51 protein-coding genes (1 of these 51 running past the window's edge) are annotated in these 56,663 nt (G+C 70.5%); 27 read left to right on the plus strand and 24 right to left on the minus strand.

What is annotated here, in order from left to right:
* The first annotated feature begins 1,235 nt into the window (after window positions 1-1,235).
* Complete coding sequence (locus ACZ7L6_RS00185; RefSeq protein WP_471920568.1) at window positions 1,236-3,380, plus strand: ATP-binding SpoIIE family protein phosphatase; 2,145 nt, start codon at window positions 1,236-1,238, stop codon at window positions 3,378-3,380.
* A gap of 198 nt (window positions 3,381-3,578) precedes the next feature.
* Here ACZ7L6_RS00185 and ACZ7L6_RS00190 read toward each other — a convergent pair whose 3' ends face one another.
* The 5 genes from ACZ7L6_RS00190 to ACZ7L6_RS00210 form a co-directional block, all read right to left on the minus strand.
* Window positions 3,579-3,905, minus strand: a complete 327-nt coding sequence (locus ACZ7L6_RS00190; RefSeq protein WP_471919669.1) for an SDR family NAD(P)-dependent oxidoreductase — start codon at window positions 3,903-3,905, stop codon at window positions 3,579-3,581.
* A gap of 130 nt (window positions 3,906-4,035) precedes the next feature.
* A complete protein-coding gene (locus ACZ7L6_RS00195; RefSeq protein WP_471919670.1) occupies window positions 4,036-5,067 on the minus strand; it encodes a LacI family DNA-binding transcriptional regulator in 1,032 nt (343 codons plus the stop codon).
* A 75-nt stretch (window positions 5,068-5,142) separates the two neighbouring features.
* Window positions 5,143-5,979 (minus strand): ATP-binding cassette domain-containing protein, encoded by an 837-nt coding sequence (locus tag ACZ7L6_RS00200; RefSeq protein ID WP_471919671.1) that lies wholly within the window; start codon window positions 5,977-5,979, stop codon window positions 5,143-5,145.
* A complete protein-coding gene (locus ACZ7L6_RS00205; RefSeq protein WP_471919672.1) occupies window positions 5,976-6,989 on the minus strand; it encodes an ABC transporter permease in 1,014 nt (337 codons plus the stop codon). The genes ACZ7L6_RS00200 and ACZ7L6_RS00205 overlap by 4 nt, the downstream gene beginning before the upstream one ends.
* A gap of 375 nt (window positions 6,990-7,364) precedes the next feature.
* A complete protein-coding gene (locus tag ACZ7L6_RS00210) occupies window positions 7,365-8,381 on the minus strand; it encodes a substrate-binding domain-containing protein (protein ID WP_471919673.1) in 1,017 nt (338 codons plus the stop codon).
* A 222-nt stretch (window positions 8,382-8,603) separates the two neighbouring features.
* On the opposite strand from ACZ7L6_RS00210, the gene ACZ7L6_RS00215 reads away from it, so the two are divergent.
* From ACZ7L6_RS00215 to ACZ7L6_RS00235, 5 genes are all read left to right on the plus strand, one after another.
* Window positions 8,604-9,566 (plus strand): carbohydrate kinase family protein, encoded by a 963-nt coding sequence (locus ACZ7L6_RS00215; protein ID WP_471919674.1) that lies wholly within the window; start codon window positions 8,604-8,606, stop codon window positions 9,564-9,566.
* A 243-nt stretch (window positions 9,567-9,809) separates the two neighbouring features.
* Entirely contained in the window at window positions 9,810-12,368 is a 2,559-nt protein-coding gene (locus tag ACZ7L6_RS00220; RefSeq protein WP_471919675.1) for a GH32 C-terminal domain-containing protein, read from the plus strand.
* Window positions 12,369-12,394: 26 nt separating this feature from the next.
* Window positions 12,395-12,688: a putative quinol monooxygenase gene (locus tag ACZ7L6_RS00225; protein ID WP_471919676.1), complete on the plus strand. Its 294-nt coding sequence runs from the start codon at window positions 12,395-12,397 to the stop codon at window positions 12,686-12,688.
* Between the two features lie 67 nt (window positions 12,689-12,755).
* Window positions 12,756-13,349, plus strand: coding sequence for a sodium:solute symporter family transporter (locus ACZ7L6_RS00230; protein ID WP_471919677.1), 594 nt, complete (start codon window positions 12,756-12,758; stop codon window positions 13,347-13,349).
* Window positions 13,350-13,720: 371 nt separating this feature from the next.
* Window positions 13,721-14,377 carry a TetR family transcriptional regulator gene (locus tag ACZ7L6_RS00235; RefSeq protein WP_471919678.1) on the plus strand — a complete coding sequence of 219 codons (657 nt, stop codon included), beginning with the start codon at window positions 13,721-13,723 and terminating at the stop codon, window positions 14,375-14,377.
* 314 nt (window positions 14,378-14,691) lie between these two features.
* On the opposite strand, the gene ACZ7L6_RS00240 is transcribed toward ACZ7L6_RS00235, so the two are convergent.
* A complete protein-coding gene (locus ACZ7L6_RS00240) occupies window positions 14,692-16,305 on the minus strand; it encodes an MFS transporter (protein ID WP_471919679.1) in 1,614 nt (537 codons plus the stop codon).
* A gap of 197 nt (window positions 16,306-16,502) precedes the next feature.
* On the opposite strand from ACZ7L6_RS00240, the gene ACZ7L6_RS00245 reads away from it, so the two are divergent.
* Complete coding sequence (locus ACZ7L6_RS00245; protein WP_471919680.1) at window positions 16,503-17,126, plus strand: TetR/AcrR family transcriptional regulator; 624 nt, start codon at window positions 16,503-16,505, stop codon at window positions 17,124-17,126.
* A gap of 114 nt (window positions 17,127-17,240) precedes the next feature.
* Complete coding sequence (locus ACZ7L6_RS00250; protein ID WP_471919681.1) at window positions 17,241-18,023, plus strand: LmeA family phospholipid-binding protein; 783 nt, start codon at window positions 17,241-17,243, stop codon at window positions 18,021-18,023.
* Between the two features lie 14 nt (window positions 18,024-18,037).
* On the opposite strand, the gene ACZ7L6_RS00255 is transcribed toward ACZ7L6_RS00250, so the two are convergent.
* A complete protein-coding gene (locus ACZ7L6_RS00255; protein ID WP_471919682.1) occupies window positions 18,038-18,673 on the minus strand; it encodes a TetR/AcrR family transcriptional regulator in 636 nt (211 codons plus the stop codon).
* Between the two features lie 134 nt (window positions 18,674-18,807).
* Between ACZ7L6_RS00255 and ACZ7L6_RS00260 the strand changes: the two genes are divergently transcribed.
* The 6 genes from ACZ7L6_RS00260 to ACZ7L6_RS00285 all read left to right on the plus strand — a co-directional run bounded on the left by ACZ7L6_RS00260 (window position 18,808) and on the right by ACZ7L6_RS00285 (window position 25,309).
* Window positions 18,808-19,953 carry a VOC family protein gene (locus ACZ7L6_RS00260; RefSeq protein ID WP_471919683.1) on the plus strand — a complete coding sequence of 382 codons (1,146 nt, stop codon included), beginning with the start codon at window positions 18,808-18,810 and terminating at the stop codon, window positions 19,951-19,953.
* A gap of 87 nt (window positions 19,954-20,040) precedes the next feature.
* A complete protein-coding gene (locus ACZ7L6_RS00265; RefSeq protein WP_471919684.1) occupies window positions 20,041-20,979 on the plus strand; it encodes a fumarylacetoacetate hydrolase family protein in 939 nt (312 codons plus the stop codon).
* A gap of 19 nt (window positions 20,980-20,998) precedes the next feature.
* Window positions 20,999-22,597 carry a bifunctional 3-(3-hydroxy-phenyl)propionate/3-hydroxycinnamic acid hydroxylase MhpA gene (gene mhpA, locus ACZ7L6_RS00270; protein WP_471919685.1) on the plus strand — a complete coding sequence of 533 codons (1,599 nt, stop codon included), beginning with the start codon at window positions 20,999-21,001 and terminating at the stop codon, window positions 22,595-22,597.
* Window positions 22,594-24,561, plus strand: a complete 1,968-nt coding sequence (locus tag ACZ7L6_RS00275) for an acetoacetate--CoA ligase (RefSeq protein ID WP_471919686.1) — start codon at window positions 22,594-22,596, stop codon at window positions 24,559-24,561. Before mhpA ends, ACZ7L6_RS00275 begins: the two co-directional genes overlap by 4 nt.
* Window positions 24,558-24,911: a DoxX family protein gene (locus ACZ7L6_RS00280; protein ID WP_471919687.1), complete on the plus strand. Its 354-nt coding sequence runs from the start codon at window positions 24,558-24,560 to the stop codon at window positions 24,909-24,911. The genes ACZ7L6_RS00275 and ACZ7L6_RS00280 overlap by 4 nt, the downstream gene beginning before the upstream one ends.
* Window positions 24,912-25,117: 206 nt before the next feature.
* A complete protein-coding gene (locus ACZ7L6_RS00285) occupies window positions 25,118-25,309 on the plus strand; it encodes a hypothetical protein (RefSeq protein WP_471919688.1) in 192 nt (63 codons plus the stop codon).
* 117 nt (window positions 25,310-25,426) lie between these two features.
* On the opposite strand, the gene ACZ7L6_RS00290 is transcribed toward ACZ7L6_RS00285, so the two are convergent.
* A complete protein-coding gene (locus ACZ7L6_RS00290; protein ID WP_471919689.1) occupies window positions 25,427-26,587 on the minus strand; it encodes a magnesium and cobalt transport protein CorA in 1,161 nt (386 codons plus the stop codon).
* Window positions 26,588-26,731: 144 nt separating this feature from the next.
* Between ACZ7L6_RS00290 and ACZ7L6_RS00295 the strand changes: the two genes are divergently transcribed.
* The gene (locus ACZ7L6_RS00295; protein WP_471919690.1) at window positions 26,732-27,949 is read left to right on the plus strand and encodes a winged helix DNA-binding domain-containing protein; all 1,218 of its coding nucleotides are present in this window, start codon (window positions 26,732-26,734) and stop codon (window positions 27,947-27,949) included.
* A gap of 23 nt (window positions 27,950-27,972) precedes the next feature.
* On the opposite strand, the gene ACZ7L6_RS00300 is transcribed toward ACZ7L6_RS00295, so the two are convergent.
* The 4 genes from ACZ7L6_RS00300 to ACZ7L6_RS00315 all read right to left on the minus strand — a co-directional run bounded on the left by ACZ7L6_RS00300 (window position 27,973) and on the right by ACZ7L6_RS00315 (window position 33,727).
* Window positions 27,973-28,620: a LysE family translocator gene (locus ACZ7L6_RS00300; protein ID WP_471919691.1), complete on the minus strand. Its 648-nt coding sequence runs from the start codon at window positions 28,618-28,620 to the stop codon at window positions 27,973-27,975.
* 171 nt (window positions 28,621-28,791) lie between these two features.
* Window positions 28,792-29,580 (minus strand): S1 family peptidase, encoded by a 789-nt coding sequence (locus ACZ7L6_RS00305; protein ID WP_471919692.1) that lies wholly within the window; start codon window positions 29,578-29,580, stop codon window positions 28,792-28,794.
* Window positions 29,581-29,868: 288 nt separating this feature from the next.
* The gene (locus ACZ7L6_RS00310) at window positions 29,869-32,688 is read right to left on the minus strand and encodes a helix-turn-helix transcriptional regulator (RefSeq protein WP_471919693.1); all 2,820 of its coding nucleotides are present in this window, start codon (window positions 32,686-32,688) and stop codon (window positions 29,869-29,871) included.
* Window positions 32,689-32,896: 208 nt separating this feature from the next.
* Entirely contained in the window at window positions 32,897-33,727 is an 831-nt protein-coding gene (locus tag ACZ7L6_RS00315; protein WP_471920569.1) for a helix-turn-helix transcriptional regulator, read from the minus strand.
* A 123-nt stretch (window positions 33,728-33,850) separates the two neighbouring features.
* On the opposite strand from ACZ7L6_RS00315, the gene ACZ7L6_RS00320 reads away from it, so the two are divergent.
* Together ACZ7L6_RS00320 and ACZ7L6_RS00325 are read left to right on the plus strand one after the other, a co-directional pair.
* The gene (locus ACZ7L6_RS00320) at window positions 33,851-35,521 is read left to right on the plus strand and encodes an AMP-binding protein (RefSeq protein WP_471919694.1); all 1,671 of its coding nucleotides are present in this window, start codon (window positions 33,851-33,853) and stop codon (window positions 35,519-35,521) included.
* Window positions 35,518-37,107 (plus strand): AMP-binding protein, encoded by a 1,590-nt coding sequence (locus ACZ7L6_RS00325; protein WP_471919695.1) that lies wholly within the window; start codon window positions 35,518-35,520, stop codon window positions 37,105-37,107. Before ACZ7L6_RS00320 ends, ACZ7L6_RS00325 begins: the two co-directional genes overlap by 4 nt.
* Window positions 37,108-37,112: 5 nt before the next feature.
* On the opposite strand, the gene ACZ7L6_RS00330 is transcribed toward ACZ7L6_RS00325, so the two are convergent.
* Window positions 37,113-37,820 (minus strand): helix-turn-helix transcriptional regulator, encoded by a 708-nt coding sequence (locus tag ACZ7L6_RS00330; RefSeq protein ID WP_471920570.1) that lies wholly within the window; start codon window positions 37,818-37,820, stop codon window positions 37,113-37,115.
* 82 nt (window positions 37,821-37,902) lie between these two features.
* Between ACZ7L6_RS00330 and ACZ7L6_RS00335 the strand changes: the two genes are divergently transcribed.
* Both ACZ7L6_RS00335 and ACZ7L6_RS00340 read left to right on the plus strand, forming a co-directional pair.
* Window positions 37,903-38,337 (plus strand): hypothetical protein, encoded by a 435-nt coding sequence (locus ACZ7L6_RS00335; RefSeq protein WP_471919696.1) that lies wholly within the window; start codon window positions 37,903-37,905, stop codon window positions 38,335-38,337.
* A 150-nt stretch (window positions 38,338-38,487) separates the two neighbouring features.
* The gene (locus ACZ7L6_RS00340) at window positions 38,488-39,348 is read left to right on the plus strand and encodes a chitosanase (protein ID WP_471919697.1); all 861 of its coding nucleotides are present in this window, start codon (window positions 38,488-38,490) and stop codon (window positions 39,346-39,348) included.
* 155 nt (window positions 39,349-39,503) lie between these two features.
* On the opposite strand, the gene ACZ7L6_RS00345 is transcribed toward ACZ7L6_RS00340, so the two are convergent.
* Window positions 39,504-40,328 carry a hypothetical protein gene (locus tag ACZ7L6_RS00345; protein WP_471919698.1) on the minus strand — a complete coding sequence of 275 codons (825 nt, stop codon included), beginning with the start codon at window positions 40,326-40,328 and terminating at the stop codon, window positions 39,504-39,506.
* 203 nt (window positions 40,329-40,531) lie between these two features.
* Here ACZ7L6_RS00345 and gcl point away from each other — a divergent pair, with 203 nt between their 5' ends.
* Entirely contained in the window at window positions 40,532-42,316 is a 1,785-nt protein-coding gene (gene gcl / locus ACZ7L6_RS00350; protein WP_471919699.1) for a glyoxylate carboligase, read from the plus strand.
* Window positions 42,317-42,609: 293 nt separating this feature from the next.
* Here gcl and ACZ7L6_RS00355 read toward each other — a convergent pair whose 3' ends face one another.
* From ACZ7L6_RS00355 to ACZ7L6_RS00370, 4 genes are all read right to left on the minus strand, one after another.
* Entirely contained in the window at window positions 42,610-42,852 is a 243-nt protein-coding gene (locus ACZ7L6_RS00355) for a hypothetical protein (protein ID WP_471919700.1), read from the minus strand.
* A gap of 410 nt (window positions 42,853-43,262) precedes the next feature.
* Window positions 43,263-44,720 carry a catalase gene (locus ACZ7L6_RS00360; protein WP_471919701.1) on the minus strand — a complete coding sequence of 486 codons (1,458 nt, stop codon included), beginning with the start codon at window positions 44,718-44,720 and terminating at the stop codon, window positions 43,263-43,265.
* A gap of 193 nt (window positions 44,721-44,913) precedes the next feature.
* Window positions 44,914-45,804, minus strand: coding sequence for a 2-hydroxy-3-oxopropionate reductase (locus ACZ7L6_RS00365; RefSeq protein WP_471919702.1), 891 nt, complete (start codon window positions 45,802-45,804; stop codon window positions 44,914-44,916).
* A 144-nt stretch (window positions 45,805-45,948) separates the two neighbouring features.
* Entirely contained in the window at window positions 45,949-46,788 is an 840-nt protein-coding gene (locus ACZ7L6_RS00370; RefSeq protein ID WP_471919703.1) for a TIM barrel protein, read from the minus strand.
* Window positions 46,789-46,923: 135 nt separating this feature from the next.
* On the opposite strand from ACZ7L6_RS00370, the gene ACZ7L6_RS00375 reads away from it, so the two are divergent.
* The 7 genes from ACZ7L6_RS00375 to ACZ7L6_RS00405 all read left to right on the plus strand — a co-directional run bounded on the left by ACZ7L6_RS00375 (window position 46,924) and on the right by ACZ7L6_RS00405 (window position 52,723).
* Window positions 46,924-47,175, plus strand: a complete 252-nt coding sequence (locus ACZ7L6_RS00375) for a YkoF family thiamine-binding protein (RefSeq protein WP_471919704.1) — start codon at window positions 46,924-46,926, stop codon at window positions 47,173-47,175.
* Window positions 47,172-47,540: a helix-turn-helix domain-containing protein gene (locus ACZ7L6_RS00380; protein WP_433050318.1), complete on the plus strand. Its 369-nt coding sequence runs from the start codon at window positions 47,172-47,174 to the stop codon at window positions 47,538-47,540. The genes ACZ7L6_RS00375 and ACZ7L6_RS00380 overlap by 4 nt, the downstream gene beginning before the upstream one ends.
* A gap of 122 nt (window positions 47,541-47,662) precedes the next feature.
* A complete protein-coding gene (uraD, locus tag ACZ7L6_RS00385; RefSeq protein WP_471919705.1) occupies window positions 47,663-48,172 on the plus strand; it encodes a 2-oxo-4-hydroxy-4-carboxy-5-ureidoimidazoline decarboxylase in 510 nt (169 codons plus the stop codon).
* Window positions 48,173-48,179: 7 nt separating this feature from the next.
* Window positions 48,180-48,572, plus strand: a complete 393-nt coding sequence (gene uraH, locus ACZ7L6_RS00390; RefSeq protein ID WP_471919706.1) for a hydroxyisourate hydrolase — start codon at window positions 48,180-48,182, stop codon at window positions 48,570-48,572.
* 5 nt (window positions 48,573-48,577) lie between these two features.
* Entirely contained in the window at window positions 48,578-49,501 is a 924-nt protein-coding gene (gene pucL, locus ACZ7L6_RS00395; RefSeq protein ID WP_471919707.1) for a factor-independent urate hydroxylase, read from the plus strand.
* A gap of 130 nt (window positions 49,502-49,631) precedes the next feature.
* Window positions 49,632-51,011, plus strand: coding sequence for an 8-oxoguanine deaminase (locus ACZ7L6_RS00400; RefSeq protein WP_471919708.1), 1,380 nt, complete (start codon window positions 49,632-49,634; stop codon window positions 51,009-51,011).
* 284 nt (window positions 51,012-51,295) lie between these two features.
* A complete protein-coding gene (locus ACZ7L6_RS00405; protein ID WP_471919709.1) occupies window positions 51,296-52,723 on the plus strand; it encodes a nucleobase:cation symporter-2 family protein in 1,428 nt (475 codons plus the stop codon).
* A gap of 164 nt (window positions 52,724-52,887) precedes the next feature.
* Here the strand turns inward: ACZ7L6_RS00405 and ACZ7L6_RS00410 are convergent, their stop codons facing one another.
* From ACZ7L6_RS00410 to ACZ7L6_RS00435, 6 genes are all read right to left on the minus strand, one after another.
* Window positions 52,888-53,337, minus strand: a complete 450-nt coding sequence (locus ACZ7L6_RS00410; protein WP_471919710.1) for a spore-associated protein — start codon at window positions 53,335-53,337, stop codon at window positions 52,888-52,890.
* 98 nt (window positions 53,338-53,435) lie between these two features.
* Window positions 53,436-53,858 (minus strand): acyl-CoA thioesterase, encoded by a 423-nt coding sequence (locus ACZ7L6_RS00415; protein ID WP_471919711.1) that lies wholly within the window; start codon window positions 53,856-53,858, stop codon window positions 53,436-53,438.
* A 55-nt stretch (window positions 53,859-53,913) separates the two neighbouring features.
* Entirely contained in the window at window positions 53,914-54,546 is a 633-nt protein-coding gene (locus ACZ7L6_RS00420; protein ID WP_471919712.1) for a hypothetical protein, read from the minus strand.
* Between the two features lie 71 nt (window positions 54,547-54,617).
* On the minus strand, window positions 54,618-55,217 hold the full coding sequence (locus ACZ7L6_RS00425; protein ID WP_471919713.1) for a histidine phosphatase family protein: 600 nt from the start codon (window positions 55,215-55,217) through the stop codon (window positions 54,618-54,620).
* Window positions 55,218-55,337: 120 nt separating this feature from the next.
* Entirely contained in the window at window positions 55,338-55,730 is a 393-nt protein-coding gene (locus ACZ7L6_RS00430; RefSeq protein ID WP_471919714.1) for a DUF5955 family protein, read from the minus strand.
* A gap of 10 nt (window positions 55,731-55,740) precedes the next feature.
* Window positions 55,741-56,663: the final stretch of a hypothetical protein gene (locus ACZ7L6_RS00435; protein WP_471919715.1), read on the minus strand. Its footprint extends 1,375 nt past the window's final position; 923 of the gene's 2,298 nt are visible here — the last part of the coding sequence; the start codon falls outside the window, past its right edge; the stop codon is at window positions 55,741-55,743.

The following is a 56,663-nucleotide window of genomic DNA, read 5'->3' on the forward strand; positions in this document are numbered from 1 at the left end:
AGTTCGGGCTTGGCGGGCTTGGCCGGGTAGTGAGGCTTTACCGGGAGTTCGGGCTTGGCGGGCTTGGCCGGGTAGTGAGGCTTTACCGGGAGTTCAGGCCTGGCAGGCTTGGCCGGGTAAGCAGGTTTGGCCGGCTTCCCCGGATGCGCCGGGTAGGCGGGCTTCGCCGGCAGTTCAGGCTTCGCAGGCTTGACCGGATAAGCGGGCTTGGCCGGCTTCCCCGGATGCCCTGGGTAGGCCGGCTTCCCAGGGTGCGCCGGGTAGGCCGGCTTCGGTCCATGTGCCGGGTGGGCCGGCTTTGCCGGGTGCGGAGGGTGCGGGGTGATGTGGTCCTGTGCGTGGGCGGCGCTCGCGCTCGTCAGCGCGGCGGCGGCGAGCGCGGCAGCCATGGCGGCCGGCGCAAGAACAGATCGCCATCTCGGCGATGTTGTCATTTTCTCCACTCTCCTCGACTTGGTTCAGGGCCTCGTGACGGCTGGTCAGCACCAAGAGCCGGACAGTGGATGAATAGGAAATAGGCTGATATGAATAACGCCGCGACAGCGATAAGCCACCGGATGGGGTAGCACTCGGGGTTGCCGATTGGCCCGGGTGGTGGCAGCGCACAAGGGCCGTGGCTCAAGAAGCAGCCCCGCCGCGTGCCCGGCGCCGTGCCCCGCCATTCCGAACCGGCTGCCACGACGACAGCTTGCGCACCGACTGCCGGATCACCAACTGCGTGCCGAGCGCCACGTGGTCGTCGCCGGGCGGAGACTCCTCGCGCTCCAAGGTCAGCCGTGCGGCCGTACGGCCGAGTGTGCTCGTGGGGCCCCGGTCCGTGGCGAGCGGCGGTGGTCGAGCAGGTCGCGAAGAACCCGGCAGGCGGCGCCTGGCAGCCCAGGCCCTCCTCGACGCGGTGCACGAGTCCGTCGCCCACCCCTTCGCGCGGACCGGCCTGATCGACGGGATCACCATGGCCGCCGGCACGGTGATCGTCCTCGCGGTCCTGCCCGGTCGCAGGGTCACCGGCAAGCACCGCGGGGAGGAGCCGGTGGCGGGGGAGGCCGAGCGGGACGAGGAGTACTCCGTCTCCGGCCGGCGCCCCGGCGCGAAGCCCCAGGCGGGGCCATCGAGGGGGCCGGATGCCGGGTGCCGCGTCCGCCTCCCGACGATCCGTACCCACCCGTACGGCGTAACGTCGAACTGTGGACGTCACCGCGGACAGCCTCGTTTCCCGTGCCGCGCACGAACTCGGCATGAGCGTGGAGACGCTGATCACCGACGTGGAGGAGTGCCTGCGCGGCGAAGTGCCCCAGCTGTGGGAGGACCCCGGCCTCGCCCGCATGACGACGGTGAACATCGCCGAGCACATCGTCACTGCGCTGTCGGGCCTCGAGCACGGCATCGAGCCCGGCCTGATCGAGCCGCCCGTCGCCGACGCAGACCGCGCCCGCCGACTGGCCCGGCACGGGATCCCCGTCACCGCGATGCTGCGGGCCCACCGGCTCGCCCAGGGCATCGCCCTAGACCGGCTGCTCGCGGAGCTGACCCGGCTGACGAGCGACCCGGAGCTGATCAGCGCGGCGGCGCGCAAGGTGATCGCGGCGACGACCGGATACGTGGACCGCTCGTCCGAGCAGGGCGTCCTGGCCTTCCAGGAGGAGCGGGACCGCCGGCTGAGGGGGCGGCTGTCGATGGTGAACGAGGCCGGCGTGCGCATCGGCACCACCCTGGACATCGCCCGCACCACCGAGGAACTGGCGGATCTCGCCATCGAGCGGTTCGCCGACCTCGTCACCGTCGACCTGCTCGACTCCGCGCTCCACGACCCCGACGCCCCGGTGGAGGAACCGCGCGTACTGCGCCGGGTGGCCCGGCGCTCGGTGACCGGCGACCAGGACCCGGCGATCGCGCCGCACCAGCTCCACACCGTCCCGGACGGATCGCCGCCCGACCGAGCCCTTGCCACGGGGCAGCCCTCACGGCATCACACGGAGGAGCCGTTCGACCCGGACGAGCCGTTCGACGCCCACGAGGTCCTCCCGATCCACTCGACCCTGGTCGTGCCCCTGCGCGCCCGCGGCACCACCCTGGGCGTCGCCCGGTTCTCCCGCCACCGCAACCCCGACCGCTACGACGACGAGGACCTGCTCCTCGCTCAGGAGATCGCCGCCAGGGCGGCCGTAGCCGTCGACAACGCCTGCCGGTACACCCACGCCCGCGCCACCGCCCTGAGCCTCCAGCGCAGCCTGCTCCCGACGCGGATGCCACCGCAGTCCGCCGTGGAGGTCGCCTGCCGCTACCTCCCCGCCGGTGGCCAGGTCGGCGTGGGCGGCGACTGGTACGACGTCATCCCGCTGTCCGGAGCCCGCGTCGCCCTCGTCGTGGGCGACGTGGTCGGGCACGGCATCCACGCCGCCGCCACGATGGGCCGGCTGCGGACCGCGGTACGCACCCTGGCCGACATCGACCTGCCGCCGGACGAACTCCTCACCCACCTCGACGACGTCGTCGTCCGCCTGTCCGCCGAAGCCTCCACCGACCCGGACACCGAGGCCGCCTCGGCGGAGATCGGGGCCACCTGCCTGTACGCCGTCCACGACCCGGTCAGCGGCACTTGCACCCTGGCCCGAGCGGGCCACGTACTGCCCGTCGTGGTGATCCGCGACGGCACCGTCGACACCCTCGACCTGCCGCCGGGCCCACCGCTGGGCCTCGGCGGCCTGCCGTTCGAGGCGGCGGAGGTCGACCTCCCCGCTGGCAGCCTCCTCGCCCTCTACACGGACGGTCTGATCGAGGCGTGGGACCACGACGTCGAGACCGGCCTCACCCTGCTCCGCCAAGCCCTCGCCCGGCCCGATCCCTCCCTTGAGGCCACCTGCGACGCCGTGCTGGAAGCGCTGCTGCCGGACCGCCCCGACGACGACGTCGCCCTGCTGCTGGCCCGCACTCACGCCCTCGGGGACCGTCAGGTCGCCAGCTGGGACCTGGACGCCGACCCGGCCGCGGTCGCCGGGGCCCGCTGGAACGTCTCCCGCCAGCTCAGCACCTGGGGTCTCGACGACCTCGACTTCACCACCGAACTCGTGGTGAGCGAACTGGTCACCAACGCCATCCGCTACGGCCGTCCGCCCATCCGCCTGCGTCTCATCCTCCCCCAGCCCTCTGCGGGGCCGGGTGGTGCCCCCACCGGCAGCCTCCTGTGCGAGGTCTCCGACGCCAGCAGCACCACCCCGCACCAACGCCGCGCCCGCACCTACGACGAGGGCGGCCGCGGACTGCTCCTGGTCGCCCAACTCGCCGAACACTGGGGCACACGCCACGCCCGGCACGGCAAGACGGTCTGGGCGGAGCTGAAGGAGACAGCCGGCGTCGAGGCGTTCGCCTCCCTCTCGGTCTAGCCCGGCAGCGCACCGTTGCTCCGCCAAGCGTTCGGGCCGTGGTGAAGGCATGGGACAACGGCGAGTTGCGTTGCCCTACGCCTGGTGCGAGCGGAGGGCGACCGCGCGGCGGAGGGCGTCGCGGCAGGCGAGGATGCCGCCCGACAGCGACGCGACGAACACTGGGCAGCGGCGCCCTGAAAGGCCGGGAAGGGGCGGTCAGTTGCGTCCGGCCATGACTCCGCCGTCGACGTCCCACACCGCGCCGGTGACCCAGTCCGTCCGGTCCGACAGCAGGAAGGCGACGGTGGCGGCGACGTCGTCGGGCGTTCCCGTACGGCCGAGAAGGTGGAAGGCGTTGAAGCCGTCGAGGGCGGACTCGACGTCCGTCTTGGGGATGAACTCCTCGTAGATGGGCGTACGGACGACGGCGGGGGCGACCGCGTTGACCCGGATGCAGCACGACCAGTGGATCAGCGAGGTCCGCGCGGGCGACCTCGGCCACGCACTCCCGCCCGACCCCGACAGCGAGCAGGTACGCCGCATCGACGGCTACCTCGTCGTCGATGCTCCGTAGCCGGGTCCCGAGACGCTTGTCGTGATGCGGACCTGGGCCGGGCCGACCTGTCCACGTCGGCTCTGTGCTCACCCCAGCCTCTGGGCCGCCCGCGTCACGTCACGCTTGCTGCTTCGCGGGGACGGGGCGTTCGCCCGAGCCGCGGACGATCAGGCGGGTCGGGACGGTGAGGGTGCGAGCGCGGGAGCGGTCGCCGTCGAGGCGGGCCAGGGCGGTGGCCGCCGCCGCTCTGCCGATCTCCTCGGGGTCCTGGGCGACGACGGTCAGGGCCGGTTCGAGTGCCTCGGCCAGCTCCACGTCGTCGAAGGCGACGACGGCGACGTCTTTGCGGCCGGTGCGGGCGAGTTCGGTCACTATGCCCAGCGCGACGATGTTGTTGCCGGCGAACAGGGCGGTGGGGGGATCCGCCAGGCTCAGGAGCTGGGAGGTCGCGGTGGAGGCGCCGTGCTGGTCGTGGGCGTCGGTGACCAGGGAGCGGTCGTACGGGATGTCGGCTTCCTGCAGGGCCGCGCGGTATCCGGCCAGGCGCTCGCGGCGGGTGTAGAGCTTGGTGGGGAGGTCGCCGATGAAGCCGATGCGTCGGTGGCCGTGGGCGATCAGGTGAGCGACGCCGTCGTGGGCGCCCGCGCGGTTGGAGCTGACGACGCTGTCCGTGGACAGGCCCGCTCCCGGACGGTCGAGGAAGACGACGGGCAGGCCCGCGGCGCGGTGGGTCTTGAGGTGGGAGTGGTCGGCGCCGACGGACGGCACGACCATGAGGATGCTGACGCGGCGGGCGAGGAACTTGTCCGTCAACGCGCGTTCGCGGTCGGGGTCGTCCGCGGAGGAGCCCATGAGCAGGGTCAGGCCGCGCTCGCGGACGGTGTCCTCGATGGCGCGGGCCACTGCTCCGAAGAAGGGGTTGGCGAGGTCGGGGATGACCAGACCGATGGTGGTGTCGGGTCCGCCGACGCGGATGTTGCGTGCCATGAGGTTCGGCTGGAAGCCGAGCTTGGCCACGGCGGCGAGGACCTGTTCCCTGGTCTCGGCCGAGGCGGGTCCGTCCTCGTTGAGAACGCGGGAGACAGTTTTGGCACTGACGCCCACTTCGCGTGCGACGTCTGCCAGGGTCGGGCGGCGGTTCGCTGCCATGGAGGAACGGTCTCCTGTGCTCGTCGGTTCCGGCCGCGGCCTCGGCCGGATTCCGTCGAGTGTCGAGTGATGTGGTCAGGTGGCCTGGACTCCCGCGGCCTTCGCCGCTTCGGAATCCGCTACGACAGTATCTCCGGCCGCGTCCACGGTGAGCGCGCCGGTCATGATGGCGACGACCTCCGCCATGGAGTAGTCGGACGGCTTGATCACGGCAGCGCGCCTGCCCAGCCGGTGGACGTGGATCCGGTCGGCGATCTCGAAGACATGGGGCATGTTGTGGCTGATCAGGACGACCGGCATGCCCTTGTCGCGGACGCGGCGGATGAGGTCGAGGACCTGTCCGGACTCCTTGACGCCGAGGGCGGCGGTGGGTTCGTCCATGACGACGACGCTGCGGGCCCAGGCGACGGAACGGGCGACCGCGACGGCCTGTCGCTGGCCGCCGGAGAGGGTCTCGACCGACTGGGTCAGCGAGCGCAGGCCGATCTTCAGGTCGGCCATGTGCTCGGCGGCCTCCTGACGCATCCGCTTCTTGTCGAGCATGCGCAAGGCGCTGCCGAGGATGCCGGGGCGGCGGAGCTCGCGCCCGAGGAACATGTTCGACGCGATGTCCATGGAGGCGGCCACGGCGAGGTCCTGATAGACGGTCTCGATGCCGTGGGCGCGTGCGCTCTGCGGCCCGGAGAACTGGATCGGCTTGCCGTTGAGGCGTATCTCGCCCGCGTCCGGGACCACCGCACCGGTAAGTGCCTTGATCAGGCTGGTCTTTCCGGCACCGTTGTCGCCGATGACGGCGAGGACCTCGCCGGGCAGCAGGTCGAAGTCGGCGCCGTCGATGGCGGTGACATGGCCGTAGCGCTTGATCAGACCGCGGGCCTGCAGCACGGGGGTGGGGGAGGAGATGGCGGTCATCGGGCCTTCTTCCGGGAGATCTGGTCGACGGTCACCGCGAGGATCACCAGCACACCGGTGATCAGCGTCTGGTAGATGGAGGCGACGCCCATCAGCTGCAGGCCGTTGCGGAACACGCCCACGATGAGGACACCGATGAAGGTGCCCAGCACCGAGCCGCGTCCGCCGAAGAGGCTGGTGCCGCCGAGGACCACGGCGGTGATGCTGTCGAGGTTGTCGGTCTGGCCCGCCTGCGGGTCGCCGACTCCGGTGCGGGAGATGAGCAGCAGGGCGGCGATGCCGTAGAGCAGGCCGGCCGCGGTGTACACGCCGATGGTCAGGCGGGAGGTACGGATGCCGTTCAGACGTGCCGCTTCCTGGCTGTTGCCCAGTGCGTAGACGTGCCGGCCCCAACCGGTGCTGCTCAGCGCGTAGGCGAGGAGGAGGAACAGGGCGATGGTGACCAGGGAGCCGTAGGTGATGTCGGTGTGGCCGAGCGGGAACGTCTGCCCGAGGGCCGTCAGCGGGCCGGGCAGGTTGGTGACCGTCTGCTCCTCGGAGTAGATGTGGGTCAGCGCGAACGCCACGTTGAGCATGCCGAGGGTGACGATGAACGGCGGCAACGGGATCTTCTGCACCAGCAGCCCGTTGAGCAGCCCGAAGCCGCCGCAGACCGCGATGCCCACGGCGATGGCGAGGAGCGGGGGCAGGGTGCCCTCGGCGGCCATCTTGGCGATCATGATGCTGCCGAACGCCATCACGGCCCCGCAGGACAGGTCGATGCCCGCGGTGAGGATGATCAGGGTCTGGCCGATGGCCAGCGTGCCGACGACCATGACCTGCTGCACGATCAGCGAGAAGTTCCCGCCCGTGAGGAACTGGTCGGTCGAGAAGGAGAAGAAGACGCAGGCCAGGAGGAGGGCAGCCAGTGGCCCGGTGGTCGGCTGCGTGAGCAGTCTGCGGGCCGTGCTCGGTGCGGTGAGCCCGGCGTACGGTTTGGTTGGGGACGGTGGCGTGGACGTGGCAGTCATCAAGAACTCCTTGCGTGGAAACATCTCCGGACGCGCAGCGTCCGGTATGCGCTACGCTCTGTCGCGCCCGCTGGCGACAACCAAGTCGGCGGGCCTACCGCCGGGCTGGCGGGAAGTCAGGTCTGTGGAGCTTGCGTAAGACCATGGGCGGTACACCGTCCCTTGCTGGTAACCCCGGGTGGCTGCGGGCTGTGAAGCAGAAAGCCCAACCCGCGAGGGAAGGAATCCCCCTTCGTTCACGAACGGGATGAGGTCAAGCGAGGTCCTTGTCGGAGGAGACGCGGACCAGGAGGCGGCCGCCCCTGGTCGGAGAGAAGGGGTCGGCCGCCCCGCTGAGGGGTTTCAAGGGGCGGCGGTGGCTGGTGCGTGGGCGGCTCAGCCCCAGCAGTTCTCCAGGCCGTAGGCGGTGTCCTTGGAGGTGACCCCGTCCTGCGCCTTGTCGGTGATCAGGGTGACGCCGGTGTCGGTGTAACCGGACGCCTTCTTGCCGTCCTTGGCGTACGTCGCGACGGCCTTGACGCCCTCGGCGGCCATCTTCAGCGGGTACTGCTGCGAGGTCGCGGCGATCTTGCCGTCCTTGACGGCCTGGGTGCCGGTGCAGCCGCCGTCGACGGAGACGATCAGGACGTCCTTCTCGCGGCCCTTGGCCTTCAGCGCGGTGTACGCGCCGAGGGCGGCGGGCTCGTTGATCGTGTAGACGACGTTGATGCCGGGTTCCTTCTGGAGGCAGTTCTCCATGGCGGTCTGGCCCTTGGCCTGGTCGCCGCCGGTGTCCTGAGCGCACGCCACGTCCTTGTCGGTGGCGCCGAAGCCCTTCAGGAAGCCGTTGTGCCGCTGGACGCCGACGGAGACGCCCGGCGCGAGGTCGAGGGTGGCTATCTTCGCTGTCTTGCCCTTCATGGCGGCCTTGGCGTACTCGCCGATCAGCTCGCCGGCCTTGAGGTTGTCGGTGGCGAAGAGGGCGTCGACCGCGCTCTGCGGGTCGGTCGGGGTGTCCAGGGCGATGACCAGCACGCCCTTGGCCTTGGCCTTCTCGATCGCCGGCACGATCGCCTTGGAGTCGCTCGGCGTGATCAGGATGCCCTTCACGCCGGCGGCGACCATGTTCTCGATGGCGGTGACCTGACCGGCGTTGTCACCGTCGAACTTGCCCGCCGCGGTGGACAGTTCGACGCCGTTCTCCTTGGCGGCCTTCTCCGCGCCCTCCTTCATCTTCACGAAGAACGGGTTGGTGTCGGTCTTGGTGATCAGACCGACCTTGACGCTGCCCGAACCGGAGCCGGCGGTGGCCGTTCCGGAGCCGGATCCGCAGGCCGTCAGGGTGAGGGCTGCCAGTCCGGTGCACGCGGCGGCTCTGAGGAGGGCGGAGGGCAGACGAGGGGTGCGAGACATGAACGACTCCTGCGGGATTGCGGGCGGTGCGGCGGCATCGGAGCATGCCGTCCCGAGGTGTCATCGTTGACTTATGTCATCGTTGACACTGCTTGCCGAGGATGATGGACTCCGCCTCCCGGCAACGTCAATGCCCTGCACCCGACACAAGTCCGTAACGGTCGCGGCGGATGCCCGGTCCGTGCCCGCTTTCGCCCGTGCGTTCGCAGAGAAGAGCAGCCCATGAGCCCGCGCCAGATCACCGTCCTGGGGGAGTGCGTCGCGGACGCGTTCACCGAACCCGCCAGCGCCTCGAACGAACTCGCCCTGCGCGTCCTGCCCGGCGGCGGACCTGCGAACACGGCCGTCGCCCTGGCCCGCCTCGGCACCCCGGCGCGCTTTCTCGCGCGGCTGTCCGGCGACGTGTTCGGCCGCCTGTTCCGGGCCCACCTGGAGGCGTCCGGGGTGGACCTTTCGAGCGCCGTCGCGGCCGCGGAGCCCAGCACACTGGCCGTGGCGGAGTTGGACGAACAGGGGCAGGCCGCCTTCTCCTTCCATGCGCAGAACACAGCCGACTGGCAGTGGACGGCCGGGGAACTGGCGGGGGTGGACCTGTCCGAGACCGCCTGCGTGCACACCGGATCGCTGGCCCTGGTCCGGGAACCCGGCGCGGCCGTGGTGGAGGATTTCCTTGCCGCGGCAGCCCCTCGGGCGACCATCAGCATCGACCCCAACGTCCGGCCCCTACTGGTGGATCCCGAGGTCTACCGCGCCCGGCTGGCCCACTGGTGCGACCTCGCCGATGTGCTCCGGCTGAGCGAGGATGACCTGGAACTCCTGCTGCCCGGAACGTCGCCCGAGCGGGCGTGCGACATCTGGCACACGGCCGGGGCGCGGCTCGTCGTGATCACGCGCGGTGCCGACGGCGCCCTTGCCTCGCTCGACGGCGAACGGCTGCAAGTGCCCGCGGTGACGACGCGGGTCGTCGACACGGTGGGGGCGGGGGACTCCTTCGCTGCCGGGCTGCTGCACCACCTCGGGGCCCGCGGCCTCCTCGGCGGCCGGCTGACGGGAATCCACCTCGACGATGTCGCCGAAGCCTGCCGGTTCGCCACCCAGGTCGCGGCCCTGACCTGCTCGGTTGCCGGCCCCAACCCGCCGTGGCAGAGCGAGCTCGCGCCGCTCGCGACAGCCGATCGCGCGTAGCCGGGCAGCCGAGCCGCGCCGGGACAATGCCGGGGCAATCGGGACCGCACCGTTGACGCAACGGCCGGATGGCCCGCATCATCGGGCCACTCGGTGTCATCGATGACACAGGTCAACGATGACAGCACCTTGCACCTTGCCCGGGCGCCGTGGACGACGGCGCCGGCGAGGCGTCACTTTCCGGTCCGTCCGTGCCGGGCAGCAGGCTCCGCAGCGTGGACGGCCGCAGCACAGGGAGACCCCATGAGCTCTGGACGTGTATCCCCTCATGCCCACACGCGGCTGATCGCGGCGGTGGCAACCGTCTGCGCCCTGTCCGCGGCGCCGCTCGCCCCCCAGGCCGTCGCTGCCGACTCCCCGCCGTACTCCGAGACCTATCGCCCCCAGTTCCACTTCACCCCGCAGAAGAACTGGATGAACGACCCCAACGGCCTCGTGTACTACAAGGGCGAGTACCACCTCTTCTACCAGTACAACCCGAACGGCAACTCCTGGGGCGACATGTCCTGGGGGCACGCGGTGAGCCGGGACCTCGTGCACTGGGAGGAGTTGCCGCTCGCGCTGTCGCACGACGACGAGGAGATGGTCTTCTCGGGCAGTGCCGTCGTCGACTGGAACAACACCACGGGCTTCGGCACCACGAAGAACCCGCCCATGGTGGCGATCTACACCAGCTACTCCAAGTCCACGGGCACGCAGGCCCAGTCGCTGGCCTACAGCACCGACCGCGGCCGCACTTGGACCAAGTACCAGGGCAATCCCGTACTCGACATCGGCTCCAGGGAGTTCCGCGACCCCAAGGTCCAGTGGTATGCCCCCACCAAGAGCTGGCTGATGACGGTGTCGCTGTCCACCGAGCACAAGGTGCAGTTCTACTCGTCCAAGAACCTCAAGGACTGGAAGCTGCAGAGCGAGTTCGGGCCGGCGGGCGCGACGGGCGGCGTGTGGGAGTGTCCCGACCTGTTCCCCCTCGCGGTCGACGGGGACCCGGACAACATCAAGTGGGTCCTGGTCGTCAACATCAACCCCGGTGGCATCGCGGGCGGTTCGGCCGCCCAGTACTTCATCGGCGACTTCGACGGCAAGAGGTTCACCGCCGATGACAAGGGCACGTACACGCCGCCCACCGGCACGGTGATGCAGGACTTCGAGGGCACCGACTTCGGTGCATGGACGACCACCGGCACCGCGTTCGGCCAGGCACCGGCAGCCGGGGCGCTCGACGGCCAGGGAACGGTCGGCGGCTTCGACGGCAAGGGCCTCGCCAACAGCTTCCACGCGGGCGACGGCGCCACCGGCACCCTCACCTCGCCCGAATTCACCGTCGACAGCCGCTACTTGAACTTCAAGGTCGGCGGCGGCCGGCACGCCCACGTCCCCGGAACCGTCATGGAGCAGGGACCGCCGCCCGAGGGCACGGTCCTCGCCGACTTCGAGGGCGGCACCTACGGCGGCTGGACGACGACCGGGGACGCCTTCGGCACCGCACCGGCCACCGGCACCCTCCCCGGCCAGCAAGAGGTCTCCGGATTCCTGGGCGCCGGGCTGGCCAACACCTTCCTGAACGGCGACTCCACCACCGGCGCCCTCACTTCGCCCGAGTTCACCATCGACAAGAAGTACGTCAACTTCCTCATCGGCGGCGGCAACCACCCCGTCGGATCCGACAACCCGACCGCCATCGAGCTCTTCGTGGACGGCCAGGTCGTCCGCAGCGCCACCGGAAAGGACGCCGAAGCACTCAACTGGGCGTCCTGGGACGTCCGCGACCTCGCCGGCAAGAAGGCGCAGATAAAGATCGTCGACGACAACACCGGCGGCTGGGGCCACATCAACGTCGACCACATCATGCTCTCCGACACCCGGGCCGAGCCCGTCGCCCAGGAGACGTCCGTCAACCTGATCGTCGACGGCAAGGTCGTCCGCAGCGCCACCGGATCCAACAGCGAGACGCTGGACTGGGCTTCCTTCGACATGCGCCCCTACGTCGGCAAGAAGGCGCGGATCCAGGTCGTCGACATGAACACCGCCGGCTGGGGACACATCCTCGCCGACCGGTTCACCGCCGCCGACACCCCCGCCCTCTCGGTCGTGCAGCGCGCCGACTGGGCCGACTACGGCAAGGACTACTACGCGGCCGTGTCCTGGGAGAACGCGCCGGGCGGCAAGCGGTACATGATCGGCTGGATGAACAACTGGGACTACAGCGGCGCCGTCCCCACCTCCCCCTGGCGCGGCGCGCAAGGCATCCCCCGCGAGATGGCCCTGCGCACCATCGACGGCCGTGTCCGACTGACCAGCAAGCCGGTGAGCAGCCTGACGTCCCTGCGGCAGAACTCGGCGTCCGCGGCCGGGATCACCGTCAAGAACACCTCACAACCCCTGATCGGCCCCGCGGCCAGGGGCAGGGCACTCGACATCGAGGCGACCTTCTCCCTCAAGGACGCCGAACGGTTCGGCCTGAAGGTGCGCACCGGCGCAGGGGGAGAGGAGACCGTCATCGGGTACGACGCCACGACGCAGGAGCTCTACGTCGACCGCACGCACTCCGGTGCCGTGGACTTCAACAGCACCTTCCCCGGCGTCCAGACCGCACCGCTGAAGGCCGGCAACGGCAAGGTGAAGCTGCGGATCCTCGTCGACTGGTCGTCCGTCGAGGTCTTCGGCGGCAGCGGCGAGGCCGTGATCACCGACCAGATCTTCCCCGACCCCGACAGCCAGGGAGTGCAGGTCTTCGCCGAGAACGGCTCGGCGAAGCTGGACCAGGCCCGGGTCTGGCACCTCGACTCCATCCACGACTGACGAACGACTGACAAGGACACCAGACCGTGAAGAAGACCCTGCTCGCCGAGTTCACCGCCCGAGAAGGAGCGGAGGACGAGGTCGCCCGCCTGATCCGGGACTACGCCGGGAAGGTGCGCGAAGAGGAAGGCAACCTCGCCTTCGACGTCTACACCAAGGCGTCCCATCCACGCGCCTACTGGATCTTCGAGGTGTACCGGGACAAGGACGCCTTCCAGGCACATCTGAAGGCCCCGTACGGCGGCCCGTTCAACGCCGCACTCTCCCCGCTGATCGAGGAGGACGCCTCCGTGCTGACGTTCCTGGATCCGGTGACCTGACGCATCGCCCGGGACTCGCCTCGCGGGGCCCGGGCCGCAGCGGATACGCGCTGGTGGCGCGGCGACGGTGGGCGCCGAGGCCATTGTCGCGGCCGACAATCAGGCGAACACGGCCCTGTTCCTGCTCGCCGACACTCTCGCCGGGGGTGGTGTCCGGCTCCTGTTCACCCTGGTCGCCTGCGCAGCGTTCGTCACCGCCCTCAGCACCCTGGCCGGACTCACTCTCGCCGCCTCGGCGTCACTGGCGCACGACCTCTACGCCCGTGTGGCCCGTCGCGGCACCAGTAGCGAACGGCGCGAAGTGAACGTGGCGCGGGGAGCGGTGATGGCCTTCGGCGTGGTCGGCGTGTTCCTGGCGGTGGCCCTGCACAACTGGAGCATCGTGGCCCTCAGTTCGTTCGCCGCCGCCCTGACCGCATCGGCGGTTCTCCCGGCACTGGTCTACAGCTTGTTCTGGAAGGGCTTCACCAGGACCGGACTCCTGTGGACTCTGTACGGGTCGCTCGTGTGCTGCGCCGTCCTCGAAGCCTTCGGCCCCGCTGTCTCCGGCGGCCCCCTCGCCTTCTTCCCCGAACGGGACTTCCACTGGTTCCCGCTGCAGAACATCGCTCTGGCATCCGTGCCGGTCGGATTCCTCTTCGGCTGGCGGGCAGCATGCTGAGCCGTCGATCACCCGCCGGGCGGGACCGCTACGCCGAGATGGAGACCGAACTGCTCCTCGACCGGGAATCCATCGGGTCCGCGTGACCGGTTCGGGGTGAGTGCGTCTACGTGATGTCGAGCGTGGCGATACCGGCGCGCAGGAAGGCCATCGCCCTGTCGACGTCGGCTTCCTGCGAGCGGGGGCAGACCTCGCTGACGACTGCCGCCGCTGCCGCGGCTGCCATGCGGGGGCCGAAGTCAGGGAGCTCCCCGCCTGATCGGACCGCCTGATCGGAGCAGCCCGGTCCGCGGATGCGGCCGCGGATCGGGTCGGGGGCCGCGTGACAGAATGGGGTGTCCTTCTCCGTCCGTCTTCATCGAGGTCCTTCCGTGTCCCAGTCCGTCGGCCGCGTGCCGCAGCGACGCAACGCACGGTCCAACCGGGCGCGCATCCTCGCCACCGCGCGCCAGGAGCTCGGGCGGAACCCCGACATCACCCTGGAGGAGCTGGCCCGCGCTTCCGGTGTCGTACGGCGCACGCTGTTCGGGCACTTCCCCGGACGGGCGGCGCTGCTGGAGGCGCTGGCCGAGGAGGCCGCCGAGGCTCTCCAGGCCGCCGTGGCGGCCGGCGCGAAGGCGACGGAGCCCGCCGAGCGGGCGCTCGCGCACTTCACGTTGTCGATGTGGCCGGTGGGCGACCGTTACCGGATGCTCCTGGCGCTCGCCCAGCGGGACCTGGGCATGGAACGTGTCACCGAGATCCTCGAACCCGCCCGCGTCGAGGTCACGGCCATCCTGGAACGGGGACAGCGGGACGGCGTCTTCCACTCCCACCTGCCGCCCGCCGTACTGAGCGCCGGCCTGGAGGCGATGACGGTCGCCCTGCTGGAACAGGTCAACACCGCCGCACTGGAGGACGACGGCACCCGCACGGCCGTCGCCACGCTCATCGCGGCCGGTGTGCCGGAGAAGCAGGCGCGGGTCGTGGTCGACGAGGTGGCCGCCACGACCGCTACGACCGCCGCGGAGTCCGTCGCCGACGACTGAGTCCCGCACGGCTGTTTACGCGGAGGTTCCTACCGGCCCCGGTGTGAAGGCACCGGGGCCTTGTCATGCGTGCCCCGCTGTCGAACCGGGCGCCTCTGCTCCAGCGCGATCGAGAGCAGGGGTACCGGCACCTCAGGTCGGACAACGAAACACCCCAGGTACGGACAACAAAGAGAGGACGGTGCCGGGTGTCCCCTCCCGGCACCGTCCGGGGTCGTGCGCCGCTCAGGCACGACCCGTTCTGGGGTGGTGTGGAGGCCGGAACTGTCTCCGGCCTCCGGTCGGCGGCCTGGGCCGCGTTCAGCTCGTGGGGCTCAGGCGGCGTTGACGGTCTCGGGCTTCTCCGAGGTCTGCGCCGTCTCCTGCTGGCGGTGCTTGCCGGTGGCCTTGCGGCCCGGCAGGACCGCGATGACGATTACGGTGCCGGCGGCCATGATGATCGCGCCGATCAGGCTGGTGTGGGCGATGGCGTGGGCGAAGGACTCGTGGACCGCCTCGACCAAGGCCTGGGCCTGCTGGGCGCCGCCGTTCGGCGTCTTCGCGACCTGCTCGGCGACCGCGAGGCCGCCGCCCACCGAGTCCTTGGCGGTGTCCATCGCGGAGGCGGGGAGGTGGCCGCCGACCAGGTCGGTGAGCCTGTCCTTGTAGGACGTGGCGAGGAGCGAGCCGAGGATGGCGATGCCCAGGGAGCAACCCAGTTCCAGGGCGGTGTCGTTGGCGCCGCCGCCGACGCCGAGCTCCGACTCGGGGAACGAGCCCATGATGGTGTCCGTGGCCGGCGACAGGCTCAGGCCGATGGCGAAGCCGAGCATCAGGAGGGGCGCCAGGAAGTCGGTGTACGTGGAGCCCGACTCGATCCGGGTGAGCAGGAAGACGCCCGCCGTACCGAGCACCATGCCGGTGCCCACCACCAGCTTCACGCCCAGCTTCGGGGCCAGCTTGCCGGTGACCGCGGCGCCGACGAAGACAGCACCGGCCAGCGGCAGCAGTCGTACGCCGGTCTCCAGGGCGTCGTAGCCGAGGACGAACTGCAGGAACTGGGTGGAGTAGTAGATCGAGCCGAAGGTGCCGAAGAAGAAGAACAGCACCGCGAGCATGGACCCGTTGAAGGGGCGCTCGGTGAACTTGCGCACGTCCAGCATCGGGTTCGGGTGCTTCAACTCCCAAGCTACGAAGGCCAGCAGGCCCACGCCGGCGACCACGGCCGCGGTGATCGGGCCGACGCCCCAGCCGAAGTGCGGGCCCTCGATGGTCGCGTAGACCAGGGAGCCGACGGAGACGATGGAGAGCAGACCGCCGACGTAGTCGATCCGGCCCATGCCCTCGGCCTTCGACGGCGGCACCAGGAGCAGCGCGCCGATGACGCCGAGGACCGCGATGGGGACGTTCATCAGGAAGGTGGAGCCCCACGCGTGGTCCTCCAGCAGCCACCCGGCGGCCAGCGGACCGGCGGCGATGGCGAGGCCGGAGGTGGCGGACCAGGCCGTGATGGCCTTGGCGCGCTCCGCCTTAGGGAAGATCGCGACGAGCAGGGACAGCGTGGCCGGCATGACGACGGCGGCGCCGACGCCCATGATCGCGCGGGCGGTGATGACCGGGTTGGTCTCGTCGACCAGGCCGCCCATTACCGATCCGCCCGCGAAGATCAGCAGGCCGAGGATCAGCGCGCCGCGGCGGCTGTACTTGTCGCCGATCGCACCCAGCACGAGCATCAGCGCGGCGTAGGGGACGGTGTAGCCGTCGATGACCCACTGCAGGTCACTGCTGGACAGGCCCAGGTCCTTCGTCATGTCCGGCGCCGCCACGATCAGCGACGTGTTCGCCATGACGACGATCAGCAGGCTCAGGCACAGCACCAGCAGGGCCCACCAGCGCCGGGGATAGGGCCCGGTCATCTTCTCGACGGGTGTGTTCGCAAAGAGCGGCATTTCAAGCTCCTCGGCAGGAGGCGAAGCGGAGACTTCGGGGTTCGCGGATCGGGGTGAGCGGTGCGGGCGCGGTCACAGGCCGTCGGGGCACCGCGGGCAGTTAATTGCCCACTGACGTGCAGGCTAGTTTATTGCCCGTCGATGTGCAACTATCAGGGTGTCCGGGGGTCCTCCCACCGTCGACTGGAGGTCCGCACATGACCCGCACCCATATCGCAGACGCCCCGGCGCGCAGCCGGACCCGTCTCACGCGTGCCCGCATCCTCGAAGCGGCCAGGCAGGAACTCGGCCGTGACCCCGACAGCAGCCTCGGTGACATCGCCGAGGCAGCCGGAGTGGTGCGCCGTACGGTCTACGGCCACTTCAACGGCAGGGCCGCGCTGGTGGACGGGCTGGTGGAGGACGCCTCGCAGGCGCTGCGACAGGCGCTCGCGGTCCCGGAGGACCCCGCGTCGGACGCCGTCAGGGCGCTGGCGCGCTTCGTCCTCGCCGTGTGGCCCGTCGGCGACCGCTACCGCATGCTGCTCCGCCTCGCTCCCCAGGACCTCGGGGCCCAGCGGGTCGACGAGGTCCTCGCCCCCGCGCGTGACAGGGCGGAGGCGATCATCGCCCGGGGGCAGCGGCAGGGGGTCTTCCAGGCGAGCGTTCCGTCCGGCCCGCTCAGCCGGGCGCTGGAGGCGTATCTGCTGGGGCTCCTGGAGTGCGTGAACGCCGGAACCTGGACCGACGACGGCACGGGTACCGCGACCGCCGCGTTGATCACCGTGGGTGTGGACCGTGAGGCCGCCGCCGCGGGCGTACGCGGAGCGCTCCCTCGGTAGCGCCGTCGGACCCCCCAGTAGCGCCGCCGGACTCCCAGCACGGCGGAGCCGCATACATCACAGCCCCGTACCCCTTCGGGTGCCGCAGGACTCAGCATTCAGAGAGGAACACCCATGTACCAGTCCCATCCCGAGGACGAGTTCGTCGGCGAGCCCTACTACGGCGACGCCGCCGTGTACGCGAGCCCCCCGACCCCGAGGCGGCGGCGCCGGATCATCGGCGTCGCATCCCTGGTGGCGCTGCTGCTGGGTGCCTTCGTGGTCGACCGCGTCGCCGCGGCCGGCATGGAGAGTCGTACGGCCGAGGCGTTCCAGGACGGAATGGGAACCGCCGAGCGGCCTTCGGTGCATGTCAGTGGGTTCCCCGTGCTGACCCAGCTGGCCGGGGGCAGCCTGCGGCACGTCGACCTCACCGCCCACGGCATCCCCGTCGACGGGGCGAACCGGCCGCTGCCGGTGACGAAGCTGACCGTCGGCCTCGACGGGCTGAAGACCTCGGGAAGCGCCGACGAGGCCCACGCCCGCAGCGTCGACGCGACCGCCTTCCTGGCGTACGAGGACGTGTCGGCCGCGCTCGGCGTGGAGGTGTCGCGGGGCGACGAGCCGGGCCGGATCAACGCGACGGCCAGTCTGCCGCTCATCGGCGACGTGACCGTGAGCGCCGCCGTCTCGGCCGCGAGCGGCAACCGCATCGCGTTCTCGGACGTCCGGGCGGTCCGGGGCGAGCTGATACCTCCGCTGAAGGCGCTGCTCGACAAGGCCCTCGACGAGCCCGTCCCTTTGCGGAACGTTCCTGAGGGCCTGCACCTGCGGTCGGTCACCACCACGGCGGACGGGATCGACGCCCGTTTCACCGGCCGCTCGGTCACCTTCCGCCCGAGTTCGTCATCCGCATAGGGGGACGGGGATGGTCAGTCGAGGTCGGGGAGAGGGCGCCGGGCGACCTCGTGGGCCTCGTCCGGTGGGACGCCCAGCATCCGCAGCACCATCTCGGCGAGGTTCTCCGCCGCCTCGTCGCCGTCCAGGTCCGGGCGGGCGAACCTCAGCTCCACCAGGGACAGCAGGGTTCCGCCCAGTGCGGACAACGCCACCGTGGGGTCCACGGTGGAGAAGCGGCCGGAGGCCATACCGACCTGAAGGTCCCTCAGGGCCCGAGTGGCCAGGCCGTTGTCCGAGTGCAGGTGGCCGAGGCCGCGGCGGCGCAGGACCTGCATCAGCTCCGGGTGGGAGTCCGCCATACGGGCACTGAGTCGGAAGCCGGCCGCGACAAGTTCCGCCGGATCGTCGATCCCGGCCAGCCGGTCGTCGAAGGTCTGGCCGTACTCCTCCAGCGCGTCCTGGACCGCCGCCTCGAACAGCTCCGTCTTCGACTCGAAGTGGTTGTAGAAGGAGCCGAACCCGACGTCGGCACGCTCGGCGATCGCCTGGATGCTCGCGCTGGTGTCCCCGGTCTCGGCGAGTATCTGCCGGGCCGCGCGGACGAGCGCTCCGCGGGTCTCGGCGCGACGCCGCTCGAACCGGTTGCTGGGCGGGGCTGACGTAGGCATGCGCAGAGTCTAACCGCGGGGCGATGGCGGTCGCAGTCCTGATGAATTCATCATTTCCTACCTCGAACGCCTTGACGACAGAACTGTCACACTTGATGATTTCCTCATTACGGCGATGTTGCTCGGAGGGCACCATGTCTGAAACCCGCGTCGACGGGACCGATGTCAAGACGGCCCATCAAGACCTTCACAGTGAGCAGGGCGCCCTGCGCGGCGAGCATCCGGGGCGCTCCCGAAACCCCGTGATCAAGGTCGCCGACCTGGCCTGGCTGGAGTTCGAGAAGCCCGACCTGGACCGGGCCGAGGTCTTCGCCCGCGACTTCGGCTTCGGCATCGCCGCCCGCACCGACAGCGAACTGTGGTTGCGGGGCACCTTCGCGGGCTCACCCTGCATGGTGATCCGGCGCGGCCGGACCTCTCGCTTCATCGGCCCGGCGTTCCGCGCCGCCGAGCGCGCCGACCTCGACCGGCTGGCCCGGGCCACGGGCGGGGCCGTACGGGACGCCGATGTGCCGGGCGGCGGCAAGGTGGTCGACCTGCTCGACCCGTCGGGCTTCCCGGTGCGCGTGGTGCACTGCGGAGAGCAGCTGCCGGCGCTCCCCGAGCAGCAGCCGCTGCTGCTCAACTTCGGCACGGAGCACCGTCGTACGAACGCCACGCAGCGCCCGCCCCGCGAGCCGTCCCGCATCCAGCGCCTGGGGCATGTGGTGCTGGAGACACGGGTGTTCGGCCGGGCCCTCGACTGGTATCTGGACACCCTCGGAATGATCGTGTCCGACTTCCTGTTCCTGGACGGGCAGCGCGGCCGGGGCCCGACGATGGCGTTCATCCGCTGCGACCTGGGCAGCGTGCCGGCCGACCACCACACGCTGGCCATGCACCTGGGCCCGGGCACCGGGTACGTCCACTCCGCCTACCAGGTGACCGACCTCGACTCGATCGCCGCCGGCGGCGAATACCTCAAGGAGCGTGGCTACAAGCGCAGTTGGGGTATCGGCCGGCACATCCAGGGCAGTCAGCTGTTCGACTACTGGCGCGACCCCGACCACTTCATGCTGGAGCACTTCGCCGACGGCGACCTGTTCTCCTGCGATGTCGAACCCGGCTGGGCCCCGATGTCCACCAGCGGCCTCGCCCAGTGGGGGCCGCCGGCCACCCGCGACTTCCTCGGCGCGAGCCCGTCCCCGCAGCGGGTCCGCGACGTCATCGAGGCCCTGCGCGGCGACAACGAGATGGACCCGGCACGCCTGCTGGGCCTGCTCAAGGCCGCGAAGTCCTGACGCCCGCGCACCCCTCGATCCCCCAGCCCCTCGAATCCTCGATTACTCAACCCCTCGATCCTTCAACCCCCTCACAAAGGCACTGACATGAGTACGAATGTCCTGCGCACCGCCGACGGCTGGTGGGTCGTCCGCGGCGACCGGGCCGTCCCCGTCGACACCAAGGCCGTCACCACCGCCGAGCTGCTGGCCGACCGCGCCGCCGTCGGGGAGGCCGCCGTCTCCGGCGACGCGGGCACACCGGTCGCCGACCTGGTGGCGCTCTCGCCGGTCACCACCCCATGCCGGGTGGTCGCCCAGATGGTCAACTACCGTAGCCACGCCCGCGATTCGGGCTTCACGGGTGACATCCCGCCCGCCTTCTTCCGCAAGGCGTCCGGCTCGGTCAGCGGCCCCGGCGAGGCCGTCGTCCGCCCCTCTCACGTGCAGTTCCTCGACTACGAGATCGAACTGGGCCTGGTCATGGGCGCGTCCCTGCCCGTCGGTACCGTCGTCGAGGAGCGGGACCTGCCCGCGTACGTCGCCGGGCTGGTGATCACCAACGACGTCAGCGCCCGTGAGGTGCAGCTGACCAAGACGCAGTTCTACGAGAGCAAGTCGTACCCGACCTTCACACCGACCGGGCCGTACCTGGCCCTGCTGGAGCCGGAGGACTTCGCCCGTCTCCTGGACCTGCGGCTGAAGTTGAGCGTCAACGGAGAGCTGCGCCAGGACCGCACCCTCGCCGACATGATCGTCCGTCCGGCGCAGGCGCTGACCCTGCTGGCCCGCTTCCAGACCCTGGACCCCGGCGACCTGCTGCTCACCGGGACGCCCGGCGGTACGGCGCTCAAGGCGCCGCCGAAGCCGGTCGAGAAGATCGGCGCGCTGCTGCCGGCCGCCGTGAGGTGGAAGGCGTTCTTCAAGAGCCAGGCCAAGAACCCGCACTACCTGCACGCGGGTGACGTGATCACGGCGACGATCGCGACGGCGGACGGCCGGATCGACCTCGGCGAGCAGCGCACGCCCGTCGCGGACGCGCAGTAGGACCCGAGGTGAGCCGCACATGACCGCAGATCAGCCCCCACGACCGGACTACGCACCGCACGTGCCGGTGGTGATCATCGGCGCCGGGCCCGTGGGCGTGACCGCCGCCCTCCTCCTCGCCCGGCGCGCAGTCCGCAGCGTCGTCCTCGAACGCCACCGGGACGTCTACCCCCTCCCGCGCGCCGTCGCCACCGACGACGAGGTACGCCGGATCCTCCAGGCCGCGGGCGTGGGGGAGGAGTTCGCCGCGATCGCCCGCCCCGCGAACGGGCTGCGGCTGCTGGACGCCCGGCACCGGGTGATGGCCGAGTTCCGCCGCACCGAGCACGGACATCACGGCTACCCGCAGACCAGCATGTTCGACCAGCCCGAGCTGGAGCGGGTGCTGCGCGACGCCCTTGCCCGGCGCCCGGAGTGCGAGCTGCGGGGCGGAGTGGAGGTCACCGCCGTCGACCCGGACGCCGAAGGCCCCGTGCGCGTGACGTACCGCGACGACGACGGTGAGCAGCACCTGTGGGCCGACGCGGTCCTCGGCTGCGACGGCGCCAACAGCCTCACCCGCGAGGCCATCGGAGCCGTATGGGAAGACCTGCGTTTCGAGGAACGCTGGACCGTCATCGACGTCCGGACGAAAGCCGACGTCCGCTGCTGGGAGGGCGTCGACCAGGTCTGCGACCCGGACCGGCCGGCGACCTTCATGCGCGTCGGTGAGGACCGCTACCGCTGGGAGTTCCGGCTGCGGGACGGGCAGGAGCCGGTCCGCGAGCTGATCGCGCCATGGCTGCCGCCCTCGTACGACGGGGACTTCGAGGTCGTCCGCGAGACGCAGTACACCTTCCGGGCGCGCGTCGCCGACCGGTGGCGCGGCGGACGGGTCTTCGTCCTCGGCGACGCCGCCCACCTCACTCCGCCGTTCATCGGGCAGGGCCTGTGCTCGGGCCTTCGGGACGCCTACAACCTCACCTGGAAGCTCGCCCGTGTGCTCCAAGAGGGCGGGGACGAACGGCTGTTGGACACGTACGAGAGCGAACGCAAGCCGCACGCCCGGCATGTGATCCGGCTCGCGGTCGCGATGGGCTGGGCCATGACCGGCGGCCAGGACGGTGCCGCCGCAGTGCGTCGCAAGCTCCTGGCAGCGGCTTGCCGCATACCCGGCCTGACTGCGATGGCCGGCCGCGACCTCAGCCCGGCGCTGACCGCGGGGCCGCTCGTGCGACGCGGTGTCCGCCGGGGGCTTGTGGGCACGCACTGCCCGCAGCCGTGGGTCGGCGTCGGCGGACGGCGCAGCCGTCTCGACGAGGTGCTCGGTGACTCCTTCACCGTTCTGACCGCCACCGACCCCTGGCCCTCGCTGGACGCGCTCGCCCACGGCCTCGGCGTCCGTGCGGTCCCCGTGGCCGACCTCGGCGACGACGGCACGCTCGCCGCCTGGCTGCGCGCCGGCCGCGCGGACGCCGTGCTGCTGCGCCCCGACCGCGTCGTCATGGACGTAGTCCCCGCAGGCGGCCGCGACTTCACGGACACCGCCACCTGGGCGTCCCTCCTGCACACCGCCCGCAGCCCCCACCCTTCCCCACGGACCGTCGAGAACAGCCTGCTGAGGAGCGCCACACGATGACCAGGCCGGACCCTTTCACGATGCCCGATCCGCAGGCCGTCGCGAGCAGCCGCATCATGGACTTCGCCCGCCACGCCGGGGTGGACGGTGCCGACTACGCCGCCCTGCACCGCTGGTCGGTCACCGACCTGGAAGGCTTCTGGGGCGCGGTGTGGGAGTACTTCGACATCGACGCGGACACCCCGTACGAACAGGTGCTGGCCGAGGAGACCATGCCCGGCGCCCGCTGGTTCACCGGCGCCATCCTCAACTACGCCCACCACGCCCTGCGCAACCTCAGCGACGAGCAGCCAGCGATCATCGCCCTGGACGAGACCGGGTCCAACTATGAGGTGACCGGCGAGCGACTGCGCGCCCTGGTCGCGTCCGTCGCCGCCACCCTGCGTGACCTGGGCGTCGGCAAGGGCGACCGGGTCGTCGGCTACCTGCCCAACACCCCGCACGCCATCGTCGCGTTTCTGGCCGCGGCGAGCCTGGGCGCCGTGTGGTCGGTGTGCGGGCAGGACTACGCCCTGAAGGCGGCCGCCGACCGGTTCGCACAGCTCGAGCCGACCGTGCTGATCGCCGCCGACGGCTACCTCTTCAACGGCATCACCCACGACCGCCGCGACGCCACCCTCGAACTCGCCCACGCGCTGCCGACGTTGAAGGCCACGCTGCTGGTGGACCACGTGGGCCTGCCGTGGCCGTCGCGGGCGTACCCGTCGCTGGTCGTCCCGTGGGAGGACGCCGCCACCCGCACCGAGGAACTCACCTGCACCCCGGTGCCGTTCGATCACCCGCTGTGGGTGGTGTTCTCCTCCGGCACCACCGGCCTGCCCAAGGGCATCGTGCACGGCCACGGAGGCGTCCTGCTGGAGCACCTGAAGACCCTCGGCCTGCACTCCGACCTCGGCCCCGGCGACCGTCTCCTCTGGTACACCACCACCCACTGGATGATGTGGAACCTGGTCGCCTCCACACTCCTGACCGGTGCCACCACCTGCACGTACGACGGCAGCCCGGCGCCCCTGGCGAAGCCCGACGTCCTGTGGGAGCTGGCCGCCCGCCACCGGGTGACCGTCTTCGGCACCAGCCCCCAGTACCTGCTCGGCATGGCCAAGTTCGGCATCGACCCCTCGGTGCACGACCTGTCGTCGATCCGCGTGGTCGGCTGTACCGGCTCGACCCTGCCGGCCTCCGCCTACCCCTGGGTCCGCGACCACGTCGGCGAGCACGTGTTGCTGGCTTCGATCAGCGGCGGCACCGACGTCGTGTCCGGCTTCGCGGGCAGCGCGCCCAACACCGCTGTCTGGGCGGGCGAGTTGTCCGCACCCCACCTGGGCGTGGCGCTGGCCGCCTACGACGCGGAGGGCTTCCCCGTCGTGGACCAGGTCGGCGAGCTGGTCGTCACCCGCCCGATGCCGTCGATGCCGCTGTACTTCTGGAACGACCCCGACGGCACCCGCTACCGCGACGCCTACTTCTCCTCCTACCCCGGCATCTGGCGGCACGGCGACTGGATCACGCTCACCTCGCACGGCTCGGTGATCGTCCACGGCCGCTCCGACTCCACGCTGAACCGCAACGGCGTACGCCTCGGCAGCGCCGACATCCACGACGTGGTCGAACGCCTCCCCGAGATCACCGAGGCCCTCGTCATCGGCGCCGAGGAATCCGACGGCGGCTACTGGATGCCGCTCTTCGTGGTCCCCGCCGCCGGGGTGACCCTGGACGACACCCTCCGCGACAGGATCCGCGACGCCATCCGGACCGGCGTCTCACCCCGCCACGTCCCCGACGAGATCCTCGAAGTGCCGGGCATCCCGCACACCCGCACTGGCAAGAAACTCGAAGTCCCGGTCAAACGCCTGCTCCAGGGCGCCCCGGTCGAGCAGGTCGTCAACCCGGCCGCCGTGGACGCCCCCGACCTCATCGACTACTACGCCCGCCTGGGTGCCGAACGCCGGGACCGCTCGGCATGAGAGCCACACAGATCACCCTCGCCGTCGCGCTGTCCCTGGTCTTCCTCCCCTTGGGCCTGGCGAAGATCGCCGCGGTGCCGTTCATGCGCCGGGCGGCAGCGCACCTCGGCATGTCACCGGGCCTGTACCGCGTCATCGGCACGCTGGAGATCGCCGGAGCCGCCGGGCTGCTGCTCGGACCGTCCTCTGTGCCGCTCGGCGTCGCCGCCGCTGTCGGGCTGGCGCTGCTCATGGCGGCTGCCGCCGTGGTTCACCGGCGCCACGGCGATCCGCCCGCTCGGGCCCTGCCCGCCGCCGTACTGGCCCTGACGGCGGTTGCGTACGCCGGGGCGGCGGTCGCCGCCGGCTGACGGCCGGGAATGTGGGCCGTCGGCGAACCCTGGACCGACCCAGCGCGTGAGCGTTGTCCCGCAGGCGGAGACCCGCCGAGCCAGGACCTGATGTCGTAGGGGTCGGCTAGCTTGCACGGATGACTGACTTGGATCCGCTCGTGCCGGCACTTACCGGCCTGCTCGTCGACGTCGTTTGGTGACTGGAGAGCTGTGGGGACGAGGAGGTGGATCCCGACTCCGCTGTGAAGATGATGGAGAGCGTGGGCGGGGTGCTGGTGCGCCTGCCCTCAGACCAGCGTGAACGGCTCCTGTGGGCACTCGCAGGCTTGGCCGAAGCGGAGGAAGAGCCTGCGCGGCGGGAGTTCCTGGAGTCGTTCCCCATTGCCATCGGGTTGGTCGGTGAGGACGAGAACTGAGTACGCCAGCGGACGCTTGATGTCCGGCGCTGCCCGTGGATGCCGGCCCGGGAGGGGTTGCGACATGCTTACGCACTGCTCCGAGCCGGCAGGGCACAGGCTCGTGCAGCCGATTGCTCAGAGCCAGTCCCGCCGCTTGAAGATGACGTACAGACTGGTGCATACGACCCCCATCAGGGCGATCGCGAAGGGGTACCCGAGTACCCAGCGCAATTCCGGCATGTGCCGGAAGTTCATCCCGTAGATCGTCCCGACCAGCGTCGGCGCGAACAGGATCGCCGCCCACGACGAGATCTTCTTGATCTCCTCGTTCTGCTCGAACCCCGCCTCCGCCAACGCCCGCATCTCCGCGTTCTGTTGCTGCGTCACCAGCGTCGCGTTCACCGTGAGGATCTCGGTGAGGGCCTGGCGGAAGCCGTCGACGCGTTCGCTGGTGTGGGTGACGTGGTCGGCCACGTCGCGGAGGTAACGCTGGAGTTCCTCGTCCGTGCCGTACTTGGAGAACCCCGCCATCAACCCGTGCAGCATGCCGACCAGCGGGCGGGTGGCGCGCTGGAACTCGACCATTTCGCGGGAGAGCTCGTAGATACGGCGGGAGACCTCGGGGTCGCCGCGGAAGACCTCGGTCTCGATCTCGTCGATGTCGTTCTGGACGCCCGCCACCACCGGCTCATAGCCGTCGACCACCGCGTCCAGTATCGCGTAGAGCACGGCCTCGGGGCCGAGTTTGAGCAGCTCGGGCGTCTCCTCCATGCGCCGCCGCACCGCCGAGAGGTCGGGGGCCGCGCCATGGCGGACGGTGATCACGAAGTCGGGGCCGACGAACACGTGCAGTTCGCCGAAGTCGACCTCCTCGGGCGCGTCGAGGTAGCGGGCGGCGCGCAGGACCACGAACAGCGTGTCGCCGTAGCGCTCCAGCTTGGGCCGCTGGTGGGCCTCCATCGCGTCCTCGACCGCGAGCGGGTGCAGGTCGAACTCCGCGGCGAGGGAGAGGAGTTCCGCCTCGGTGGGGCGGGCCAGGCCGATCCAGGCCATGCCGGACGGCTGGTCGCGCAGTTCGCGGTAGGTGTCGGCGAGCGTGGCGGGGGAGGAGACGCGGACGCCGTCCTGGTACACCGCCGCCTCCACGACGCTCGCCACCTCGGAGGACTCGGCAACAGCACGGCGTGTCGGCGGATCGGGATCCGGTGGCTGCGGTGGCTGCGGCGGCGTGAGGGCCCGGCGCCAGACTGACTTCATGGAGTTCTTCGAGGCGGGGCGTGCGCGTCGCTCGGACATCGCGGCTGCCTCCCGGTCGGACGACGAGTGCGTGATCTCGGAGCAGGATATACGGGGCGAAAGGCATGGGCGGGATGGGCCGAACCTGGATCCCGTGAGAGTTGCGGACCGAAGGTGTCCGCAAGCCTCGCTAGCGTGCCCAGCATGACGAAGCGGACCACGCCCCAGCGCGACACGGACCGGACCACGACCGCGCGCAGCACGAAGCAGACGCCGGGCACGCGCGGCACGAAGCAGACGTCGGGCACGCGCAGCGCCAAGCAGACGACCTCCACCCCCTGCCCCGTGCTCGGCACCCGTGCCCTCAACCGCGCCACACTCGACCGGCAACTGCTGCTGCGCCGCTCGCCAATGTCCGCTCTGGCCGCCGTGGAGCATCTGGTGGGCCTGCAGGCGCAGGAGGTCAAGCCGCCGTACTACGCGCTCGCCGCCCGGCTCGACGGCTTCACGCCCGAGGAGCTGTCGGGGCTGCTGGCCGACCGTGCGACGGTGCGCATCGTCACCATGCGCTCGACGATCCACCTGCACACCGCCGACGACAGCCTCACCCTGCGCCCGCTGGTGCAGCCCGCCCGGGACCGTGAGATCAACTACTTCCGCAAGGGCCTCGTCGGCGTCGACCTGGACCGGCTCGCGGCCATCGCCCGCGACCTCGTCGAGGCCGAGCCGCGCACCATGAAGCAGCTCCGCGAGGCCCTCGGCGCCGAGTGGCCGGACGCCGATCCGCAGTCACTGGCCGTCGCCGCCCGCTGCAAGCTCCCGCTCGTCCAGGTCACTCCGCGGGGGATGTGGGGCCGCAGCGCCCAGGTCGCCCTCACCACCGCCGAGCACTGGCTGGGCCGCCCCGCCGAGCCGGCCGCCTCCCAGGAGGCCACGGTCCTGCGTTATCTGGCCGCCTTCGGGCCGGCCTCCGTGAAGGACATGCAGACCTGGTCCGGCCTGACCCGGATGCGCGACGCCTTCGAACGGCTCCGCCCCGAGCTCGTCACCTTCCAGGACGAGAACGGTGTCGAACTCTTCGACCTCCCCGACGCCCCGCGCCCCGACCCGGACACCCCGGCACCGCCCCGCTTCCTGCCCGAGTTCGACAATCTCCTCCTCTCCCACGCCGACCGCACCCGGGTGATTCCGCCCGCCAACCACGGCCGCACCTGGCAGGTGAACACGGTCTACTGCCCCCTCCTGGTCGACGGCTTCCTCGCGGGCGTGTGGCGGATCCTCGGCGACGCCCTCGTCATCGAGCAGTTCACCGAACTCACCAAGGCCCAGCGCGGGGAGGTGACCGAAGAAGGGGAGCGGATGCTGAAGGTGATGCACCCGGAAACGCCGTACGACATCCGCTTCGGGACCGTCATCCCGTAGCCGCCGTCAGGGCCCGGTGGCTGTCAGTCCGCCCGGCCCGTCACCGCGACCGTCACCCCGAGCCCGATCATCGTGCACCCGCCCGCGCCGCCTATCAGCGACAGCCTCCGGTCGGAACGGGCGAACCAGGTGCGTGCCGCCGACGCGGTCAGGCCCCACAGGGTGTCCGTGACCAGGCCGATGGTGATCGGGACCAGGCCCAGCAGGAGCATCTGCAGCGGGACATGGCCCGCCGAGTGATCCACGAACTGGGGGAGCACGGCGGCGAAGAACACCACGCCCTTCGGGTTGGTGACACCGACGAGGACGCCGTCCAGAACCGTACGCAGATCACCGCGAGCCGGTCCTGCCGGTTGCGCCTGTATCGCCGACGCCTTCAGCTCCTTGCGGTGCCGGAACGCCTGCACGCCCAGGTAGACCAGATAGGCCGCGCCGGCCAGCTTCACCGTCAGATAGATCGCCACGGACCGCTCCACCAGTGAGCCGACCCCCACCGCGACGGCGACCACCAGCAGATACGAGCCGAAGACATTGCCGAGCGCGGTCGCCACGGCGGTGCGGCGGCCGTGCGCCAGGGCGCGACCGATGACGAACAGCACGCTCGGCCCCGGAATCACGATCACCAGCAGCGACATCGCCGCGAAGGCCAGGAAACGGTCTGCGGACACCATGCCCATCACCCCCATCCAGCAGCCATTCAAACAGGCGCCACTGACAACGGACATGGGTCCGGGCCGCCGGACATGGATAGGGGGCGTTGCGGGCCGCTCGTGGAGGCCCGCAACGCCCCCTGGTCTTTCACCTGAGGGATACTCAGGAGACCTTCTGGGTGCCGATCCCGGTTACGACTCGACCTGTTCGGTCACCTCGTCCGAGAAGGTGGTCAGCCGGGTGTACACACCCGGGTAACCGGCCTGGGCGCAGCCCTCGCCCCAGGAAGTGATCCCTGCCAGGACGCCCCCGATGAGCAGGGGACCGCCGCTGTCGCCCTGGCAGGTGTCAACGCCGCCGGAGGTGTATCCGGCGCAGACCATGTCGGACGCGATGAAGTCCGAACCGTAGGAGCTCGCGCAGCTTGAGTTGGAGACGGTCGGCACGGTCGCCGTCCGCAGCTGGTTGGAGGAGCTGCCGTTCGAGGAGGTGGTGCCCCAGCCGACGATGCGGGCGGTGGTGCCCGCCGCGTACACACCGGTGTCGGAGGAGTCGACGTACGAGGCCGTCGTGTACGGCATCGAGGTCGACAGCGTCAGCACGGCCACGTCGTTGCCGTTGGTGGCGTCCGTGTAGTCCGGGTGGATCCAGATGTCGCTGACCCGGCTGACCGTGCCGTTCGTGCCGTTGCGGTAGGTGCGGCCGCCGACGACCCGGACGCTGCTGGTGGTCTCGTCGACCATGCAGTGGGCCGCGGTGACGACCTTGGTCGCGGAGACGAGCGTGCCACCGCAGAACTGGTTCTGCGAGGCGTCCGTTATCTGCATCATGAACGGGTACGCGGTCGTCGTGGTCGTCGTGCCGCCGACGATGGGCTGGGGTGCGGCCTCAGCGGTGGGGGCGCTGAGAAGTGCGGCCGCGGCGGCGGCAGCGGTCGCCGCGACGGCGGCGGTCTTTCTGGCACGGGTGAGCCCGAGCATGAGACTCCTCAGTGGGGGTTGCCGGTGGGGGACGCGCGGGTGGGGGGTCGTGCACGGGGGCCGCGGGACCGACCCCCGTGTGCCCGGCGAGCGGCACATCCACAAGGTAGGTCCCGGAAGTTGCCCTTCCCAATGAGGGAACCCCCTAAGGGAGTTGGGCAGGGAAAACCCTCGGTCGTGGTCGGTAAACCCGCGCGACCGACAAAGACGGGTGAACTTACGTCGTACGGCGCGCCCCTGACTCGGGTCGTACGGCGCCCCCAACTCAGGACGTACAGCGCCCCGAACTCAGGACGTACGGCGTCCCGCCGCGAGTCTGACGATGTCGACCCGCGATCGGATCCCCAGCTTGCGATAGACCCGGGTAAGTGTGGCTTCGACCGTTTTGACGCTGATGAACAGGCGCCCGGCGATCTCCCGGTTGGTCGCGCCCTCCATGACGAGCGCGGCGACCTGACGTTCCATCGCGGCGAGACCGTCCAGGCCGGCCAGGCCGTCCGGCGCGGAGACGGGGGTGGGGACCGTCTCCGCGGGGCGGGCCTCGGCGGCCGCCTCGACCTGCCGCAGCCACGGCAGCGCCCGGCAGCGGCGGAACAGCCGGGCAGCCTCGTCGTACGACGTCGGGCCGGGAACGCCGGTGCGCAGCTGGGTCAGCGCGAAGGCGGCCCGTGCCTCCTCCAGGCCGTAGCCCAGCTTGCCGAGCCGGTCCTGCGCCGACGCCAGCTGGGCGACGGCGGCGTCCCGTTCGCCCCGTGCCGCGCGGACCAGTGCCTCGGCCCGGTCCAGGACGGCCAGGACGCTCTCGCGGTTCAGCCGTAGCGCATGCTCGCGCGTGACGTCGATGACGTCCTGCGCCTCCGTCAGTTCGCCGCTGCGCACCAGGGCCTCGGCGAGGTCGCCGTGCCAGCGGCCGCGTGCCGGGTCGGTGATGCCGAGGCCGTGCTCCACCTCGCGCACCCGGCGCAGCGAACGGACCGCCGCCTGTGCGTCCCCCGCCACCAGCTGGGCGTGGCCGAGGGCGGCCAGGGCACGGGAGACGTACATCTGGTCGCCGTCCTCCTCGGCGTGCTCCACCGCTTCCCGCGCCAGCGCCAGGGCCCGGTCCACCTCTCCGCCCGCGGCCTCCGCGAGCGAGGTCAGCACCGCGGAGGCCACCTCGCCGATCCCGGTGTCACGGGCCAGCCGCAGGCTCTCGCGGGCCAGGTCGAGGGCGCGCCCGCAGTGGCCGGAGTGCAACTCGGTCTCGGCGACTCCGCGCAGGAAGTGCACCTCGCTCTCGACCCAGCCGTGCCGGCGCACCTCGCGCAGCAGCGCGGTGACCGCCGCGCGGGCCTCGGGCAGCTGGTCGCTCATGATCAGCCAGCGGAAGCGGGAGTAGCCGGCCCCGTTGTGGTGGCAGGCCACCCTCGGGTCCTGGGGCTCCTCCAACGCCCGCCGAATGGTCGCGGGGGCGTCCGGGTGGCCCATGAGGGTCTCGATCTGGGCCTGGAAGGCGAGCGCCATCAGCTCGGTGTACCGGTCGCCTGCCCGCGCGGCCAGCTCCGCCGAGTACGCGGCCTCCTCCCGGGCCTCGTCGAAGTCGCCCTTCACGAGCAGCGCACGCCACGTCAGCTGGTAGTGGACCAGCGCGAGCAGCTTCGGGTCGTCGCCCGCGTCGGCCAGGGCCTGCGGGAAGATCGCGTCGACCTCGTTCATCGCGTGGCCCGCCGTGTCGATCACGGCGATCCAGGCCCGCACCCGTTCCGCGGGCACGGTCGTGCGGGCGAGCACCTCGCGGGCGATGTCCCTGGCGAGGTCCAGCTCGCCCGCGGTGATCGCGTCGTCCACGGCCTGCAACCGCAGGACCTCCGGGCTCGGGGCGCCGTCCGCCGGGGTGTGCCGGGCGGCGAGCAGGCAGAGCTGTGCGGCCACCGACGGCGCTCCCCGGTCCCGGGCCAGGGCGGCGGCCTCGGCGAGGCGGGCGGCGACCTCCGGGTCGGTGCCGGTGGTCGCGAGGGCCAGGTGCCGGGCGCGCTCGATGGGATCGGATGCCGCCGTCGACAGCGCGGCGTGCGCGGCGCGGCGCTCCTGCGCGGGCGCCTCCGCGTACAGCGCGGCGGAGACCATCGGGTGCGCGAACCGTACGGCGGGACCCTCGGGCTCTGTCGCCAGCAGCCCGAGCTCGGCGGCCTGGGCGGTCTCGGCCTCGGCGTTGTGACGGCCGGCCGCGTGCAGCAGCGCCAGCGTGGGGCGGGCGCCGGCACTGGCGACGAGGAGGGTGCGGCGGGCCTCCTCAGACAGCATCTCCAGGCGGTTGAGCACCAGGGCGCGCAGCGAGGTGGGCACCGGCAGGGGCTCGCCGGGGCGCGGCGGCGTGGGGTTCTCGGCGAGGGCGCGGCCCAGTTCCAGGGCGAACAGGGCGTTGCCGCCGCTCGTGCGGTGGATGTCCCGGACCGTGGAGCGGGGCAGCCCGGTGAAACCGCGGTGGTCGAGGAGGGCGGACATCTGGGCGCGGGAGAGGGGGCCCAGCCGTACGGCGAGGGTGTCCGGCGGGGACGCGCGTAGATGGCGGTCGTACTCCTGGCCGTCGGTCCGCACCGCGCACAGCATCCGCACCGGGGTGTCGCCGAGCCGGCGGGCGGCGAAGCCGAGGAGCTCGGCGCTGGCCGGGTCCAGCCACTGGAGGTCGTCGGCGACGACGAGGACGGGCCCGCTCTCGGCGAGCGCGCGCAGGGCGGACAGGACGGCCAGGCGCAGGGCGAGCCCGTCGCGCTGGAGGGTGGACTCGCCGCGGCCGGTCAGCGCCGACTCCAGGGCGGTGAGCTGGGCGGCGGGGAGCCGGTCGGACACCTCGTCCAGGACCAGGCCGAGGAGGTCGGCCAGGGCGAGGAAGGGGAGATGCGATTCGGACTCCGTGGGCGAGCAGCGCAACACGGTGCGGGCCGCCGCGCCGTATTCCGCGGCCAATGCCCGCAGGACCGTGGACTTCCCAATTCCGGCAGGGCCGTGAAGCAGCACGCTGCCGCCCCGTCCGAGCTGCTCACGCGCCGCGGTGAACAGCTCCTCCCTGCCGATGACCTGGTCGGGGCGGCATCTCGCAGGCTCCTTGAAGTCCCGTCGCACGGTCACCGCTCCCCTCCGTGTGTCGTGTTCGGGCCAATATTAGGCAACGGATCTTTGAAATTCGGAGTGCAGACGTGGTGAGGCAAATAACAACGGTCCGGCATGGAGAAATTCAAGGCTCGGGTGAATGAATGACGGTCGTCCGGGCGGGCCGCTCCGAGGCGGGCGACCTGCGGGTCCCCACGGCTCCGGAGCTGAGGGGCCCGCGGTCGTCCTACGGCAGCAACCCCGCCCGCCGCGCCGCCACCACCGCCTCACCGCGGGTGTGCGTGCCCAGCTTGCGCATGGCCGACCGCAGATAGCCCTTCACCGTCTCCGCCCGCAGGCCCAGCCGCTCGGCGGTGACCGCGTTCGTGGCTCCCGCGGCCACGCACGCCAGCACATCCAGCTCGCGGGGGGCCAGCCGCACGCCGTTCCGGGGCGACCCCTCGGTCAGCAGACCGCAGGCGGCCAGGAGCTCCGCGCGCAGGGCGGGGTCGCCGATGCGCGGGGCCAGGGCGCGCAGCGCCGCGTGGGCCTCGCGGACCTGCTCCCACCCCGCGCCCCGGTCGGCCGGCGCCGCCGACGGCCGTGCCGCCTCCTGCAACCCCCGCACCTCGTCCCGCACCACCAGCGCCTGCTCCACGTCCCGCGCCGCCTCCACCGCCGCCGTCAGCGTGCGGTCACCCAGGGGCTGGGCCGTGCGCAGGGCGCCGTACAGGACACCGCGTACCCGGCGGCGTACGACGACCGGGACCGCCAGCACCGAGCGCAGGCCCTCCGCGGCGACGGCGGCGTCGTACTCGTGGCTGATCTGCCGCGAGGCGGAGTAGTCCGTGACCGCGCAGGGCCGGGCGAGGGCCACGGCCTTGCCGCCCAGTCCGGTGCCGGCGGTCACCGCGAGTCTGCTCAGGGCCTCGGTGGCCGTGCCGTTCAGTTCACTGATGCGCATCCGCGGGCGCCCGGCCTCCACCAGGCCGCCGAAGGCGACCGGGAGGCCGGTCGAGCGGCGCAGGCGCACCAGCGCGCTCCTTATGTCCACGGATGCGGCCGCGTCCACTGCCACGTACTCGCCCTTTCGCCGCGCCTTGCGGAGCGCACACCCCCGTTCGGGGGTAGTGAGACCCACGTCACGGATTACACGATGACAGAGAGCCGCCCGGCAAGGTTCCGGCAACCAGGAGGACGAATGACGACGGGGACGGAGCTGTTCCGCAGTGCGCGGGACTTCCTGCTCGAGCACCGCGAGGACTACGCCACCGCCTACGAGGGCTTCGCCTGGCCCCGACCCGAGCGGTTCAACTGGGCGCTCGACTGGTTCGACGTGATCGCGCAGGGCAACGACCGCACCGCGCTGCACATCGTCGAGGAGGACGGCAGCGAGGTCCGGCTCTCCTTCGCGGAGATGGCCGAGCGTTCCGCGCGCGTCGCCAACTGGCTGCGCGAGCGCGGCGTCCGCGCCGAGGACCGGCTCCTTGTGATGCTCGGCAACCAGGCCGAGCTGTGGGAGACCGCCCTCGCCGCGATGAAGCTGCGCGCCGTCGTCATCCCGGCCACCCCGCTGCTCGGTCCGGCCGACCTGCGCGACCGGGTGGAGCGCGGACGGGTCCGGCATGTGCTGGTGCGGGCGGAGGACACCGGCAAGTTCGACGAGGTGCCCGGCGGCTACACGCGCATCAGCGTCGGCGGCGTGCGCGAGGGCTGGCAGGCGTACGAGGACGCGTACGCCGCCTCCGCCGACTTCGCCCCCGACGGGCCGACCGCGGCCGACGACCCGCTGATGCTCTACTTCACCTCCGGCACCACCGCCCGCCCCAAGCTGGTCGAGCACACCCACACCTCGTACCCGATCGGGCACCTGGCCACCATGTACTGGATCGGCCTCAAGCCCGGCGACGTGCACCTGAACATCTCCTCGCCCGGCTGGGCCAAGCACGCCTGGTCCAACCTCTTCGCGCCGTGGAACGCGGAGGCGACCGTCTTCCTCCACAACTACACGCGCTTCGACGCGGCACGGCTCATGGCCGAGATGGACCGCGCCGGGGTCACCACCTTCTGCGCCCCGCCGACCGTCTGGCGCATGCTCATCCAGGCCGACCTCAGCGCCCTGCGCACCCCGCCCCGCGAGGTCGTGGCGGCGGGCGAGCCCCTGAACCCCGAGGTCATCGAGCAGGTCCGGCGGGCCTGGGGCGTGACCATCCGGGACGGCTTCGGGCAGACCGAGACCGCCGTCCAGGTCTCCAACAGCCCCGGCCAGCCCCTGAAGACCGGCTCCATGGGCCGCCCCAGCCCCGGCTTCCGCGTCGAACTCCTCGACCCGGTCACCGGCGCGCCCGGCGCCGACGAGGGCGAGATCGCCCTCGACCTCTCCGAGCGGCCGGTCGGCGTGATGACCGGCTACCACGGCGACGCCGACCGTACGGCGGAGGCGATGGCCGGCGGCTACTACCGGACGGGCGACATCGGTTCCCGGGACGCCGACGGATACATCACCTACGTCGGGCGCGCCGACGACGTCTTCAAGGCGTCGGACTACAAGATCAGCCCCTTCGAACTGGAGAGCGCCCTGCTGGAGCACGAGGCGGTGGCCGAGGCGGCCGTCGTGCCCGCGCCGGACGAGCTGCGGCTCGCGGTGCCGAAGGCGTACGTCGTGCTGGCGGAGGGCTGGGAGCCGGGCCCCGACACGGCCAAGGTGCTCTTCGAGCACTCGCGGGAGGTGCTGGCGCCGTACAAGCGCGTGCGCCGCCTGGAGTTCGCGCCGCTGCCCAAGACCGTCTCCGGCAAGATTCGCCGCATCGAGCTGCGCGAGGCAACGGCCGCGGGCTCGGACGCCGAGTACCGCGAGGAGGACTTCCGGTGAGCGACCTCTCCTACACGCACGGCACCAGCGCGACCGCCTTGCTCGGCGACACCATCGGGGCCAACCTCGACCGCGCGGTCGCCGCGTGGCCGGACCGGGAAGCGCTCGTCGACGTACCGTCCGGGCGGCGCTGGACGTACGCCGAATTCGCGACGGACGTCGACCGGCTGGCCTACGCGCTGCTCGCGAGCGGGATCGCCAAGGGCGACCGGGTGGGCATCTGGGCGGTCAACTGCCCCGAGTGGGTCCTGGTCCAGTACGCCACCGCCCGCATCGGCGCGATCATGGTGAACATCAACCCTGCCTACCGCACCCACGAGGTCGAGTACGTCCTCAACCAGGCCGGGATCTCCCTGCTCTTCGCGTCCCTCAGTCACAAGACGAGCGACTACCGGGCGATGGTCGAGCAAGTGCGGGGGAAGTGCCCGCAGTTGAGGGAGACCGTGTTCATCGGCGATCCGAGCTGGGACGCGCTGCCGGCCCGGGCGACACCCGCTCCGTTCCCGGAGCTGTCCTGCGACGACCCCATCAACATCCAGTACACGTCCGGCACGACGGGCTTCCCCAAGGGGGCCACCCTCTCCCACCACAACATCCTCAACAACGGCTACTTCGTGGGCGAGATGATCGCCTACACCGAGCAGGACCGGGTGTGCATTCCGGTGCCCTTCTACCACTGCTTCGGCATGGTCATGGGCAACCTGGCCGCCACGTCCCACGGCGCCTGCATGGTGATCCCGGCCCCCTCCTTCGACCCGAAGGCCACACTGGAGGCCGTCCAGCAGGAGCGCTGCACCTCCTTGTACGGCGTCCCGACCATGTTCATCGCGGAGCTGAACCACCCCGACTTCGCCTCGTACGACCTCTCCTCCCTGCGCACCGGCATCATGGCGGGCTCCCCCTGCCCGGTGGAGGTGATGAAGCGGGTGGTCACCGAGATGCACATGGCCGAGGTGTCGATTTGCTACGGCATGACGGAGACCTCGCCCGTCTCCACGCAGACCCGCCGCGACGACGACCTCGAACACCGCACCGGCACGGTCGGCCGCGTACTGCCGCACATCGAGGTCAAGGTCGTCGACCCGGCGACCGGCGTGACCCAGCCCCGGGGTGTCGCGGGCGAGCTGTGCACCCGCGGCTACAGCGTGATGCTCGGCTACTGGAACGAGCCCGAGAAGACCGCCGAGGCCGTCGACGCCGGCCGGTGGATGCACACGGGGGACCTGGCCGTCATGCGCGAGGACGGCTACGTCGAGATCGTCGGCCGCATCAAGGACATGATCATCCGGGGCGGCGAGAACATCTACCCGCGCGAGATCGAGGAGTTCCTGTACGGCCACCCGAAGATCGCGGACGTACAGGTCGTCGGAGTGCCGCACGAGCGGTACGGCGAGGAGGTACTGGCGTGCGTCATCCCGCGCGATCCCGGTGACCCGCTGACGCTGGAGGAGCTACGGGCCTTCTGCGACGGGCAGTTGGCGCACTACAAGGTCCCGAGCCGGCTGCAGATCCTCGACTCCTTCCCGATGACGGTTTCCGGGAAGGTGCGCAAGGTGGAGCTGCGGGAGAAGTACGCCGGTCGGTGAACCACTCAGCCGGCCGGCCGCAGCACGACGCAGCACCGGCCGTCACGGGGGGCGAGGCAGGCTTCGAAGCCGGTCTCGCCCAGCCCGTGCAGCACACCGCGCAGCAGATGGAGGTTCATCCCGCACACCGTTTGCCTGTGCTCGCGGGCCAGCGCGTGGAAGGGGCAGTTGGCCAGGACGATCGCGTCGTCCTCGCGGCGCGGTTCGAACCCGTGCCGCTCCAGCAGGTCGAGGAGAGCCGCGTCGCCCGGCTCTCCCAGCTGTGAGCCGAGTTCCTCCGCCTTGCGGTGCAGCACGTCCCGCACCGGCTCACCCGTCGCGTCGGACTCCTCGACCGCCTGGGCCAGGAGCCGTCCGGCCAGTTCGTAGCGCCGGTCCGGCAGGCTGACGGCGACCTGTCGCGTGGAGCGGCGGTAGAGCTTGGCCGGCCTGCCCGCGCCCGGGCCCGTCCGTCCGCTGCGCCGCTCGTAGACCACGTCGAGCAGGGACTCCGCGGCGAGCCGGTCCAGGTGGAAGGCCGCGGTCTGCCGCGTCAGGCCGAGTGCCTCGGCCGCCTCGTCCCGGCTGACCGGGCCCGGCCGGCGCACCACATGGTCGTACAGCCTCCTGCGCGTCGGCTCGTCGAGCGCGGCGACGGCCGAGACGTCGGCGGCATGCGCATCGGCGCCGTGCACGTCGGCGTCGGGTACTTCTTTCGCGGCATCCACGAACACCAGTGTAAAACCCACGGCCATTGACTAAAGAGAACGTGCGCGCTTCTATAGTCAATGAGAGTCATCTATAGAAGGAGTCGACATGGCCTCCGCAACCACCAGCACCACGCCCGCCGCGTCCCGGCGTGTGGTGCTCACCGACCCCGGCTACCAGGCCTTCCTGGTCCTGCGCATCGGTTTCACGGTGGCGCCGATCCTGTTCGGGCTGGACAAGTTCGCCAACGTGCTCGTGGACTGGCCCGGCTACCTCGCGCCCTGGATCGACGACGTCGTTCCGGGCAGCGCTCAGACGGCCATGTACGCGGTGGGAGCGATCGAGATCCTGGCCGGTGTCGTCGTGGCCCTGGCCCCGCGCTTCGGGGGATGGCTGGTGGCCGGCTGGCTGGCGGGCATCATCGTCAACCTGCTGACGATCCCGGACTACTACGACATCGCGCTGCGGGACTTCGGGCTGCTGCTCGGAGCGGTGGCGCTCGCGCGGCTCGCGGAGCGGTACCGCGGCGGGCGGGCGTCGTGAACTCGTAGTCGTACGAACGTCGTTCGAGCGGGGGCGCCCCAAGGCGCCCCCGCTTTTTTCTGTCGCGCCCCTTGTAGACAGCGGTTGCCAGCCAATAGGAAGGAAAGGTTCCTAACAGTCTCCGGCTCCACCCCCACAATCGGAGAACCAATGCGCCTTCCCTCACTGAGACGGCAACACCGACCCCCCACCCGACGCCGCCCCCGGCGAAGCACAAGGCTGCGGATCGCCTTGGCCGCCGCCCTCGCCGCCCTCCCGGCCATGCTCCTCCTGAGCGTGAGCCAAGCCGCCGTCGCACCGGCGGGGCTCGACGATCCGGCGAAGAAGGAGATCGCCATGCGGCTCGTCTCCAGCGCCGAGAACTCGTCGCTGGACTGGCGGGCCCAGTTCGACTACATCGAGGACATCGGCGACGGCCGCGGCTACACGGCGGGGATCATCGGCTTCTGCTCCGGCACGCACGACATGCTGGAGCTCGTCGAGTACTACACAGCACAGGAACCGGACAACCCGCTCGCCCCGTATCTGCCCGCCCTGCGCGAGGTCGACGGCAGCGACTCGCACGAAGGGCTCGACCCCGGCTTCACCGACGCCTGGGTGAGGGCCGCGCAGACCCCGGAGTTCCAGGCGGCCCAGGAACACGAGCGCGACCGGGTGTACTTCGACCCGTCCGTCTCCCGGGCCAAGCGCGACGGCCTGCGGGAACTGGGCCAGTTCGCCTACTACGACGCCATCGTCATGCACGGCGCGGAGGGCTTCGCCTCGATCCGGGCCGACGCCCGCAGCCACGCCAGGACCCCGGCGGACGGCGGCAACGAAACCACATACCTGCATGCGTTCCTGGACGCGCGCGTGAAGGAGATGAAGAAGGAGCCCGCGCACGAGGACACCAGCCGCGTCGACACCGCCCAGCGGGTCTTCCTCAACGAGGGCAACCTGAGCCTGAACACGCCGCTCACCTGGCATGTGTACGGCGACCGGTACCACATCGAGAACGATCCGACCGCGTAGAGCAGACAGCCGACCGGCACTTTCCTGGTGCCGGTCGGCATCATCCAGCCCCTCCGGCGTTTGAGGAGCGGGGGTCCAGGGGGCGGAGCCCCCTGGCGGGGTGGAAGGGGCGGAGCCCCTTCAAGGATGGGACGGGTAGGGGCGGCGGGGGCGAGTCACCGGGCTGCGCCCTCGGCGTTCAGTTCGTCGGCGAGGCTGTTGACCGGCTGGGGCGTCCCCGTGAGGTCGAGGACGAACAGGGGGACACCCAGGGCGTCGGCGCGGGTGCGCGCGTCGGGGGCGTATCCGGCCAGGGAGAAGTAGACGCAGGCCGCGGACTCCGTCATGGCCGTCAGCCACAGGCACTCCACGTCCCGCGGCGAGGCCGGCCGTACGGTCGGATCGACCTGCGCGAGCAGACCGTGCGCGGCGATGCCGATACCGCTCGTCGGCCGCTGGTCGGCCCGGCGGATGTCCCGGTAGCCGAGCCAGCGCAGATAGACGGCGGCGGCCGTGACCGCGTCACGCGCGGTGCGGATCGTGACGGGCTGGAAGGCCCGGCGCGCGACGGACGGCGCCTTCCGCTGCGTCTCGCTGTTATCCGGCCGTGCCACTGGATGTGTCTCGCTGGTGTCGGCTCGCGCCACTGGATGTGTCTCGCTGTTATCCGGCCGTGCCACTGGATGTGTCTCGCTGGTGTCGGCTCGCGCTACCGGAACCCGCGCCACCGGAACCCGCAGCACCGTCCCGCAGGGGCAGCCCACCTCCGGACGGGGCCACTGGCTCTCGCGGTCGCACGCCCCGCACCGCACGCCGACCCATTCGTCGTCCCAGGCGCGATGGGTGACGGCCGACGCGGTCCCCTGCGGGTCGAGCGCCGGCGCGACGGGCTCCCCGCACGCGCACGGGTAGGCGGGCGCCGCGTAGAGATGCTCCCGCCGGCAGACCGGGCAGCGTACCGACACGCTCGCGGACATGGCCACTCCAGGACGACCTCGCATCGGGACAGCGCTCCCATGGTCCTCCAGGAGGTGCCCGGTTGTCCGGCCCTTGACGGTCTTCACCCGCCCACCTACATTGCTTCCAGATAGTAGAAAATATTTTCCGCAATGTGGAAACAGAGCGGGAAGAGACATCGTCACGGAATTGCTCACCGCGGGGCGCGACGGGAGTGCGAATCCGACAGCCGAAGCAGGAGTACTCAATGGCTCGTATGACCGCTGCCCGAGCGGCAGTCGAGATCCTCAAGCGCGAGGGCGTCAGCAACGCGTTCGGCGTGCCGGGCGCGGCGATCAACCCCTTCTATGCGGCGCTCAAGGCCTCCGGGGGCATCCAGCACACCCTCGCCCGCCATGTGGAGGGCGCCTCGCACATGGCCGAGGGCTACACCCGCACCCATCCGGGCAACATCGGCGTCTGCATCGGCACGTCCGGACCCGCCGGCACCGACATGATCACCGGCCTGTACTCGGCGATCGGCGACTCGATCCCGATCCTGTGCATCACCGGCCAGGCGCCGACCGCCGTGATCCACAAAGAGGACTTCCAGGCCGTCGACATCGCCTCGATCGCCAAGCCGGTCACGAAGATGGCGGTGACCGTCCTGGAGGCAGCGCAGGTCCCCGGCGTCTTCCAGCAGGCCTTCCACCTGATGCGCTCCGGCCGGCCCGGTCCCGTCCTCATCGACCTCCCGATCGACGTCCAGCTGACGGAGATCGAGTTCGACCCGGAGACGTACGAGCCCCTCCCGGTCTACAAGCCGGTCGCGAGCCGCGCCCAGATCGAGAAGGCGATCGGGATGCTGAACGCCTCCGAGCGCCCGCTGATCGTCGCGGGCGGCGGTGTCATCACCGCCGACGCCGCCGAACTCCTCGTCGAGTTCGCCGAGCTGACGGGCACTCCGGTCGTCCCGACCCTGATGGGCTGGGGCGTTCTGCCCGACGACCACGAGCTGAACGCCGGCATGGTCGGCCTGCAGACCTCGCACCGCTACGGCAACGCGACCTTCCTGGAGTCCGACTTCGTCCTCGGCATCGGCAACCGCTGGGCCAACCGCCACACGGGCAAGCTGGACGTCTACACGGCCGGGCGGAAGTTCGTCCACGTCGACATCGAGCCCACGCAGATCGGCAAGATCTTCGCCCCGGACTACGGCATCGCCTCCGACGCCAAGGCCGCGCTGGAGCTGTTCGTCGAGGTGGCACGGGAGTTGAAGGCGGCGGGCAAGCTGCCCGACCGCTCCGCCTGGGCCGGGTCCGCGCAGGAGAGGAAGGCTCAGCTCCAGCGCCGTACGCACTTCGACAACATCCCGATCAAGCCGCAGCGCGTCTACGAGGAGATGAACAAGGCCTTCGGCCCGGAGACCCGGTACGTCTCCACCATCGGCCTCTCGCAGATCGCCGGCGCCCAGATGCTGCACGTCTTCAAGCCGCGGCACTGGATCAACTGCGGCCAGGCGGGCCCGCTCGGCTGGACGATCCCGGCCGCGCTGGGCGTGGCGAAGGCCGACCCGGAGGCGCAGGTCGTCGCCCTGTCCGGCGACTACGACTTCCAGTTCATGATCGAGGAGCTGGCGGTCGGGGCGCAGCACAAGATCCCGTACGTCCATGTCCTGGTCAACAACTCCTACCTGGGCCTGATCCGCCAGGCGCAGCGGGCGTTCGACATCGACTTCCAGGTCAAGCTGGAGTTCGAGAACATCAACTCGCCCGAGCTGGGCGTCTACGGTGTCGACCACGTCAAGGTCGCCGAGGGTCTCGGCTGCAAGGCGATCCGGGTGACCGACCCGAACGAGCTGGGCGCCGCCCTGGAGCAGGCCAAGAAGCTCGCCGCCGAGCACCAGGTCCCGGTCGTCGTCGAGGCGATCCTGGAGCGGGTCACCAACATCTCCATGTCGACGACGAACGACATCAGCAATGTCGTGGAGTTCGAGGAGCTCGCCACAGAGCCGGCTCACGCGCCGACGTCGATCAAGACGCTGAAGGTCTGACGCGGCGGATCTGAAGGTCTGACGCGGCGGATCTGACACGTCCCGTCAGCAAAGGGGCGGTCCAACCGAAAGGTCGGACCGCCCCTTTGTCGTTCCCCCGTGCTTCCCCCGTACTGCCGTGCTTCCCCCGTGCGGTGTTCCCCCGTTCACGGGACCCGCCGCCCCCGTGCCGGCGGGCCCCGTGTGAGGAGAATGTGCCCGCAGGGGGCGGCGGTTGAAGCCCCTTGAACAAGGTTCAGAGCTTGATTTGAGGATTGCGTAGACGTTCTACGTCGGCACACGTACGCGCATGCTCACGCCTCCTCGTGATGCTCCGACAGCCCCGGCCAGTCGTCGGGACCGCCGCCCTGCCACTCGATCAGGTCGCTGCCCTCCACATCGGTGACGTAGAGGTCGGCCAGCCGCAGGATCTCGCTCACGTCGTCCAGATGCGTGGCGATGCCCAGTGTCTCGTCGCCCTCGGTGACCCGCCGCGACCCGTCCAGGGCCGGCGGATGCACGACGACACGCGGATGTTCGGTCGGATGTGCTGCCATGCCTTCAGGCTCCTGCGGAAGGGCGGTGTCCGCACCCCGGAACCGGCGCGGGACGCCGAAGAGCGCCGGGTACGGGACCGTCCGTACCCGGCGCTCTTCGGCCGGTGAGGTATTCGGTTGTGGCCGTCCGACGGTGCGAGGCTGGGCGCGACAGGACGTTCGCGCCGCCGGACGGGGTCTTGGAATGCTCGGGACCGCGGCGGCAGCGACGGCACCGGGGGCTCCTTCCCTCAGGTCGAAGAAGGAGGCCGGGACCTTCACCACCGCACTGGCTCGCACGCCGCCGCGGTCCTCATGTTGCCCGGGCCCGTTCCGAGCGACCACCCCTCATCCGGGTCGATCGGCGTCTGGGCGCGGGCGGTGCGTCCGGCTCATGACCTCCTGTCAGAGGCCGGACGCAGTCCGGGGGTTCAGTCCTCGCGCAGGGCGCGGACCGCCTCCTCCACGCGCTTGCCGTACTCCGGGTCGGCGGCGTGGAAGTGGGCCAGGTTCTTCTCGATCACGTCGTCGCGGGAGACCTGGGACAGGCCACCGGCGATGTTCGCGACCAGGCGGGACTTCTCCTCGGCCGACATGAGCCGGTACAGCTCGCCGGCCTGGAAGAAGTCGTCGTCCTTGGTGTGGAGCGGGGCCACATGGGTGCCCGTGTGGCCGGTCACCGCGAGCGGGGCCGACAGCGGGCGGCCGGTCTCCACCGGGCCGTCGTAGGAGTTCGGCTCGTAGTTCTTGGCGTACCGGCCCTGGGAGTTGGTGGCCATGAAGCCGTCGCGGCCGTAGTTCTGCGCGGTCGTCGCCTTCGGGGCGTTGACCGGCAGCTGGGTGTGGTTGACGCCCAGGCGGTAGCGGTGGGCGTCCGCGTAGGCGAACAGACGGCCCTGGAGCATCTTGTCGGGGGAGGGGCCGATGCCCGGCACGAAGTTGTTCGGGGAGAACGCGGCCTGCTCGACCTCGGCGAAGACGTTGTCCGGGTTGCGGTCCAGGACCAGCCGGCCCACGCGCTGCAGCGGGTAGTCCTTGTGCGGCCAGACCTTGGTGAGGTCGAAGGGGTTGAAGCGGTAGTCGGCCGCCTCGGCCGCCGGCATGATCTGGACGTAGAGGGTCCAGGACGGGTGCACGCCCCGCTCGATGGCCTGGAGCAGGTCCGTCTGGTGGGAGTTGGGGTCCTTGCCCGCGAGCTCGGCGGCCTGCTCGCTGCTCAGGCAGCGGATGCCCTGGTTCGTCTTGAAGTGGTACTTGACGAAGAAGGCCTCGCCCTCGGCGTTCGTCCACTGGTACGTGTGCGAGCCGTAGCCGTTCATGTGGCGGTACGACGCCGGGATGCCGCGGTCGCCCATCAGCCAGGTCACCTGGTGCGTGGCCTCGGGGGCGTGGGCCCAGAAGTCCCAGACGTTGTCCGGCTCCTGGCGGCCGGTGAACGGGTCGCGCTTCTGCGAGTGGATGAAGTCGGGGAACTTGATCGGGTCCTTGATGAAGAACACCGGGGTGTTGTTGCCGACGAGGTCGTAATTGCCCTCCGCCGTATAGAACTTGACCGCGAAACCGCGCGGGTCGCGGACCGCGTCCGCACCGCCGAGGCTGTCGGCGACCGTCGAGAAGCGCAGGAACACCTCGGTCCGCTTGCCCACCGCGCTCAGGAAGTCGGCGTGGGTGAAGCCGGTGACGTCGTCCGTCACCTCGAAGTGGCCGTACGCGCCGGAGCCCCGGGCGTGCACCACGCGCTCCGGGATGCGCTCGCGGTTGAAGCGCGCCAGCTTCTCCAGCAGGTGCTGGTCCTGGAGCAGGAGCGGGCCGCCGACGCCGGCGGAGGCTGAGTTCTGGTTGTCGGCGACCGGGGCGCCGGACTCGGTCGTGAGCACGCGCTTCGACATCGTGGACCTTCCGTGCGGGTGTCAGCGGAAAACTGTTTCCGCTTTGTGGAGCCTAGAAGTGGGGCGATGGGACGTCAACAGTTTGTTGAAGCGAAATCAACGGTTTGTTGAAGGTGATTCCGGGCCGCGGCGCCGCCTGGGCGCGACAGGACAGGTGTCAGCGGCGCAGCGGCCCGGAAGTCTCGGAGGGTCGTCAGACCTGGGCGCCCGAGAGGCGCTCGACCGCACGCAGCAGCGCGGAGTGGTCCAGGCCGCCGTCGCCCTGCGCACGCAGGGACGCGACCAGCTGGGCGACCACGGCACCGACGGGCAGGGCGGCACCGACGTTGCGGGCGGCGTCCGTGACGATGCCCATGTCCTTGTGGTGCAGGTCGATACGGAAGCCCGGCTTGAAGTCCCGGTTCAGGAAGTTGTCCTTCTTCCGCGTCAGCACGGTGGAGCCGGCCAGGCCGCCGTTGAGGACGTCCAGCGCGGCGTTCAGGTCCACGCCCGACTTCTCCAGGAAGACCACGGCCTCGGCGCACGCCTGGATGTTCACGGCGACGATCAGCTGGTTGGCGGCCTTCACGGTCTGGCCCGAGCCGTGCGGACCGCACAGCACGATGGTCTTGCCGAGCGCCTCGAAGATCGGCTTGGCCTCGTCGAAGTCGGCCTGCGTGCCGCCGACCATGATGGACAGTACGGCCTCGATGGCACCGGCCTCACCGCCGGACACGGGGGCGTCCAGGACGCGGATGCCCTTGTCGCGGGCGGCCGCGGCCAGGTCGACCGAGGTCTGCGGGGTGATCGAGGACATGTCGATCAGCAGCGCGCCGGACCTGGCGTTCTCCAGGATGCCCTCGGGGCCGTAGGAGATGGCCTCGACGTGCGGGGAGGCGGGGACCATCGTGATGATCACGTCGGCGTCCTTGACCGCGTCGGCGATCGAACCGGCCGCGGTGCCGCCCGCGGCGGACAGGCGCTCCAGCTTGTCCTGCTCCAGGGTGAAGCCGGTGACCTGGTAACCCGCCTTGATCAGGTTCTCGGACATGGGGGAGCCCATGATGCCGAGGCCGATCCAGGCGATCTTGGGGAGGTTGCTCATGATGGGGGTACCTCTCTGAACTGCTGTGGTGCTTCTACGTATGGGCGCCGGTCAGCGGTGATTCAGCCTGTCCGGCGTTTGAGGACGAGGCCCTTTCGGGGCCGCAGCGGGGCCTGGGGGCGGCAGCCCCCAGGGGCGGTGCCGTCAGCGGGCGGCGCGCTGTTCCACCGGCAGCCAGCCGAAGGCCTCGGCGCTCGGGCGGTCGCCCGGCTTGTACTCGAGGCCGACCCAGCCCTCGTAACCCGCCTTCGTCAGCTGGTCGAGCAGCTCCTCCAGCGGCAGCGTCCCCGTGCCCGGCGCGCCGCGGCCCGGGTTGTCGGCGATCTGCACATGGCCGGTCTTCGCGGCGTACCGCTCGATCACCTGAGGCAGGTCCTCGCCGTTCATGGACAGGTGGTAGAGGTCCATGAGGAAGCGGGCGTTGCCCAGCCCCGTCGCCTCGTTGACCTGGTCGACGACGCCGACGGCGGCCGGTGCCGAGACCAGCGGGTACAGCGGCGACTCGGGCTTGTTCAGGGCCTCGATCAGCAGGATCGCGCCGATCCGGTCGGCGGCCCGGGCCGCGAGGGCCAGGTTCTCCAGCGCGAGCGCGTCCTGCTCGGCCGGGTCCACGCCCTCGACGCGGTTGCCGTACAGGGCGTTGAGCGCCTTGCAGCCCAGCGACTGCGCGAAGTCGGCGGCCACGTCGAGGTTGGCGCGGAACCTGTCCGACTCCTCGCCCGGTACCGACAGGGCACCACGGTCGGGGCCGGGCAGCTGACCGGCGTAGAAGTTCAGGCCGGTGAGCTGGACGCCCGCGTCCTCGATCGCCTTCTTCAGGGCGTCGAGCTCGGACTGCTCGGGGGTGGGGGAGTCGATCCAGGGCCACCACAGCTCGACCGCGGTGAAGCCGGCCGCGGCGGCGGCCGCGGGGCGCTCCAGAAGCGGGAGTTCCGTGAAGAGGATCGACAGGTTGACGTTGAAGCGCTGCTCTGCGAATCCCATGTCGCCGGCGCTCCCTTCCGTGTCGAGATTCCATATTGCGGAAGTTAGTTTCTGCGTACTGGAAGATTGCCGTTGTGTGTCCGAGCTTGTCAAGAGGGCTCGGCGGAAGGCGGTGCCGCACGTTAGGTTGACCGCGTGCGATTGAGAGTGGAGTTCACGACCGAGCCCTTCGACCTCGACGAGGCACCCGCGCACGCGCTGGCGGCCCGCGAGGTCATCGAGGCGGCCGATCTCGACGCGGTGGACGTCGGCCCGTTCGGCAACACGGCGGAGGGTGGTGCCGACGTCGTGCTCACCGCGGTGGACGCCCTGCTCCGCAAGAGCCTGGAGGCCGGTGCCACCCGGGTCTCGCTCCAGGTCAATGTGATCGGGGAGGGCGAGCAGTGACCGGTGCCGGGGACGAGCCCTTCATCGCGGCCGTGAAGCCGCTGGTCGACGCCATGGGTGGCGAGATCCTCCCGCCCGACGAGGCCGGCCCCGAGGATGTCGTGCTCTCCTGGGAGGGTGCCGACGTCGTCGCCGTACGCCTGCCCCAGCTGGCCGACTCCCTGGACCACATCCTGGCCGCCATGGAGCGCCGGAAGGGCAAGCCGCTGGCCGATCTGGACCGCAAGGCCAAGCAGGAGGTCGTGCGGATACTCGAGGCGCGCGGCGCCTTCTCCGTGCGGCACGGCGTGGAGACCGTCGCGAGCGCGCTCGGGGTGAGCCGCTTCACGGTCTACAACTATCTGAACCGGGACAAGAACCCCTGACCCGGCCCCCGGGTTTCGTTACCGCGAATTTTCAACAAAGTGTTGACGTCTCGTCGTCGTAGGGCGTTAGCTATCGGCACGCCCGTTCAGTACGAAGGCCCTTCGCGGCCACGGAGGCTCCCGTGACGTCGAATTCCACGCCCCCGGGCCTGGCCCGGTTCAACGCCCTGGAGGAGCACGCGGCCCACGCCGCTCTCCACGAGGCGTGCGCCTCCACGGCGTGGGCCACGCGGCTGCTCGCCGCCCGCCCCTATGCCACCGCCGACGAGCTCTACGCCGCCAGCGACGCCGCCATGGCCGAGCTGACGACCGGGGACCTCGAAGAGGCGATGGCCGGGCACCCGCCGATCGGCCGCCCCAAGCCGGGCGATCCGACCTCGGCCCGGGAGCAGCGCGGCATGGCCGGCGCCTCCGAGGAGCTCAAGGCGGAGATGCTCGAACTCAACCTGGCCTACCAGGACAAGTTCGGCCACGTCTTCCTGATCTGCGCCACCGGCCGGACCGGCGAGCAGATGCGCGACGCGGTCAAGGACCGGATCGGCAACTCGCCGGAGCAGGAGCGGGAGATCGTCCGCACCGAGCTGGGCAAGATCAACCGTATCCGGCTCGCCCGACTCGTCGAAGAGGACTGACCAAGCCATGAGCACCAGCACCACCGCCTCGGTGTCCACGCACATCCTGGACACCTCCGTCGGCCGCCCCGCCGAGGGCGTCGCCGTCCAGCTCTCCGCCCGTTCGGGCCGGGGCGCGGACTGGCAGGCGCTCGGCGGCTCCGCGACCGACGCGGACGGGCGGTGCAAGGACCTCCCGGCCCTGCCGGAGGGGACCACACACGTACGGCTCGACTTCGCCGTCGAGCCGTATTTCGAGAAGAAGCAAGCCGATGCGCAGCAGGACGCCCCCGCGAATCGGGACAGCGGTGCCGTGTTCTTCCCCGAGGTGGCGATCACCTTCGCCGTCGAGCCCGGGGAGCACTACCACGTACCGCTGCTGCTCAACCCGTTCGGCTACTCCGTTTACCGAGGGAGCTAGCAGACATGCCCACGATCCTGGGACAGAACCAGTACGGCAAGGCCGAGAACCGAGTCGTAAAGATCACGCGGGACGGCGCCACCCACCACATCAAGGACCTGAACGTCTCGGTCGCCCTCTCCGGCGACATGGACGAGGTCCACTACTCCGGCTCGAACGCCAACGTCCTGCCGACCGACACCACCAAGAACACGGTGTACGCGTTCGCCAAGGAGTACGGCATCGAGTCCGCCGAGCAGTTCGGCATCCATCTCGCCCGCCACTTCGTCACCTCGCAGGAGCCGATCCACCAGGCCCGGATCCGCATCGAGGAGTACGCCTGGGAGCGGATCGAGGCCTCCGACGCCAACTCGCAGTTCATCGGCTCCGACGAGGTCAAGCACTCCTTCGTCCGCAAGGGCCAGGAGACGCGGGTCACGCAGATCACCTACGACGGTGAGAAGTGGGAGGTCATCTCGGGCCTGAAGGACCTCGTCGTGATGAACTCGACGAACTCCGAGTTCTGGGGCTACGTCAAGGACAAGTACACGACGCTCCAGGAGGCCTACGACCGCATCCTGGCCACCCAGGTCTCCGGCCGCTGGCGGTTCAACTGGACCGACGACGAGCAGCGGATGCCCAACTGGGAGAAGTCCTACGAGCAGACCAAGAAGCACATGCTCCAGGCCTTCGCCGAGACGTACTCGCTCTCGCTGCAGCAGACGCTGTACCAGATGGGCGCGCGCATCATCAACAACCGCAGCGAGATCGACGAGGTGCGCTTCTCCCTCCCGAACAAGCACCACTTCCTGGTGGACCTGGAGCCGTTCGGGCTGAAGAACGACAACGAGGTGTACTTCGCCGCCGACCGCCCCTACGGCCTGATCGAGGCCACGATCCTGCGGGACGGCTGCGAGGCGAGGATCCCGGTGGACCTCACCAACCTGTAAGCCACAACTCCATTTCGGCACCCGCGGCCGGAGGGCACGGTTTGAAGGCTCCCGGCCGCGGCACTCAAACTCCCAGGGTCCTGCCGTGCCCTCTCCACATCAGCACATCACCCGTTCAAAGGGACGCATCATGGCAGCAGCCCAGCGCATCGTCATCGAGAACTGTTCGATCGCGACGGTGGACGCGAACGACACCGAGTACGCCACGGGCCACATCGTCATCGCGGACAACCGCATCGAGTCGCTCGGCGCGGGCAAGGCCCCCGAGGGCCTGGACAACGTCGTACGCCGCATCGACGCCACCGGGCACCTGGTCACCCCCGGCCTGGTCAACACCCATCACCACTTCTACCAGTGGATCACCCGGGGCCTGGCGACGGACCACAACCTCTTCAACTGGCTCGTCGCGCTGTACCCGACCTGGGCGCGCATCGACGAGCAGATGGTGCACTCGGCCGCGCAGGGTTCGCTGGCGATGATGGCCCGCGGTGGTGTGACCACCGCCATGGACCACCACTACGTCTTCCCGCAGGGCTCCGGCGACCTGTCCGGCGCCATCATCCGCGCCGCCCGCGACATGGGCGTCCGCTTCACCCTCGCCCGCGGCTCCATGGACCGCAGCGAGAAGGACGGCGGGCTGCCGCCGGACTTCGCCGTCGAGACCCTCGACGGCGCGCTGGCCGCGACCGAGGAGACCGTCAAGCAGCACCACGACGCCTCCTTCGACGCGATGACCCAGGTCGCCGTCGCCCCCTGCTCCCCCTTCTCCGTCTCCACGGAACTCATGCGCGACGGCGCCGAGCTGGCCCGCCGCCTCGGTGTACGGCTGCACACCCATGGTTCGGAGACGGTCGAGGAGGAGAAGTTCTGCCACGAGCTGTTCGGCATGGGCCCGACCGACTACTTCGAGTCCACCGGCTGGCTCGGCGAGGACGTGTGGATGGCGCACTGCGTCCACATGAACGACTCCGACATCGCCGCCTTCGCCCGGACGAAGACGGGTGTCGCCCACTGTCCTTCGTCGAACGCCCGCCTCGCGGCCGGCATCGCCCGCGTCCCCGACATGCTCAGGGCCGGCGTCCCGGTCGGCCTCGGCGTCGACGGCACCGCGTCCAACGAGTCCGGCGAACTGCACACCGAATTGCGCAACGCCCTCCTGATCAACCGCCTCGGCGCGCACAAGGAGGCCGCGCTGAACGCCCGGCAGGCCCTGCGGCTCGGGACGTACGGCGGCGCCCAGGTGCTGGGCCGCGCCGCCGAGATCGGCTCGCTGGAGCCCGGCAAGCTGGCCGACCTCGTCCTGTGGAAGCTCGACACCCTCGCCCACGCCTCCATCGCCGACCCGGTGACCGCGCTGGTCTTCGGCGCGGCGGCCCCGGTCACGGCGTCGTTCGTGAACGGCCGGCAGATCGTGGCGGACGGACGGCTGCTCACGGCCGACGAGGACGCGATCGCCCGCTCGACGCGGGACGAGGCGCAGCGGCTGGCGAGGATCTCGGCACAGGGCTGATCACCGTACAACTCCTTTGATCTGTACGGCACTTGATTTCCGGTCGGGAGGGACGGCTCCCGTCCGGAAGCCGTGGACCCGAGCGGGGTCCATGGCGGCCGTCTCCGGGGCGCGTGCCCGACGCACGCGCCCCGGAACGGTCTCCGTTTCCCCCAGAACGGGCCCGTCCCCGGTCCCTCCCCCACTCTCGGCTTCGCTCGAGCGGGAGGTGCCCCCATGCCCACTTGCACCACCTCCATGAACCCACGTCAGAGCCGACGTGTTAGCCGACCGGAGGAGCCGCCGTGCCCACCGCCCGTACAGCCGACGAGAGCCACCCCACCGAGGGGACCCATCCCGTCGACGAGAAACTCCCCGCCCTGAAAATGGCGACCACCGGTCTGCAACACGTGGCCGCCATGTACGCGGGAGTCGTCGCCCCACCCCTGATCGTCGGCGCGGCCATAGGCCTGACCGCCACCGACCTGACCTTCCTCACCGGCGCCTGTCTCTTCACCGCGGGCCTCGCCACCTTCCTCCAAACCCTCGGCATCTGGAAGATCGGCGCCCGGCTGCCGTTCGTCAACGGTGTCACCTTCGCCGGCGTCGCCCCCATGACCGCGGTCGTCGCCTCCACCGAGGACAAGTCCGACGCCCTGCCGATCATCTTCGGCGCGGTCATCGTCGCCGGCCTTCTCGGCTTCCTCGCCGCCCCCTTCTTCAGCAAGGCGGTCCGCTTCTTCCCACCGGTGGTCACGGGTACGGTCATCACCCTGATCGGCATCTCCCTCCTCCCGGTCGCCTTCGGCTGGGCGCAGGGCCCCGACCCCGCGGCGCACGACTACGGTTCGGCGACGAATCTGGGCCTCGCGGCCGGAACCCTGCTGATCGTCCTGCTCCTGCGCCGCTTCACCAGGGGCTTCGTCAAGCAGATCGCCGTACTCCTCGGCCTGGTCGTCGGCACGCTGATCGCGATCCCGTTCGGCGTCACGGACTTCGGCCCCGTCGCGGACGCGGACGTCATCGGCTTCCCGACCCCGTTCCACTTCGGCGCCCCGCAGTTCCAGCTCGCCGCGATCATCTCGCTGTGCGTGGTCATGGTGGTGTCGATGACCGAATCGACGGCCGACATGCTGGCGCTGGGCGAGATCGTCGAGCGCCCGGCCGACGAGAAGACCATCGCGGCCGGCCTGCGCGCCGACACCCTCGGCTCCGCGATCAGCCCCCTCTTCAACGGCTTCATGTGCAGCGCCTTCGCGCAGAACATCGGCCTGGTGGCGATGACGAAGATCCGCAGCCGGTACGTCGTGGCCGTGGGCGGCGGCTTCCTGGTGCTGATGGGCCTGTGCCCGATGGCCGCGTCGCTCATCGCGGTCGTACCGCGCCCGGTGCTGGGCGGCGCCGGCGTGGTCCTCTTCGGTTCGGTCGCCGCGAGCGGCATCCAGACCCTCGTCCGGGCCGGCCTCGACAAGGACAACAACGTCCTGATCGTCGCCGTCTCTCTGGCCGTCGGCATCGTCCCGATCACGGCGCCGGAGTTCTACCACGCATTCCCGGAGACGGCGAGGATCGTGCTCGACTCGGGCATCTCGACGGGGTGTGTGGCGGCGGTGGCGTTGAACCTGGTCTTCAACCACCTCGGCAAGGGCCGTGACGCCGAGGACGTGACCCACCCGATGGAGGCGGGGGAGGAGCTCACCGGGACGGCGAGCCAGGCCCCTGCCGCTCCATGAAGCGGATCAAGTACCAGTACACGAACGTCCAGGCGTACGACGCCGGGTAGCCGCACATCACCGGCTGGGCGTCACCGCCAGTTGACCCAGGGCACGTGCGCCCTGGCAGAACTCCGCGAGTCCTGCCAGGGCGCGCTGTACTGCTTACCGCGTACCGCTGTGCGTCAGCGGGTGAAGGTCACCCGGTGCTCCTTCAGGGCGCCGCAGTTGGAGCCCGTCACCTGCACATACACATTGCTGATGTGACCGCCCCAGTCGACGCAGTGGGCCTTGCCGTAGACGTAGGTCGGTCCGGCGTACGACGTGTACTGCCCCCAGTCGTCGTCCCCTTGCTCGGTGTCGGGGACGTAGACCCAGGCGGACATCTCCAGGGCGGTGCCCGGGTTGTTGCGGATGGTCGCCACGCAGTTCTTGCCGTTGGAGGCGTTGTACGTCAGATAGACGGTGCCGAGCGAGCCGACGGGCGCCGAGTTCACGGTCTTGTAGGCGCTGCCGCAGACCTTCTGCGGTGTGGTGTTGGGCGCGGCGGAGGCGGGTGCCGTCAGGGCGGCCGTGCTCCCCACCGTCAGGGCCGCTAACGCGGCGGCGGACAGGACAGAGCGCGCGTATCGCATATTTCCCCCAGGTAACCATTGCGGGTGGTTGCTCCTGCATGGTGTGACCCGTGGAACATGCGAATGGTTGTGCTCGGTCCTGTCGCTCCACAGGCGCTCTACAGACCGAACAGGGAGGGCTCCGAGGCGAGTTCCTTGAAGTACTCCTGCGGATTGGCGACGAGTTTGCGCTCCTTGAGGTTCAACAGGCCGCCGACTCCGGTGACCTCGGCCGCCACCGTGCCGTCCGTCTTGCGGATCGTCTGCTCGATGCGGAACGTCTTCCCGCTGCCCCAGTCGAAGGAGCACGTCACCTCCACCTCGTCGCCCGCGAGCAGCTCCCGCTTGTAGCGGATCGTCGTCTCCAGGGCCACCGGGCCCACGCCTCTGCTGATCAGGCCGGCCTGGCTGATACCGGCGGCCTGGAGCAGGGACCAACGGGCGTGCTCCGCGTAGTTGAGGTACACGGCCTGGTTGAGGTGCCCCTGCACATCCGTCTCGTATCCACGGACGGTCACCGTAACGGAAAACGGCTCGGTCACGACTTTCCCTTCGCGTGCCACGCTTCTTGGTCGTTGCGATCCTGGCATGTGCCCTCTACATCCGTCGCGGTGATGCCAGGAGATAACGCGCTCTTGTTCGAGGCTCGGTGTGTTCGCCGACCTGCCAGCCGGCCTTCTCCAAGGTCGCCGCGCAGGCATGCAGTGCGTCGATGCGGGGTTCGTACACGGCGACCGCCTCCGGCTGAGGCGTCGCCCGCACCCGGTACCCGTCGGCCTCCGTCTCCGGCCCGGCCGGAGAGTGCCCGGCCGCCTCCAGGGCGAGCGCGGCGGCCTGCACCAGATGCGTACGCTCCCATCCGCACGGCCGGTCCACGGCCCCGTCCGGATTGGTCATCCGGCGCAGCTCCAGCAGGCCCTGCCAGGCACTGTGCACCTCGCGGACGCGGGCCGGACCGGCCTTCGGCGCCTCCTCCTCACCGCCGATCCGCGCGGCGAACACACCACCGGCCGCGGACGCCGCGGGCTCCGCAGGTGCCGCCGGCTCCGCCTCCCGTATCCGGTGCCCCGCCGGCGTCAGAAAGTGATCGTGCGGCGGCCGCGGATGCCGGAAGGCCAACCCCCGCTTCACCAGCGCCGCGAGTTGCGCCTCCGTACCCTTCAGTCGCCCGGTGACGGGATCGGCGGCGTCGATGACACGCCGCTGGGCCGCGGTCGGTGGTCTTGTCACGGCGTGCTCCTTCCCGGGCGCGGGGGACCGGCCCACCTTCCAGGAAGGCACGGCCCCATCTGCTGGGAAGGCTACGACCCGGGTCTGACATTCCACCCGGCGATCACCGGCCGCCCATGCTCGGTGCCCAGTCGGCACACCGCCCCCGTCGCCAGCTGGAACAGCGCCCCGTGCGCCGCAGACAGCCCGAGCCGCCGGGCCGTGAGAACCCGCAGGAAGTGCCCGTGCGCCACGAGCACCACGCAGCCCTCCGTGTCGGCGAGCGCCGCGTCCACCTTCCCCAGCATCCGGTCGGCGCGCTCCCCGACCTGCTCCGCGCTCTCCCCCGGACGGTCGGGCGGCCCGGGCGCGACCCCGTCGGTGAACAGGAACCATCCCGGCCGCTCGCGCTGGATCTCGACGGTGGTGACGCCCTCGTAGCCGCCGTAGTCCCACTCCCGCAGATCCGCGTCGACCCGTACGTCGTGCAGCCCGATGAGCTCGGCGGTCTCCCGCGCCCGCTGCAGCGGGCTGACGAACGCGGCCCCGATCCGGTGCGACCGGATCAGCGGCACCAGTCGCCGCGCCTCCTCGCGCCCGTGCTCGGTGAGCGGCACATCCGTCCATCCGGTGTGCTGCCCGGACCGCGACCACTCGGTCTCCCCGTGCCGGACCAGAAGGAGATCACCCACGTACGTGCCCTTCCCGCTCGCCTCCCGGCACCGTGCCACACGGTTCCCGGGGCCCGCAGGACGGACTGGGCCGGACGGCCGCTCGTGGCTCCCCCGGCGGCCTCAGATGCCCGGGCGGCCTCAGACCCCCGGGAGGCCCTGTACCGACTGCGCGAGCTGCCCGACCGCGACGACGAGCGGGGCCACGGGCTGGACGAACTCGTTGAGGCGGTCGAGAGCGCGCCGCAGGACGCCGGGCTCCGGTTGTGGCTCGGCCAGTTCCTCGCGCAGGCGGCGCAGTTCCCGGGTGGTGCCGTCGGGGTCGGCGAGTTCCGCGCGGTGCTCCTGAAGCAACTGCTCGACGCGCGCGAGGAGTTCGGCCGTCCGTTCGCTGTCCTGCTGCTGGAAGGAGACCGAGCCGGAGAACGCCTGGGCGCCGCGCCCCACGGCCTGGTTGCCGACGTAGTGGGTGCCGCCGCTGATCATGACCCCCTCGTTGACGGGAGGATCGTGTCGCGCGTCGTCGTTGCGCATGAGGTGCCCCCTACTTGTCGGAACCGCCGGCGGCGCTCATCGCGGCCGGGCCTGGCTGCTGCGGGATGTTCTGATGGGCGGTCGCCCCCGTGCCGATCGCCTGGTTGCCGATGATGCTCATCCCGCCCTGCTGGATGAGGCCCTGGTTGAGGATGGTCTGCTGCTGGCTGCGGAAGTCGGTGATGTCGTAGCCGTGCGCGTCGAGGAACTCGCGGATCGCGGCGAGGGTGTGGCGTTCCACCAGGGACGTGATCCGCCCGGCGTCCACGACCTGGAAGTAGTTGTGGTAGTTGGGGCTCAGCGCCATCTCCCGGATGCTCACCCGGGCGCCGTAGTCGAAGACCGGGTCCTGCTCCATGGCCGTCAGCTCGTCGACCATGCGCCGGTTGTGCCGTGTCTCGAAGCGGGCGTGGCGCAGCGCCCGGAACGGAGCGGCGAAGAACGCCCCGCCGGTGCGGGAGAGGGCCCTCAGCAGCAGCCCGCGTCTCGCGTCGGGGCCGAGCGGGCCGCGCAGGCGGTCCACGACGTGGTAGTCCGCGGCCACCGGGCCGAGCACGTGGTTGTCGCAGTGCAGGTGAAGGGTTCTGCCCGCGGTCGAGAAGTGCAGGAACACGCTCGGCACCACGTCCCCGCCCCACATCGGCACGTGCAGCGCCAGATAGTGGCGGACGGTACCGGTCGGATGCAGCATGATCCGCTCGACCTCTTCGGGCGACAGCCGTGCGGCCGGGGTGATGCTGCGGGCCTTGATGAACCGGTCGTCGTCACCGATCGTCGTGCCGCTCGCGAAGATCCGGTCCTCGATGACGAGGGAACCCAGGGCATCCGCCTCGGCCTCCGCCGTCGCGTCGGCGCCGGCGCGCTCGGCGACCGCGCGCAGCCGTGCGCGGACGTGGTCGACGAGTTCGGCGACGGTGAAGGCCTCCGGCCCGG

The organism is Streptomyces sp. NPDC107522 (genome assembly GCF_055657525.1).

What these genes read in the sequence shown, in the direction of transcription:
- ACZ7L6_RS00185 (WP_471920568.1), top strand. Translation starts at nt 1,236, where the DNA reads ATGAGCGTGGAGACGCTGATCACCGACGTGGAGGAGTGCCTGCGCGGC.
- ACZ7L6_RS00190 (WP_471919669.1), bottom strand. Translation starts at nt 3,905, where the DNA reads ATGCGGCGTACCTGCTCGCTGTCGGGGTCGGGCGGGAGTGCGTGGCCG.
- ACZ7L6_RS00195 (WP_471919670.1), bottom strand. Translation starts at nt 5,067, where the DNA reads ATGGCAGCGAACCGCCGCCCGACCCTGGCAGACGTCGCACGCGAAGTG.
- ACZ7L6_RS00200 (WP_471919671.1), bottom strand. Translation starts at nt 5,979, where the DNA reads ATGACCGCCATCTCCTCCCCCACCCCCGTGCTGCAGGCCCGCGGTCTG.
- ACZ7L6_RS00205 (WP_471919672.1), bottom strand. Translation starts at nt 6,989, where the DNA reads ATGACTGCCACGTCCACGCCACCGTCCCCAACCAAACCGTACGCCGGG.
- ACZ7L6_RS00210 (WP_471919673.1), bottom strand. Translation starts at nt 8,381, where the DNA reads ATGTCTCGCACCCCTCGTCTGCCCTCCGCCCTCCTCAGAGCCGCCGCG.
- ACZ7L6_RS00215 (WP_471919674.1), top strand. Translation starts at nt 8,604, where the DNA reads ATGAGCCCGCGCCAGATCACCGTCCTGGGGGAGTGCGTCGCGGACGCG.
- ACZ7L6_RS00220 (WP_471919675.1), top strand. Translation starts at nt 9,810, where the DNA reads ATGAGCTCTGGACGTGTATCCCCTCATGCCCACACGCGGCTGATCGCG.
- ACZ7L6_RS00240 (WP_471919679.1), bottom strand. Translation starts at nt 16,305, where the DNA reads ATGCCGCTCTTTGCGAACACACCCGTCGAGAAGATGACCGGGCCCTAT.
- ACZ7L6_RS00245 (WP_471919680.1), top strand. Translation starts at nt 16,503, where the DNA reads ATGACCCGCACCCATATCGCAGACGCCCCGGCGCGCAGCCGGACCCGT.
- ACZ7L6_RS00250 (WP_471919681.1), top strand. Translation starts at nt 17,241, where the DNA reads ATGTACCAGTCCCATCCCGAGGACGAGTTCGTCGGCGAGCCCTACTAC.
- ACZ7L6_RS00255 (WP_471919682.1), bottom strand. Translation starts at nt 18,673, where the DNA reads ATGCCTACGTCAGCCCCGCCCAGCAACCGGTTCGAGCGGCGTCGCGCC.
- ACZ7L6_RS00260 (WP_471919683.1), top strand. Translation starts at nt 18,808, where the DNA reads ATGTCTGAAACCCGCGTCGACGGGACCGATGTCAAGACGGCCCATCAA.
- ACZ7L6_RS00265 (WP_471919684.1), top strand. Translation starts at nt 20,041, where the DNA reads ATGAGTACGAATGTCCTGCGCACCGCCGACGGCTGGTGGGTCGTCCGC.
- mhpA (WP_471919685.1), top strand. Translation starts at nt 20,999, where the DNA reads ATGACCGCAGATCAGCCCCCACGACCGGACTACGCACCGCACGTGCCG.
- ACZ7L6_RS00275 (WP_471919686.1), top strand. Translation starts at nt 22,594, where the DNA reads ATGACCAGGCCGGACCCTTTCACGATGCCCGATCCGCAGGCCGTCGCG.
- ACZ7L6_RS00280 (WP_471919687.1), top strand. Translation starts at nt 24,558, where the DNA reads ATGAGAGCCACACAGATCACCCTCGCCGTCGCGCTGTCCCTGGTCTTC.
- ACZ7L6_RS00290 (WP_471919689.1), bottom strand. Translation starts at nt 26,587, where the DNA reads ATGTCCGAGCGACGCGCACGCCCCGCCTCGAAGAACTCCATGAAGTCA.
- ACZ7L6_RS00295 (WP_471919690.1), top strand. Translation starts at nt 26,732, where the DNA reads ATGACGAAGCGGACCACGCCCCAGCGCGACACGGACCGGACCACGACC.
- ACZ7L6_RS00300 (WP_471919691.1), bottom strand. Translation starts at nt 28,620, where the DNA reads ATGGTGTCCGCAGACCGTTTCCTGGCCTTCGCGGCGATGTCGCTGCTG.
- ACZ7L6_RS00305 (WP_471919692.1), bottom strand. Translation starts at nt 29,580, where the DNA reads ATGCTCGGGCTCACCCGTGCCAGAAAGACCGCCGCCGTCGCGGCGACC.
- ACZ7L6_RS00320 (WP_471919694.1), top strand. Translation starts at nt 33,851, where the DNA reads ATGACGACGGGGACGGAGCTGTTCCGCAGTGCGCGGGACTTCCTGCTC.
- ACZ7L6_RS00335 (WP_471919696.1), top strand. Translation starts at nt 37,903, where the DNA reads ATGGCCTCCGCAACCACCAGCACCACGCCCGCCGCGTCCCGGCGTGTG.
- ACZ7L6_RS00340 (WP_471919697.1), top strand. Translation starts at nt 38,488, where the DNA reads ATGCGCCTTCCCTCACTGAGACGGCAACACCGACCCCCCACCCGACGC.
- ACZ7L6_RS00345 (WP_471919698.1), bottom strand. Translation starts at nt 40,328, where the DNA reads ATGCGAGGTCGTCCTGGAGTGGCCATGTCCGCGAGCGTGTCGGTACGC.
- gcl (WP_471919699.1), top strand. Translation starts at nt 40,532, where the DNA reads ATGGCTCGTATGACCGCTGCCCGAGCGGCAGTCGAGATCCTCAAGCGC.
- ACZ7L6_RS00355 (WP_471919700.1), bottom strand. Translation starts at nt 42,852, where the DNA reads ATGGCAGCACATCCGACCGAACATCCGCGTGTCGTCGTGCATCCGCCG.
- ACZ7L6_RS00360 (WP_471919701.1), bottom strand. Translation starts at nt 44,720, where the DNA reads ATGTCGAAGCGCGTGCTCACGACCGAGTCCGGCGCCCCGGTCGCCGAC.
- ACZ7L6_RS00365 (WP_471919702.1), bottom strand. Translation starts at nt 45,804, where the DNA reads ATGAGCAACCTCCCCAAGATCGCCTGGATCGGCCTCGGCATCATGGGC.
- ACZ7L6_RS00370 (WP_471919703.1), bottom strand. Translation starts at nt 46,788, where the DNA reads ATGGGATTCGCAGAGCAGCGCTTCAACGTCAACCTGTCGATCCTCTTC.
- uraH (WP_471919706.1), top strand. Translation starts at nt 48,180, where the DNA reads ATGAGCACCAGCACCACCGCCTCGGTGTCCACGCACATCCTGGACACC.
- pucL (WP_471919707.1), top strand. Translation starts at nt 48,578, where the DNA reads ATGCCCACGATCCTGGGACAGAACCAGTACGGCAAGGCCGAGAACCGA.
- ACZ7L6_RS00400 (WP_471919708.1), top strand. Translation starts at nt 49,632, where the DNA reads ATGGCAGCAGCCCAGCGCATCGTCATCGAGAACTGTTCGATCGCGACG.
- ACZ7L6_RS00410 (WP_471919710.1), bottom strand. Translation starts at nt 53,337, where the DNA reads ATGCGATACGCGCGCTCTGTCCTGTCCGCCGCCGCGTTAGCGGCCCTG.
- ACZ7L6_RS00430 (WP_471919714.1), bottom strand. Translation starts at nt 55,730, where the DNA reads ATGCGCAACGACGACGCGCGACACGATCCTCCCGTCAACGAGGGGGTC.